General features: G+C 58.9%; 47 protein-coding genes and 5 tRNA genes (1 of these 52 running past the window's edge). 23 read left to right on the top strand and 29 right to left on the bottom strand.

Annotated features, from left to right (window positions below; genetic code table 11):
• The 9 genes from J4E42_RS19925 to J4E42_RS19885 form a co-directional block, all read right to left on the bottom strand.
• Nucleotides 1–363, bottom strand: the beginning of a protein-coding gene (locus J4E42_RS19925) for a 1-aminocyclopropane-1-carboxylate deaminase/D-cysteine desulfhydrase (RefSeq protein ID WP_207285983.1). 573 nt of this gene lie to the left of the window's left edge; 363 of the gene's 936 nt are visible here — the first part of the coding sequence; the start codon lies at nucleotides 361–363; the stop codon falls past the left edge of the window.
• A gap of 181 nt (nucleotides 364–544) precedes the next feature.
• Nucleotides 545–2584, bottom strand: a complete 2040-nt coding sequence (locus J4E42_RS19920) for an FAD-dependent oxidoreductase (RefSeq protein ID WP_192229190.1) — start codon at nucleotides 2582–2584, stop codon at nucleotides 545–547.
• A 418-nt stretch (nucleotides 2585–3002) separates the two neighbouring features.
• Nucleotides 3003–7532: a sacsin N-terminal ATP-binding-like domain-containing protein gene (locus tag J4E42_RS19915; RefSeq protein ID WP_207285982.1), complete on the bottom strand. Its 4530-nt coding sequence runs from the start codon at nucleotides 7530–7532 to the stop codon at nucleotides 3003–3005.
• 132 nt (nucleotides 7533–7664) lie between these two features.
• Entirely contained in the window at nucleotides 7665–8069 is a 405-nt protein-coding gene (locus tag J4E42_RS19910; RefSeq protein ID WP_207285981.1) for a hypothetical protein, read from the bottom strand.
• Between the two features lie 403 nt (nucleotides 8070–8472).
• On the bottom strand, nucleotides 8473–10917 hold the full coding sequence (locus tag J4E42_RS19905; RefSeq protein WP_207285980.1) for an effector-associated domain EAD1-containing protein: 2445 nt from the start codon (nucleotides 10915–10917) through the stop codon (nucleotides 8473–8475).
• Nucleotides 10917–11768 (bottom strand): hypothetical protein, encoded by an 852-nt coding sequence (locus J4E42_RS19900; RefSeq protein WP_207285979.1) that lies wholly within the window; start codon nucleotides 11766–11768, stop codon nucleotides 10917–10919. The genes J4E42_RS19905 and J4E42_RS19900 overlap by 1 nt, the downstream gene beginning before the upstream one ends.
• Nucleotides 11755–12720, bottom strand: coding sequence for a TRAFAC clade GTPase domain-containing protein (locus tag J4E42_RS19895; protein ID WP_207285978.1), 966 nt, complete (start codon nucleotides 12718–12720; stop codon nucleotides 11755–11757). The genes J4E42_RS19900 and J4E42_RS19895 overlap by 14 nt, the downstream gene beginning before the upstream one ends.
• The gene (locus J4E42_RS19890) at nucleotides 12717–14015 is read right to left on the bottom strand and encodes a GTPase-associated system all-helical protein GASH (protein ID WP_207285977.1); all 1299 of its coding nucleotides are present in this window, start codon (nucleotides 14013–14015) and stop codon (nucleotides 12717–12719) included. The genes J4E42_RS19895 and J4E42_RS19890 overlap by 4 nt, the downstream gene beginning before the upstream one ends.
• Before the next feature lie 43 nt (nucleotides 14016–14058).
• A complete protein-coding gene (locus J4E42_RS19885) occupies nucleotides 14059–15423 on the bottom strand; it encodes an effector-associated domain EAD1-containing protein (RefSeq protein WP_207285976.1) in 1365 nt (454 codons plus the stop codon).
• A 371-nt stretch (nucleotides 15424–15794) separates the two neighbouring features.
• On the opposite strand from J4E42_RS19885, the gene J4E42_RS19880 reads away from it, so the two are divergent.
• The 16 genes from J4E42_RS19880 (at nucleotide 15795) to J4E42_RS19805 (ending at nucleotide 33566) form a co-directional block, all read left to right on the top strand.
• Nucleotides 15795–17981 (top strand): hypothetical protein, encoded by a 2187-nt coding sequence (locus tag J4E42_RS19880; protein WP_207285975.1) that lies wholly within the window; start codon nucleotides 15795–15797, stop codon nucleotides 17979–17981.
• A gap of 208 nt (nucleotides 17982–18189) precedes the next feature.
• The gene (locus J4E42_RS19875) at nucleotides 18190–18861 is read left to right on the top strand and encodes a GntR family transcriptional regulator (RefSeq protein ID WP_008029632.1); all 672 of its coding nucleotides are present in this window, start codon (nucleotides 18190–18192) and stop codon (nucleotides 18859–18861) included.
• A 114-nt stretch (nucleotides 18862–18975) separates the two neighbouring features.
• Nucleotides 18976–19908 (top strand): 4-hydroxyproline epimerase, encoded by a 933-nt coding sequence (locus J4E42_RS19870; RefSeq protein ID WP_207285974.1) that lies wholly within the window; start codon nucleotides 18976–18978, stop codon nucleotides 19906–19908.
• Entirely contained in the window at nucleotides 19905–21020 is a 1116-nt protein-coding gene (locus J4E42_RS19865) for an FAD-binding oxidoreductase (RefSeq protein ID WP_207285973.1), read from the top strand. The genes J4E42_RS19870 and J4E42_RS19865 overlap by 4 nt, the downstream gene beginning before the upstream one ends.
• Nucleotides 21013–21249 (top strand): 2Fe-2S iron-sulfur cluster-binding protein, encoded by a 237-nt coding sequence (locus J4E42_RS19860; RefSeq protein WP_008042619.1) that lies wholly within the window; start codon nucleotides 21013–21015, stop codon nucleotides 21247–21249. Before J4E42_RS19865 ends, J4E42_RS19860 begins: the two co-directional genes overlap by 8 nt.
• Nucleotides 21246–22502 carry an FAD/NAD(P)-binding oxidoreductase gene (locus J4E42_RS19855; protein WP_207285972.1) on the top strand — a complete coding sequence of 419 codons (1257 nt, stop codon included), beginning with the start codon at nucleotides 21246–21248 and terminating at the stop codon, nucleotides 22500–22502. The genes J4E42_RS19860 and J4E42_RS19855 overlap by 4 nt, the downstream gene beginning before the upstream one ends.
• A 74-nt stretch (nucleotides 22503–22576) precedes the next feature.
• Nucleotides 22577–23326 (top strand): AraC family transcriptional regulator, encoded by a 750-nt coding sequence (locus tag J4E42_RS19850; RefSeq protein WP_207285971.1) that lies wholly within the window; start codon nucleotides 22577–22579, stop codon nucleotides 23324–23326.
• Between the two features lie 229 nt (nucleotides 23327–23555).
• A complete protein-coding gene (locus J4E42_RS19845; protein WP_008024648.1) occupies nucleotides 23556–24374 on the top strand; it encodes a transporter substrate-binding domain-containing protein in 819 nt (272 codons plus the stop codon).
• Between the two features lie 10 nt (nucleotides 24375–24384).
• On the top strand, nucleotides 24385–26163 hold the full coding sequence (locus J4E42_RS19840) for an aconitase X (protein WP_207285970.1): 1779 nt from the start codon (nucleotides 24385–24387) through the stop codon (nucleotides 26161–26163).
• A complete protein-coding gene (locus J4E42_RS19835) occupies nucleotides 26156–26821 on the top strand; it encodes an amino acid ABC transporter permease (RefSeq protein ID WP_008024646.1) in 666 nt (221 codons plus the stop codon). The genes J4E42_RS19840 and J4E42_RS19835 overlap by 8 nt, the downstream gene beginning before the upstream one ends.
• A gap of 10 nt (nucleotides 26822–26831) precedes the next feature.
• Nucleotides 26832–27482 carry an amino acid ABC transporter permease gene (locus J4E42_RS19830; RefSeq protein ID WP_008024645.1) on the top strand — a complete coding sequence of 217 codons (651 nt, stop codon included), beginning with the start codon at nucleotides 26832–26834 and terminating at the stop codon, nucleotides 27480–27482.
• Entirely contained in the window at nucleotides 27475–28197 is a 723-nt protein-coding gene (locus J4E42_RS19825; RefSeq protein WP_008042626.1) for an amino acid ABC transporter ATP-binding protein, read from the top strand. The genes J4E42_RS19830 and J4E42_RS19825 overlap by 8 nt, the downstream gene beginning before the upstream one ends.
• Before the next feature lie 107 nt (nucleotides 28198–28304).
• Entirely contained in the window at nucleotides 28305–29333 is a 1029-nt protein-coding gene (locus J4E42_RS19820) for a trans-3-hydroxy-L-proline dehydratase (RefSeq protein ID WP_008024643.1), read from the top strand.
• A 128-nt stretch (nucleotides 29334–29461) separates the two neighbouring features.
• Nucleotides 29462–30379, top strand: a complete 918-nt coding sequence (locus J4E42_RS19815) for a dihydrodipicolinate synthase family protein (protein ID WP_008042630.1) — start codon at nucleotides 29462–29464, stop codon at nucleotides 30377–30379.
• Nucleotides 30380–30450: 71 nt separating this feature from the next.
• Complete coding sequence (gene abaF, locus J4E42_RS19810) at nucleotides 30451–31848, top strand: MFS transporter (protein WP_207285969.1); 1398 nt, start codon at nucleotides 30451–30453, stop codon at nucleotides 31846–31848.
• Between the two features lie 137 nt (nucleotides 31849–31985).
• Complete coding sequence (locus J4E42_RS19805; RefSeq protein ID WP_207285968.1) at nucleotides 31986–33566, top strand: aldehyde dehydrogenase (NADP(+)); 1581 nt, start codon at nucleotides 31986–31988, stop codon at nucleotides 33564–33566.
• A gap of 39 nt (nucleotides 33567–33605) precedes the next feature.
• Here the strand turns inward: J4E42_RS19805 and J4E42_RS19800 are convergent, their stop codons facing one another.
• Nucleotides 33606–34613 carry an Ldh family oxidoreductase gene (locus tag J4E42_RS19800; protein WP_008024639.1) on the bottom strand — a complete coding sequence of 336 codons (1008 nt, stop codon included), beginning with the start codon at nucleotides 34611–34613 and terminating at the stop codon, nucleotides 33606–33608.
• Nucleotides 34614–34877: 264 nt separating this feature from the next.
• Here J4E42_RS19800 and J4E42_RS19795 point away from each other — a divergent pair, with 264 nt between their 5' ends.
• Nucleotides 34878–36008: a carbon-nitrogen hydrolase family protein gene (locus J4E42_RS19795; RefSeq protein WP_207285967.1), complete on the top strand. Its 1131-nt coding sequence runs from the start codon at nucleotides 34878–34880 to the stop codon at nucleotides 36006–36008.
• 3 nt (nucleotides 36009–36011) lie between these two features.
• The gene (locus tag J4E42_RS19790) at nucleotides 36012–37052 is read left to right on the top strand and encodes an AraC family transcriptional regulator (RefSeq protein ID WP_207285966.1); all 1041 of its coding nucleotides are present in this window, start codon (nucleotides 36012–36014) and stop codon (nucleotides 37050–37052) included.
• 3 nt (nucleotides 37053–37055) lie between these two features.
• On the opposite strand, the gene J4E42_RS19785 is transcribed toward J4E42_RS19790, so the two are convergent.
• From J4E42_RS19785 to J4E42_RS19725, 13 genes are all read right to left on the bottom strand, one after another.
• Nucleotides 37056–37202, bottom strand: coding sequence for a hypothetical protein (locus tag J4E42_RS19785; protein WP_192419911.1), 147 nt, complete (start codon nucleotides 37200–37202; stop codon nucleotides 37056–37058).
• Nucleotides 37203–37401: 199 nt separating this feature from the next.
• Entirely contained in the window at nucleotides 37402–38235 is an 834-nt protein-coding gene (locus tag J4E42_RS19780) for a DUF2242 domain-containing protein (RefSeq protein ID WP_207285965.1), read from the bottom strand.
• Between the two features lie 230 nt (nucleotides 38236–38465).
• A complete protein-coding gene (locus tag J4E42_RS19775) occupies nucleotides 38466–40337 on the bottom strand; it encodes a SurA N-terminal domain-containing protein (protein WP_207285964.1) in 1872 nt (623 codons plus the stop codon).
• A 102-nt stretch (nucleotides 40338–40439) separates the two neighbouring features.
• Nucleotides 40440–40517 (bottom strand) — tRNA-Leu (locus J4E42_RS19770).
• A 53-nt stretch (nucleotides 40518–40570) separates the two neighbouring features.
• The gene (locus tag J4E42_RS19765) at nucleotides 40571–40843 is read right to left on the bottom strand and encodes an HU family DNA-binding protein (RefSeq protein WP_002552737.1); all 273 of its coding nucleotides are present in this window, start codon (nucleotides 40841–40843) and stop codon (nucleotides 40571–40573) included.
• Between the two features lie 147 nt (nucleotides 40844–40990).
• The gene (lon, locus tag J4E42_RS19760; protein ID WP_207285963.1) at nucleotides 40991–43387 is read right to left on the bottom strand and encodes an endopeptidase La; all 2397 of its coding nucleotides are present in this window, start codon (nucleotides 43385–43387) and stop codon (nucleotides 40991–40993) included.
• A gap of 162 nt (nucleotides 43388–43549) precedes the next feature.
• Complete coding sequence (gene clpX, locus J4E42_RS19755; protein ID WP_007946893.1) at nucleotides 43550–44833, bottom strand: ATP-dependent Clp protease ATP-binding subunit ClpX; 1284 nt, start codon at nucleotides 44831–44833, stop codon at nucleotides 43550–43552.
• Nucleotides 44834–44945: 112 nt separating this feature from the next.
• Entirely contained in the window at nucleotides 44946–45581 is a 636-nt protein-coding gene (gene clpP, locus J4E42_RS19750; protein WP_008034105.1) for an ATP-dependent Clp endopeptidase proteolytic subunit ClpP, read from the bottom strand.
• Nucleotides 45582–45674: 93 nt separating this feature from the next.
• Nucleotides 45675–46985, bottom strand: a complete 1311-nt coding sequence (gene tig, locus J4E42_RS19745; protein WP_032832734.1) for a trigger factor — start codon at nucleotides 46983–46985, stop codon at nucleotides 45675–45677.
• Between the two features lie 402 nt (nucleotides 46986–47387).
• Nucleotides 47388–47463, bottom strand: a tRNA-His gene (locus J4E42_RS19740).
• Nucleotides 47464–47540: 77 nt separating this feature from the next.
• A tRNA-Leu gene (locus J4E42_RS19735) sits at nucleotides 47541–47625 on the bottom strand.
• A gap of 54 nt (nucleotides 47626–47679) precedes the next feature.
• A tRNA-His gene (locus J4E42_RS19730) sits at nucleotides 47680–47755 on the bottom strand.
• 32 nt (nucleotides 47756–47787) lie between these two features.
• Nucleotides 47788–47864: transfer RNA gene (locus tag J4E42_RS19725), tRNA-Arg, on the bottom strand.
• A 275-nt stretch (nucleotides 47865–48139) separates the two neighbouring features.
• Between J4E42_RS19725 and folD the strand changes: the two genes are divergently transcribed.
• Together folD and pbpG are read left to right on the top strand one after the other, a co-directional pair.
• Complete coding sequence (gene folD / locus J4E42_RS19720; RefSeq protein ID WP_008034109.1) at nucleotides 48140–48994, top strand: bifunctional methylenetetrahydrofolate dehydrogenase/methenyltetrahydrofolate cyclohydrolase FolD; 855 nt, start codon at nucleotides 48140–48142, stop codon at nucleotides 48992–48994.
• Between the two features lie 238 nt (nucleotides 48995–49232).
• Nucleotides 49233–50171, top strand: coding sequence for a D-alanyl-D-alanine endopeptidase (gene pbpG / locus J4E42_RS19715; protein ID WP_207285962.1), 939 nt, complete (start codon nucleotides 49233–49235; stop codon nucleotides 50169–50171).
• A gap of 946 nt (nucleotides 50172–51117) precedes the next feature.
• Here the strand turns inward: pbpG and J4E42_RS19710 are convergent.
• From J4E42_RS19710 to J4E42_RS19705, 3 genes are all read right to left on the bottom strand, one after another.
• Nucleotides 51118–51312: a hypothetical protein gene (locus tag J4E42_RS19710; protein WP_207285961.1), complete on the bottom strand. Its 195-nt coding sequence runs from the start codon at nucleotides 51310–51312 to the stop codon at nucleotides 51118–51120.
• 19 nt (nucleotides 51313–51331) lie between these two features.
• A complete protein-coding gene (locus J4E42_RS29360; protein ID WP_008033692.1) occupies nucleotides 51332–51538 on the bottom strand; it encodes a DUF6021 family protein in 207 nt (68 codons plus the stop codon).
• A 96-nt stretch (nucleotides 51539–51634) separates the two neighbouring features.
• Complete coding sequence (locus J4E42_RS19705) at nucleotides 51635–52363, bottom strand: peptidase C39 family protein (protein ID WP_207285960.1); 729 nt, start codon at nucleotides 52361–52363, stop codon at nucleotides 51635–51637.
• Between the two features lie 167 nt (nucleotides 52364–52530).
• Here J4E42_RS19705 and J4E42_RS19700 point away from each other — a divergent pair, with 167 nt between their 5' ends.
• Entirely contained in the window at nucleotides 52531–52701 is a 171-nt protein-coding gene (locus tag J4E42_RS19700; protein ID WP_177318192.1) for a hypothetical protein, read from the top strand.
• An 81-nt stretch (nucleotides 52702–52782) separates the two neighbouring features.
• Here the strand turns inward: J4E42_RS19700 and J4E42_RS19695 are convergent, their stop codons facing one another.
• Together J4E42_RS19695 and J4E42_RS19690 are read right to left on the bottom strand one after the other, a co-directional pair.
• Nucleotides 52783–53532: a TerC family protein gene (locus J4E42_RS19695; RefSeq protein WP_008044163.1), complete on the bottom strand. Its 750-nt coding sequence runs from the start codon at nucleotides 53530–53532 to the stop codon at nucleotides 52783–52785.
• 29 nt (nucleotides 53533–53561) lie between these two features.
• Complete coding sequence (locus J4E42_RS19690; RefSeq protein WP_207285959.1) at nucleotides 53562–53804, bottom strand: hypothetical protein; 243 nt, start codon at nucleotides 53802–53804, stop codon at nucleotides 53562–53564.
• A 135-nt stretch (nucleotides 53805–53939) separates the two neighbouring features.
• Here J4E42_RS19690 and nhaR point away from each other — a divergent pair, with 135 nt between their 5' ends.
• Nucleotides 53940–54839 (top strand): transcriptional activator NhaR, encoded by a 900-nt coding sequence (nhaR, locus tag J4E42_RS19685; RefSeq protein WP_008033698.1) that lies wholly within the window; start codon nucleotides 53940–53942, stop codon nucleotides 54837–54839.
• 3 nt (nucleotides 54840–54842) lie between these two features.
• On the opposite strand, the gene J4E42_RS19680 is transcribed toward nhaR, so the two are convergent.
• Nucleotides 54843–55997 carry an MFS transporter gene (locus J4E42_RS19680; protein WP_008033699.1) on the bottom strand — a complete coding sequence of 385 codons (1155 nt, stop codon included), beginning with the start codon at nucleotides 55995–55997 and terminating at the stop codon, nucleotides 54843–54845.
• A 279-nt stretch (nucleotides 55998–56276) separates the two neighbouring features.
• Here J4E42_RS19680 and sstT point away from each other — a divergent pair, with 279 nt between their 5' ends.
• Nucleotides 56277–57509 (top strand): serine/threonine transporter SstT, encoded by a 1233-nt coding sequence (gene sstT / locus J4E42_RS19675; protein ID WP_008033700.1) that lies wholly within the window; start codon nucleotides 56277–56279, stop codon nucleotides 57507–57509.
• The last annotated feature ends 162 nt before the right edge of the window (nucleotides 57510–57671 follow it).

The raw sequence follows: 57671 nt of genomic DNA, 5'->3' as shown, positions 1-57671 counted from the left end.
ATAGCCGCCATAACCGAGCCAGTGCAACTGCATGCCGAAGGCTTGCAAGTCTTTCACTGTGGGCGTTTCCTGCGGATGGCCGCGCAGTAAACCAACGGTCGTGAAACCGAAGCGCTTGCCGGCGGCAGCCAGTGCGTGAAGATGATTGGAGTGAGCACCGCCGAGGCTGATGATGCCTTTGGCTGCGGCAAGGTCAGCCGCTTTGAGGTGTTCGATGAGCTTGAACCACTTGTTGCCGCTGATCAGCGGGTCGATCTGGTCCAGGCGCAGGATGGCGACTTCGATGCCGGTGCTTTCGAGCCAGTCGAGATGAAGGTGGTCGAGGGGGGCTTTGGGGAGCCAGTCGTTGGGCGGGAGAAGCATTGGTGCTGGCTCTGGGTAAAGAGCCGGCATATTAGCAGCCTTGAGGACGCCTTCGCGGGCAAGCCTCGCTCCTACAGGTGTTGTGCCGTTCACAAAATTGATAAACGACACAGCACCTGTAGGAGCGAGCGGGCGGCGATCCGACTTGCCCGCGAAGGCCATTGGCACGCTGGACCTGCTGTTAAAGCTCAGCAGCCAACCGCGAACCCTGATTGATCGCCCGCTTCGCATCCAGCTCCGCCGCCACGTCCGCGCCGCCAATCAAATGCACGTTCTGCCCTGCCGCAACCAACCCGTCTTGCAACTCGCGCAACGGATCCTGACCGGCGCAGATCACGATGTTGTCCACCGGCAGCACTTGCGGCTCGCCGGTTTCGCCGATGCGGATGTGCAAACCTTCGTCGTCGATCTTCAGGTATTCGACGCTGTTGAGCATCTGCACTTGCTTGTTCTTCAGACCGGTGCGGTGAATCCAGCCGGTGGTTTTGCCCAGGCCATCGCCGACCTTGGATTTCTTGCGTTGCAGCAGGAACACTTCACGCGCCGGTGCATGCGGCTCAGCCTTGATGCCGGCGACACCGCCACGCGCCTGAAGAAGCGTGTCGATGCCCCACTCTTTCCAGAACGCTTCACGGTCCAGGCTGGTGGCAACGCCCTGATGCACCAGGAATTCGGACACGTCGAAACCAATCCCGCCCGCGCCGATCACGGCGACCCGTTTGCCCACCGGCTTACGCTCAAGAATCACGTCGAGGTAGCTCAACACCTTGGCGTTCTCGACGCCTGGAATCGCCGGTACACGCGGCGCGATGCCGGTGGCGAGGATGATCTCGTCGTAACCGCCTTCAACCAGTTTCGCCACATCGACCCGAGTGTTCAGGCAGACCTCGACGTTGGTGGTTTGCAACTTGCGGTTGAAGTAGCGCAGGGTTTCAAAGAACTCTTCCTTGCCCGGCACGCGCTTGGCGATGTTGAACTGACCGCCGATTTCGCTGGCCGAATCGAACAGCGTTACCTGATGACCACGCTCGGCAGCCACGGTTGCGGCCGACAGACCCGCAGGGCCGGCACCGACCACGGCGATTTTCTTGATCTGCTGCACCGGCAGGTAGTTGAGTTCGGTTTCATGGCAGGCCCGCGGGTTCACCAGGCAAGTGGTCAACTTGCCGCCAAACGTGTGATCGAGGCACGCCTGGTTGCAACCGATGCAGGTGTTGATTTCATCGGCACGGCCTGCGGCGGCCTTGTTGACGAAGTCGGCATCGGCGAGGAACGGCCGCGCCATGGAGACCATGTCGGCATCGCCTTCAGCGAGAATCTGCTCGGCGATTTCCGGGGTGTTGATGCGGTTGGTGGTGATCAGCGGAATGCTCACCGAGCCGCGCAGCTTGGCCGTGACTTTGCTGAACGCTGCACGCGGCACTTTGGTGGCGATGGTCGGAATCCGCGCTTCGTGCCAGCCGATGCCGGTGTTGATGATGGTTGCACCGGCCTGTTCGATGGCCTTGGCCAGGGTCACGATTTCTTCCCAGCTGCTGCCGCCTTCCACCAGATCGAGCATCGACAGGCGGAAGATAATGATGAAATTCGGGCCTACGGCTTCGCGTACACGGCGGACTATTTCCACCGGCAGGCGCATGCGGTTTTCGTAGCTGCCGCCCCAGCGGTCGGTGCGGTGGTTGGTGTGCGCCGCGAGGAACTGGTTAATGAAATAACCTTCGGAGCCCATGATCTCGACGCCGTCGTACTCGGCTGTTTGCGCCAGGGTCGAACAGGTGACGAAATCGCTGATCTGCTTCTCGATGCCTTCCTCGTCCAGCTCTTTGGGCTTGAACGGGTTGATCGGCGCCTGAATGGCGCTCGGCGCAACTTGCTTCGGGCTGTAGGCATAACGGCCGGCATGCAGGATCTGCATGCAGATCTTGCCGCCCGCCTCGTGCACCGCGCGGGTCACGATCTGATGCTTGAGCGCTTCTTCGAGGGTGGTCAGTTTGGCCGCGCCGGAATACACACCGCCTTCGTCGTTCGGGCCGATACCGCCAGTGACCATCAGGCCGACACCGCCACGGGCGCGCTCGGCGAAGAATGCAGCCATGCGTTCGAAGCCGCCGGGTTTTTCCTCAAGACCGGTGTGCATCGAACCCATCAGGGTGCGGTTGCGCAACGTGGTAAAACCCAGGTCCAACGGAGCCAACAGGTGCGGGTAATGAGCGGCGGTCATCGGTAACTCCACAACGAGCGTTCACGGAAAAAGTGTGGGCGCTCTTTGGCGCCCCTCTGTCATGTGTAACAGACTATGAGCACTCCCCCGGCCGCTCAATGACCGAAACTGACAACTTAATGATCCAAATGCGCAACGGCTCGGGTGTCGGACGTTTGCGCCATCTCCTCTGAAATTAACGCCAGCGTGAGTTTTCACTAGGTTTGAATTTTTTTTCACTAGCGGTTGAACTGAAGCGACCACGCAGGGAAGCAGTGAATCGATCTTGTAATTTCACAGGCTAGTTTTTTCAGAAAGGGAATGAACAACAAAATGGTAGAGCGACTCGCCGCTCTTTACGGTCGCCGTTAAAGGTACCAAAGGGCTAAACCGATGGTTTATCCCCTAAAATTATCAACAGTGCACAGCATCCGACAGATCACCAGTCCCTATCAATTTCATGCTCCACCTTTTTGTCGAACTCGAACTCCAGTGCCTCCGCCCGGCTCACGCCGGTAAGCGTGAGATCGCCGCGCACCCTGACATCGAGCTGCGTTAGGGGATTGAAGATGAAACGGACGCGTAGTTTGCCCGCCCCGTCTTCTAGGCCAGAGACCACAGCCAAGAAGAAGTCCGGATCTTTTCTTGCCGCCTCTACCTCACTTGCGGTGAGGGTAATGTCGTTCGGTATTGCCGAGTCCGAGCTCATCTTGATCTCGTAGCACTGCCGCAACTCATCGATCGCATCAACACCGACACCTCTTGCGTTTCGAAGGTCGTTTAGCTGCTGGGCGTCCAGCCGCAGGGCGCACCTTACTACTTCCAGTGCCATTCTCTCGCGGTCACTGGTAGGTGGCAGCACCGTACGCTGCGGTGGGGATTCATTTGATCCATCCTTCAGTGCATCGGGATCGTACTCCCTCTTGCCAGTGGCCTTCTGGCGCTTGGCAAAGACGAGGTTACCCGATGGTGTTGCACCTCCGTTGACGATCGTTCCCGCCGACGGATCCAGATCGTCGAGCTCACGCAGCTTCCGCACTTGGACTGACGACGAGTAAATATCTGCTTTCGTACCAGGGATGCCTGGCGGGGTCTTGCCCTTCGACCGACGGGTCACCTGCTTCAAGAGTTGATCGAGCCGTTCCTGCCCATCCCCAGGCTCGGCCCGCGTCTTCGGCAGCACAGCTCCCTCAGCTTGCTCGCCGGCGACGGCTCGAGGCCAGACCGCCGCCCACGCCCACGCGGCTTTCTGGCGATCACCGTCGAACAGCGAGGCAATGGCGCCGCCAGCGCCCTCTGAAGTGCCCGCATCCAACGGGCTTCTAACGATCAGGCAAAGTGGCTCTCGGCCTACATGTGCTCGAGCTGGCAGCCTGACCTGGCCTGAGAGAAGGTCGGCGACAATCGACAAATTGGGGTCGACCACCACGGGTGCGGTAATCAGTTGCTCCCATTCGACGGTAAGTCCGTCGAGGAGAGTTTGGTCAGCCCTAACGAGCTCCTGCTTAAGCAGCGCAACTGCCTTGGCGAAAATCGCCCTGATGCCTTCACCTTCTGCCATCCCGTATGCAGGAACTGACGCTGGACGGAAGTCCGAAGGGCTCAGACAAACTACGCCAAGCGGCTCAAGCAGCGATGAGATAGCAGCGAAGGAAGTGAGCCCCGGTCTCCAGACCTTCATATTGGCTGGAGCGTTGGTCAGCAGAGCCTCACCCTCAAGTGCATAGACAGGACGCTCCGAAGTCCACTCTGTACCAGTCCAGAGTGGCAGTCGGCGTAACGTTGCGCGCATTTGCGGCGACATATCGACTATCCCTTCTGACACGAGAGTGAGCGCACGGATCGCGACGCCCAAATCCTTCGGCGAAGGTCGTCCGCTAGCGATCTCTCTAAGGACTGCGATCGCATCGCTGGCAACCGGCAATGAAACGCCGAGCGTTATCCATAGAGGCTCCAAACCTTCGACATGCGGCGCGAACACTCTGCGTGAACCGAAGATCGCCGGTCCACGCAGCAGGGTCTCGGGTGATTGCCAAGCGTCACCGACCAATAGCAGACCCAACCTTTCCGAGCCCGCTCGGAACGCGTTCTTCAACTGCGCGGCCGTCATCCTTCCGTCCGGAACACCATCGCTTCTGTCGCGTAACGAGGCGGCGAGAAGTTGATAGGTGGCCAAAGCTTCCGCAACGATAACCGCCGTTACTGGTTCTTTTCGTAGCGCGCGGAGCCGATCGACCAAGTCCCTCTGCGTTGGTCCGGCTTTCACCCCAAGTGCGGCAAGAACACCGGACCGCTGAATTTGCGAATCTACTTTGGCAACGGTGAAGGAACGCTCGCTCGGTATAGGTGAACGTCCGGGTATCTGAAGCTGTAGGTCCGATGGACGCTGCAGGCCATTGCCGGCGTCAGGCATCCATTTGATGTCTGCAAGCCGGGCCAGCCACGTCGCACGAATCTCGACACCGCGCTGCCAACCGTTATAACCGTAGGTGGTGAAGGCCGTCGAAAACTCTGAATATCGTTTATCCCATACGCGACTTAGCGTCGCGAGCAGCGCAGCGCCCCGCTTACGTCGTGTCTTGATCGAGGCCCGTGCAATGTCCTCTGCAACTGCATCCGCGTCCGGTGACCAATGGTCGTCAAGAAGATGTGTGAAAGTACCTCCCGTTCGAATGCTCTGGAGTTGTTCAGCAGTGCGCATGCGTGTCGCGATAGGGCTCGCTGGTCTCGTGTCGCGGGTATAGAGGACGCGTTCGTCCAGCGGTTTGATTAACCGAGGCTCGCGCGCAACACCCCACGCGGACAGAAGGCGCTGAGCGCCGATTGCGGAGCGCCCGGATGTCTGCTTAAGGACCTTCGCATATTCTCCGTCCACCCATTTGAGGCCAGGCGCACGGCCTGCCGCCTTGGCAAAGCTATCCACTTCACGGTCGATAGCGGCTGGCAGATACATATCCACCGGACGTGCCCAGCCGGTCTCCTGCCTGCCTTTCGCGTCGTACCACGTCGCTTTCAGTTCGATCCATTGCCCCACCTTTCGTCCGAGACTGGCGTGCCGCTCACGCGGAAACTCCGCCCATGCGTTGCGGAGCGCGAGTAGATCGGCGTCCTCCAGTTTTACTGTCGCGGGTGGTCCTCCTGACGAGCCGCGCTCGAAGATCGAAAACACATCGGCCGTAGTGTCGCGGTCGTCGAATAATACGCCCAAGCCTTTCAGCTTCGACAAGAACGCAACTGGCCCTGCGTCGTCGCCGAAATAGGCGGGATGAAGGCGTCGAGCAAGGCCGAGCCGTGTTGCCAGCGCCTCTGGAGATGCGGTCTTCACCAGCACCCATATTTCAGTTGAGGCCGGCAGAGCCGTGGCTGTTCCGTCAGCCAAGAGTAGGCCACGCCGTGCAATGAAGGATCTGAACAGCCCATGCTGCTCTGCGATAGTCGCAAACAGCACATACCAATCTGCACCCCGTTTGGGGTCGCCATCCAGGACATCAAGCGCGTCCAGCACCTCTACAATCTCGCAGCGGGCCAGCTCTCCCAGCACCAGACGCCAACGCCCCAAAGAATCCCGGCTGGTGCGTGGGAGGGCAACCTTGCTCTCCGTCAATTGCTCGACATCATTTTCATTGAGCAGCGCTTCGAGTTCATTGTCCTCGTAAGCGATGTCGGCGAGCGGTGTTGCGCCGGAATGGCTCTGGAGCGTCAATTGATCTCGGAGCGCTACATGACTGGCATCAACTATGAGTTGACGAATCTGATCAGCAGCCCATCCCTGACCCTGGTTTGCTTCTGCCATGAGAGGGACGTGGTTCCAGGCTGTGACGGTGTCTGTTTGAAATGCCTGGAGTGCAGCCCAGGCTACAAGCTGACCAAGATCGACGAACCTCTCTTTGTTCCATGCATTCGGTAGTAGAGTCGATCTTGCCGCGTCGGGGTCGAATTGCGCGTTCAATCCTATCGGTAGACCAGTGAACGTGGGCAGCGGCATCCTGTCGTACAACCGCAGTGGTCTTTGTGAGGAGTCCATCGGCACGCAAACCCCGATCGGAGTGGAGGCCGCCGTAGCCTTATTCGTCCGCTTCTTGCCACTGTGGAGGGGACGTCGGGTGGAGTAGCGGCGGTAGTATTGCCTTCCACCAGTAGCTAAGACGAGTTGCACATCCTGGATGTCGACAATGGCTGACTCACCATCGAATTCGATCCGCCCACATTGCTGTGGAGTAACCTCAACAGCGAAAACTAGATTCTGCGAAGGATCGTCAAGATGGTGGAATCTTAGAATGCGGATGCTTTGTAAAAAAATTAACGAGTCAACGTCTAACTCGTGAACAGCCTCGACAATTTTTTCGCTAGTTACGCTCTCCACTAATGGAATCACAAGCATCGTATCTCGGCGATGCCCCTGGTAGATGCCATGCACATCAGAGGATGGTTCAACCGATATCGGTCCGTTGTCGCCCATCAAAAAATGGAATGGAGGAGCGTGAAGCGTGATCGGGCCACCAAGGGCTCCGAGGGTGCGCTGGCCAATGCCGAAGCGTCCAGTCGCGTCGGCGTCGCCATCTTTGGTCGACAGCCATGGAAGAAGCATCGCGCCAACATGAGCGAGCGTGACAGGTGCACCGTCGTGGACAATTAATAGCTCGGGCTGTGGCGTCCCGCGATACGCGATGTGAAGTGTTGAAGCGCCGAGATCATCCGCGTTCTGCAGACACTCGATGAAGCCCTGAAAGGGCCGCGGACTGAGTGTGCTCGCTCCCCTGTCGGCACCTTTCATGCTGGCGCGGAACATCGCAGGCTGACCGGCAATAATCTCGCTGAAGCGATCAGTCGCCGCCCGAGCCCATTGGAGAGTAGGTGATAAAGGGACCCAGTCGCGGTTTTCCCAATCATGCGCAAGAAGATCCGCAGCCTTCCGACCCGCGATATTCTCGTCATTGGTCGTCATAGTAACAGCCAATTGCTCCTTCACTTCGCTTCCCTAATGAGTCGAAAGTGTTGCGATTAAGCCGCGAAACGTCAGTTTCACGGTGATGGACGATTTTTCACTACTAAGTCGGCGGCAAGTCGTCTTGTTCGAATAGTACAAGGCTTAGGTCACAGGCTAGCTCGGTCGCACCCAATCGTTCAGTGTTTTTGAACATTTTATGGATGCTAACCCCACGTCCCCCTCGCTACGCGCTACCTCCAGGAGACGCTCAGTTTCTTCAACCCACTGCGCGATGCCCGCAGGCGACGGCATCGTTTGAAAGAGTAGATTGCTGGCTACCTGCAGCGCAGCCGATACGTCGCGTCGGATCAAATGCTGCAGCATATTGTCCAGTACGGCAGCGGTGTTGCCGCTGACCCAGCCCTGGCGCAACAACGCCTGCTCCAACAGGTCCAGTTGTGATTGCAGTTTTCTGCCAACCGTCAGCCATGTCTTGTACTGCTCTATCGTCTGGCCCACCTCCTGAATCTGCCGGGCCACCTCCTCTACCTGGTGGTTGTGAGTGGCGACCTGTTGCATCCGATGCGCCAATTCACTGGGACCACTGGCTTTGCTCTGCTGATTCGCCATTACCTGCGCTGCCGCGGCAACCTCCTTGCAGGCTTGGAATCATGCTATCGGTGGGCCCAAGCGGCCTTCGGCCTTTATCGCAAGCAATTGCTGCTGGGCTCGTTGTAATGCCTCCGTGGCCGGCCGCAAGTTGTTTTTTAGCTCATTCGCCTCGGTGGTTCATTGCGATCGAGACAGTTGACCGTGTGCTTCGTGTGCCTACCGCAATCTTAAGGCCACCTCATCTGCGGTAGCGCATAAGTGTCCGCCAAGTCGGCGAGTTCAATGTTTCAGACTTGTTCGATCATGCCGCTTTTGCTACACCCCTCAACGATTATCGGAGATAGTTCATGGATCAACAGAGTAATCTTTATCAGTGAACTCTCGTTCTCCCGTGCAACACTTGCTCCAACAATTTCAGCTTTTCATTATTCGGAAATTCATCGAGTAGAACACGGACTAACGCCTTAAGCCCTTCGGGTAGGCTGCCGGAGGCCGCTTGGTTTGACGCGCGAAGCCAACGATCTGCCGAGTTCCCCGAGGTGGACAGCGAGGCTGCACGTCCTCCTGCGCGAACCCACAAATCTTCCAATCGATCATGAGCAACATCGCAGCCAACCTCCGCGACGCCAGCAATTATTTCGTTCATATCGATCCCTATTGCAATCGCGTCAGGAGGTCTCGGGATTAAAAGCCTGTCGAAAAAACCTAAAAGCTCATAACAGGCATGAAGAGCTGGTAGCACCTCCGTTCTCGTGTAGCGGTACTCGGAAGCAATTTCTTTGGCAATACTGCGCCACTGCCTCTCCTGTACCATTTCGCCCAGAGACCGCGATCCCTTTGACCAGTCCCGAATTCTACGGACTAAACTAATCGCCTTAAATTCTGGTATGAGGCTGTCCCAGACTAAGAGGCACCTCACCTGAGCTGCACTTAGGTGGCCCTGGTGCACTTGCAACATTACCTGCTCCAGCAAATAAGGCTCCGGAATCACCAAGTCATCTGCAGCGTGGGCGCGCTGCAATATGAGTCGTGCAACGACCCCAGCTAATACACGAGCGTCCATGGGATCTAAACGCCCCCAGAGGCTCCGGCGATCCTCAAGGTCGAGTGCAACCGGTGCAAAATCTTCCGCCAATTGCGCAATGAGTCCAGAACGATAACTCCCGGCTTTAACCACAGAAAGATAACTTTTCGCCTGAAAATATTGATCCACGGAGGTAGGCCAAGGATTTCCGCCGAGGCCAACATGAAGTTCCCATAGCGCACGCCAAGCCGGCACCCCAAGGTCCAAAGGCGCCAATAAAGTGGGATTTTTTGACGTACGAATGGCAACCAAGGAGGACAGTGTCGGATTGGCAATGCGAACAGTGGCTTCGATCAAATCATCACCGCAAATCCGGTCAACCATGATCGATAAGCCGAGTAAAGGATCTGGTCGAAACGCCAGTTGCCCCTGCAGAGCCTCGACAGCTGTAGCCCCTTGCAATGTTGCGACCGCATGTATAGCAGACCATCCCAAGGTGTTAGCGTTTTGTCGAAGTTTCAAAACCTGAGCGGCTGACAATTCGGAGGATAGCGCGATCGTCAGCATCTGCTGCTCGGTCGCTTCGATTATGATACCCAGCGATGCAATCAAACGTGCATGCAGCTTTTCCGAAAGCCAGCTGAATAGAAATTCATTCCAACGTCCACTGCTGGAGCGCAGCCCCTCGGCAATGCCTGAGCGAGCTGCAGTAAGCCACCACTCTTGTGCTGTTCCCGCGTCAAGGCGCGATAGTAATGTATCCGCATCCGGGACTGATGTGTGTGGCAGAACGTTCGCGATCCATGACTGTACTATCTCGGCTAGCCTCGCTCCGTCCAGCAGTTGCTCATGAGGGATGTTTGCTAGGGATACGATGACGGTTGGGGATGCATCAGGAGCAGTAGCGGCAAGGACTGAAACAGCCTCTTGCTTGAAAATTTGCAGCTCTCCACGATCAGAAGTCACGTTCAGCAGAGCCCGGAGCAAGTATATGGCGGTACCGGCCTCCGGCGCCTTGCGCAGTGTTTCCAGATAGTCGGCTGCGCGTGCCATTCGCCGCAGGATGTTGAGAGTCGAACCCAGGCTCGTAACAGACTCGAGCAATTCCTTCAGAATGGGATCTGCTTGGCCCATCAGCCAGCATGCTGCACGCGAGGGACTATTCGTCTCGGGCACCACAGAGGTGATTACGTGACTATTGGCCCACTCAAGCAGGCGCCCAGAGTCGACGCCGTACAACCAAGGAGGCGCCACAGACTCTCCACCTTGAGAAGGGCTGATCGCCACTCGGGCGGAGAATGCCTGACGTGCTTCCGGCCATAATCGCTCCCACAGCATCGCCAGAAGCCCAGGCCAGAGCTGCAGGTTACCAAAGACGGGAGCCGAGGCAGCATCCGCGATGAGTGCTTCGGCCGTAAGAGCAACGACGGAGGGTGACGGCAGCGCAATGGGCTTGCCACCGCTCAACACTTCCAGCTCCTGGCACAGCTCCTTTACGTTGCCAATTGCGTCTAACGGCCACAGCGCTACTCGGCTAGTGACCATACCAGCGCGCGAGGCCGATGGGTCTGGCTCGGTCCACCACAGCGCCCACCATTGGCCAATTGGCCCGCAGCCAACCGAAGGCCCCCACGCCTCTCCTGAGGACGTATAACCCGGTGGTTTGTCGGTAAGATCCAGCAATATCGGCGGCAGTACATTCGAATCAGCGCTGCACGTCAATACTCCATGCGTCTGGTGGGTTTCTCCATAGGTCGCATGAATAGGATAGCTGGAGTCTGTAGGGGTCATTAGCGATCCATTTCTTTTAAAGTCCACGCCAGTGGAAGGGTGAGATCGCTGCTTCGATTGCCGGCAGGGTCAACAACCCACCCCAACGTTTCCGGGCCTTCATCAATGAAATGCTCGTTACAACTGTCTTTATCAAGTTCCCCTCCTAAGGCAGAAAGCCCCCAGACGCTTGCTTTATCCGAATTCCAGTTACTTTTTATAAACGAGGACACTAGGGGGAGACGCTCGGCAAGAACCTCAGCTGGAGACTTATTGGTGACCTCGAGCTCGTCGTAGCACGACAGCATCACGGCGAGCTTTGGCACTTTGAGTTGGTCGACAAGTCCATGCCCTGCCACGTGCAGAAAGATCTGAAACATTTCGACCCAGCGCGCATTGGCGTCCCACTGCGACACTCGCGCAGTGTTTGCAGAATCCTCGGGGGGACCATCTCTCAGTCGAGTAAGAACCTCCAGATAGGTCGTCTCTGTTTTGAGACGAATCAACACTATCCAGCCCCCCGCGCGACGCAACCGCTCGCGCCACAACTCAGAGATCGCGCGTTGCCGAAAAGCGTTAGTCAATTGCTCGCCACCGTAATCAGGCCAGCGAAGGTCGAAGCAGTTTCCGTCTTTATCCACTAGGGGCAATGCGATTTCAGCCCACGTTTGCACTTGGGTATGCTCGGCGGCGTGTCCCGATGCTAGGCTGTTTAACACGTTGTCGAGCGGGGATAAGTCAGGCGGAGTCCCACTATCTTGGCGCAAAAGGAGCTTCCCCTTAGTCCGCCGCAGGCGCCCGTACAACTGGCCAGCAAAATGCGTCTTGCCGCTGCTCGATAGTCCCAACAAGACAATTTCAGGCGTGTGCATAATGCCCCCTAAACGAAAGAAAAGGGTCCTGCGTCTGAACCCCAAGCACAATTTCGCTGGCCGGAGCTGAGCACCAAACCGCGCTCACAATCGCGTCAATTGGCTGCGCAAAGCTCTCAGGCGTTTTGATCGAAACTGCATGTTCGGTTGCTCCTGGAAAGCTGCTCGCCAGCGCGTCACGAATTGCATTTTTAATACCTGCGGGTACGTCGTGCTCGCTTTTGGTCCAGAGAAGCGTAACCGGGCGACCCGCGACGTGATTGGCCAATCGGTCAAGAAGCTGCAGTAGTTCCTTCCTGGCAAGACCGCGTTCTGGACCGCTCAACCTCAGGCAGTCAGCTACAACAACAAATGCGTCCGAATGCATGGCAAGCCAGCGCGCCCCTTCCGCCTGTGGTGCGCTTTCGTTCACCGCCCAACTTGAAAACCATTCGCCGGGAGCATCGGCCAGCAATACATCTCGAAAATCGCCCCCCTCCCGCCGCAACGCAATGTGCAGCAATCCGGGAACCCTATTACTTGCACGAGGGGTGTGCGGCGGAAAGGTTGGCGGTCTGGCTGAATCTTCAAAACGCATCCAGGAGGCGAGTGACTCCCACGCGTGTAAGGTACGAGAGCCGGAAAACATAGCGTTGGCCATCGCGCGCCCCTGCAGCATCAGCAAGTAATTAGCCGCGAGCAAAGTAGTCTTCCCACCGTTGTGCGCACCCAATACGCCGACCAAAATATGCTTACTCCGTGGTAGCAGCAGCATCAGATCAGACAGACCAAGTGCACTTCCCGACCATGGAACACGAGCTTCCAAAGGGGAAGCATTGGGCTCAGAAATGGGATTCGCCTCTGCAGGGATCGATTGCCATTCGCCACAAGACTCGGGAATGAGTTCACCAAGCACACAAGTCTCGCCGTCATGCACATTGCAGTGAGGATTGGCGCAGCGTCGAAACGTCACTTGCTCGGCTCCGACAAGCGTACCGCCTGCTCCTGGCGAAGCAGTGTCCGTGAAAGAAGCGGCAAACTGATAGTCGCGTCCTCCGCAATACGCGAGCGTTGCAGTAAGTCGGTGGCGGAAGCCTCAGGATCCTCCAACGCCAGCCGCAGGATGTCTCTCAACGACAGGCGTCCCTCCCTCGTCGGCAGATTAAAGCCATCCATTACACTCTGCGGAATCACTCGGTGCAGTGAGGAGGCCCGCTCAAGGACTTCTCTCAATGACAGAGTGGTTTCAAACCCTGCTTTCGGAAGTCGAGCCACCGCTTCCGAAAGCAGATAAGCCACGCTTGTTGGGGTCACCGAGGGCATGATCGCGATCAGATCTAGCGGCATCAAGATGGCGGCAGCCACCGGGTCCATTTCGCGGTAACTCATTTTTGCCGACGTCGAATACAGCGATTCGTACCACCACAGGGCATCCAGTCGTACTTGCTCTCGGGTGGAAGCTGACTGGGCCTGCGCAATAGCAGCCTGAAGGCCTTGCGCTTGTGCCTTGAACGCTGTTTCTAGCGCCTCGTTCATGCCGTTGAGTTCAGCTGCGCAAGCCTCGCCGAGCTCATCAAACCGTTCTCCAAGCACGTCTTTCATCAAAGTGGCGAAATCTTCTGCCCAATACTGAGGCTGGCTTGGCCAGTAACGGTTATGCGTTTGCCCTGCAATAAAGAGGACACCTTGTGCGTTATGCTGACCACTTGCCGCACCAATTTCGCCGAAAAGAGCGGTCCGATCGACTCCGTCGATGGTGACCTCTTTCAACTCCAGCTTCGGCAAATCCATAGACTTCCGAGCAGTCTTGGTCGGGGGTGAAAAAAGTGCAATGTCCTGCTGCTCGGTAGCGTCCCCAAACTGGGAAATGAGCTTAATGACCACCGACTCCTCGCGCCCAAGATGCGAAAATCGCAGCATGTCAGCAGCCGTGAGCCAAAGAATTGCAGCGTTACGTTCTTGAGCCACCGCAGCACACGCTGCCAACAATAGGGCACGGTAGATATGAACTGGTTTATCGGTATGCACTGACTGCATACTTTCCCATTCCGTCAGTAACGCCTTTTCAGCCATCTCAATCAGCGGATCGTCCGTCGCAACATCGCCATCCAAGACGGTGAGGATGGCAGGAATCAGTAACGCGGGGCTCTTCTTGAACGCTTTGGCTAAACTATCAGCCGCTTGAGTCATTTTTTTAAATCGCTCGTCATTACCCTCGAGCTTGTCAATCAATCCTGCCGCCAAGAGTTCTTGAAGCACATTTGCCATGGGGCTCTCCTTAGCTGTTGGTCTTAGCTGTTGGCCTAATTTGTTAACGATCGCATTGCAAAAGGTATCGGCTCAGGACCGGGTTATGAGGGAAGTCTTGTTTGACCTCAGATAGCAGGTTTGCTGGGCTGACCGAGGCGCCTTGTTGAGTGAGTATCCATAGACGCTGCCAGGTGTCGAACGCGCGATTCATGGTGGGTACTTGACCAGCCTTGCCACCTGCCCGTACCCAGACAGCTCGGGCGTCATCGGGGCTTGGGTAGGAGTCCGACAGAAAATCAATTAAATCTCGAGGGACACCGTTGGCAGCGGACGAAGACGGCGATTGAGCCTCAGCATCGGTGGAGACACGGCCTCGCGCTTGGGAGGAGCCATGCAGCAAGTCAACCGATTGCCTCATGAGTAACACGAGATACTCGGCTGAGGCGCGAGCGGCAAAAATACGATAGCGGTCGTCTTTATCCAGGTCACCAAAATCGGACACACCCTTCGCGACAATCACCGGAACGCGAATAAACTCTCCGGCCGCGCCCAATGCACTTGCCTCCATGTCGAGTCCGAGCACTTTGCGCATTGACTCTCCTAGTCGCGAGAAGACCTTGTCATCCTCGACAACCGCTGAGCCCGTTGCGATGGGAGCGACGTGTACCTGAAAGGGAGGTGTGAGGCGCGGTCGACCATTAAATTGGAGGTGCAGTTCGCCTGCCCGATCTTTGCCTGCAGATGTGATCAAACCCTTGTCGTCGATGAGTCCTCGTTTTCGAAGTCGTTCTAAAACCAACGTCCAATCGGGACACTCCAGCCAAAAGTCCGGGTGGGCTTGGGGAAGCAGACCTTTCAACCCGCAAAGCAGAACCCAATCTTCTTGAGTTTCAAGAGTCATCTGCGGGCGTTCGTTGATCCAGCTTCCAGGGGCAACACTCGCGACAATTTGCATACGTTGGACCCAGTGAGGACCCGGCCCTACCTGGATCGGATCGCCCTGAAAATTTGATACGCCGTCGACGACGGTCAGTTTACCGGCGTCATAAGAATAGAGGCGATCAGCAATGAGCACGTCGCCAAGAGCAACCTTGCCACGACGTCCCGCACAAATACCCGACATGGCAATGCAACGAGCCGGCACTTCGCCCCAGAGGTGAGCCAATGTCGCAGAAGCCTGCTCCTTCCCCATAAACGCGCAAAATGACGCAATCACCAGCAAGGGAGAACCGCTGTCGGAGAGGAACTGTGCTTCCGCAATTTGCCAGCCACTGCTGGTTTTTCGTTCTCGCCAACCTTCGCCTGTCAGTCCCGTCGTAACGGATAGGAGCGCGAGATACTCATCTTGCAAGGCGCAGAGAATTAGAACGTCAGCTAGGCCAGACTTAGGGATTGGAGTAGACGACATAACGATGTGGATGCTCAATGGTGATTTGTGCGCAATGGGGGCGGACTTGTCGTTGCAGGAGACATTTTCAGCCGACGAAACCCTATACTACGACACTGTACTGGCATTTCGATACGAGCGGCACTGCACGCTCACCACGCCTCGATATCATCACCCGGACCTAATTTGAGGTAACGGAAATGCCTGAAGTGCCGATCCAACTCCATCACACGCCGCCGATGGGGCAAACTCGGCACTAGGTAGTGCCGATGAGAAATGCACCCGGGGACGAGCAGCGCTGCCTGGGTACGCAGCCCTGTTTATTTACTTAGGACACAGGGCCTGAACTAAAAACTGCCCGCTTCGAAGTTCTACTTTGCCTTGTCATACCCCAGCAGGAAGCTCGTTGAATGCCGCTTCAACAGAAAACGTCCAGTCTCATCCCAACCGTTACCGCCGCCCCGGATGAAGTCCGGATGCGCTCATTCAATGTAGGTCATGGTGATTGCACACTTGTCGAAGTAGTCGCAGAGGACAGAGTCGTGTTCAGGTGCCTGCTGGACGCCGGAATGGCGCTGCCACCGGCATTGATCACCCACCTCAAGAACACACCACGAACGGATCGAAAGCCCGACATTGACGTACTGGTCTTGAGTCATGTCGACGCGGATCATCAGGGCGGCATTCCCGAACTGCTCGCTTCCGGCATATCTATCGGGGAGTATCTCGGGCCTTGCCTACCCACCTTCAAACGGCTGAAATGGTTGTTTGCACCCCGCGTGAGCGAGGCGGTGAGCCGTGCGCTGGCTGTGGAGGAACAATTAAAAAGTCAGCACATTCCCATTTCCTATCCGCTCGAAGGTTTCAAAACCCGCTACGCCAACGGTCGGATCGTCTTGTCCATCATCTCGCCCGCAGCAAAGCTGATGAAGAGCCTGACACTTGCCTCAGCAGCCAATCTGTCGGCACTCCTAAGGCGCCGCCCTCTGCCTTTGCAGTGGCTGCTTGAGGCGGAAGAAGAACAGGGCAGCGACGAACAGCAAAATCTGGCCAATCTCTTCAACGGCGGAGTTGTACTTTCTCCCGAGGACTTCGAGGAACACCTGCCCTCACTTGACTTACCTCACCGCGAGGCCTTAACACAGGCGGCTGAGGCCACGCAGTCGGAGTTTGAACCCGAGTTCTTCGGGAATTCGATCCTAAATGACACCTCACTGGTCGTGGTCCTGGACGTTACCCTCGACGGGCACCATCGTAAGCGTTTAGTGTTTCCCGGCGATCAGGAGAACTGGACCTACATCGCCGCACAACACCCAGCGGGGCTGGGCATCGACGTCTTGAAAGCGCCGCACCATGGAGGACGGGTATACCTCAACGATCATTGCGAAAACTTCCACACCCTGTATGCATGGTTACGTCCCAAGACCGTCGTGGTGTCTGCCAACGGGCGACATCATTTGCCTCGCACCGGGTTTCGGGATGCCCTGCGGGCAGTAGGAGGCTCCCTCTTATGCCCCAATGTACGCACCTTTGAACCGCTGTCCGCCGGTGCGATGTTGCACCCGGAAGAAAAGTCGTGCTTCGCGGCCATGGGCTGCACACCATCGCAAAAACCATTTGTCGCCATCACGTTAACGGCCAAGGCAGAATCCGCCGATGTGCCGGCTTGCGTGCAGGGTACGGGCCTTTCGGGACTGGCGCCCATTGTCGTGTTACGCCAGGAAGTTACAGTCCCCAGCGAGGGACTCCTTCGATACACCTACGGCGAGTTGGACCGACACGCACGATGGATCAAGCATCAGCTGAAGCGCCGTCGCAAAGAATTTGCAGAGTGCATGGCGGGTACCGTGGAGGCCTATGACGTGACTGCGGAACATTCGACGACCCCCTGGAGTTCACTCGCGGTGGAGGCAAAGGCTGAAGGTCGTCATGATCTGGTTGCCGACCCCGAGCCCGTACTCAAGTTTGGTCGCAGTCACTACGCCTTTTGGACAGACCTTACGTCCCGGTCTAACCAGGTACATCTTGCTTGCGTGCCGACCGCCGCAGAATTAAGGACCGCAATCAAATGGCTCAAATCCATACCCATGATGCTGCTGATCGTCGAGAGGCCGCAGCGTTTTGCCGCAGGCACGGATCGGATCGATATCCTCCAGTCTGTGGATTGGCGAGTCTTTGATCATCTGATAGCAGGTAAACTTGCCCTCCCACACCAAGTGATTGCGCAGGAGGTGCGCCCAAAATTGCTCACAATCATGGCGCAGCACTTCAGCTTTCAAATTTGCCAATTTGACTACCCCTTCAACCCGTATGATGGAGGTAAAGCGTACCTGCTGCTGCAAACGGATAGTGCCATTCCGGACCTGGAGAGCAAGGAATGGATGGCTATCTGGGATTGGAGAGCATCCGGTAAGAAGCTCCAAGCACCGTGGACTGAGTTGGCGAAGCGGGCTCAAAACGAGCTGTTGGCCGGGAATTTTTTTGATCGACCACAAATCGATCGACACGATTTTACGGCTGCTTTCTCGAGCATCCTTTTTCCCAAACACTTGCCCTTCCTGGATCGCATCAAGGAAGTGGCTTGGGTGCATTACTGAAAGGGTGCCAGCCTACTCGCCGAGCGTGCTCCTGTTCACCTCAACGGACAATCCAGCGTCCTGCCAAATTGGAGACCATACATTCTAATCAAACTGAAAATTCACGCCCGGGGAGTCAGGGTGCGGCTGTCGAAAGGCAGCGCAAGTGCACTGAACCCAATGAAAATTCGTATACCATATCTCCAACTCAATCCGAACGACTGCCGCCGTGACCCTACCCAAATTCAATGCTCCAGACTTGGGCAATGCGCCTTCGACATCTGAAATCATCACACGCCATCTGCGTGACGCCATCGTCGCCGGGCATTTCGCCGAGGACGAGCCGATTCGCCAGGACGACATCGCCCGGCAGTTCAACGTCAGCAAGATCCCGGTGCGTGAGGCCCTCAAGCGCCTGGAAGCCGAAGGCCTGGTGATGTTCCAGCGCAATCGCGGGGCGATGGTCACACGGGTGTCCGATGCCGAGCTGGCGCAGATGTTCGAAGTGCGCATGTTGCTCGAAGACAAGGTGCTTCGCCTGGCCATTCCCAACATGACCGAAGACACCTTCGCCCGGGCCGAACGCATCTGCCAGGAGTTCGTCGGCGAAGATGATGTGGGACGTTGGGCCGAGCTCAATTGGGAACTGCACGCCTGCCTCTATGAACCGGCACAACGTCCGTTTCTGGTGAGCCTGATCCGTTCGGTGAACGACAAACTGGAACGTTACCTGCGCATGCAAATGAGCCTTTCCGCAGGCAAGGAGCGCGCCGATCACGAACACCGGGAGATCCTCGAAGCCTGTCGCGCCGGTGACGTCGACCGGGCGGTGAAGCTGCTGGACGAACACATCGCCGGGGTCTGCAAAACCCTGTTCGAGCACCTGCCCCACCACCACTGACAGACCGCGGTACTGTGCCGATTTCGTCATCGGCACCGGGTAAAACCATCAAGCCTGCAACCCCCCGCACGGGCCACTCTTGCGTTCACTCATCTGAACGGACGTGGCCCACTCATGAAACGTATCACCGTGATTGACTCCCACACCGGCGGCGAACCCACCCGCCTGGTGACCTCCGGTTTTCCCGAGCTGGGCACCGGCAGCATGGCCGAACGTCTTCAACGGCTGGCTGAACACCATGACCAATGGCGCACCGCCTGCGTGCTCGAACCGCGAGGCAGTGATGTGCTGGTCGGCGCACTGCTGTGCGAACCGGTTGACCCTGCGGCCTGTGCCGGGGTGATCTTCTTCAATAACTCGGGTTACCTCGGCATGTGCGGCCACGGCACCATCGGCCTGGTGGCGTCGCTTGCTCACCTGGGCAAGATCGGTCCGGGCATGCACAGCATCGAAACGCCAGTCGGCACGGTGCAGGCAACCTTGCACGACGACCACTCCGTCAGCGTGCGCAACGTACCGGCCTACCGTTATCGCAAAGCCGTGGCGTTGCAGGTGCCGGGAATCGGCGAAGTGGTTGGTGATATTGCCTGGGGTGGCAACTGGTTTTTCCTGATCGCCGAGCATGGTTTGCGCGTCGCCAGCGACAACCTTGATGCGTTGACCGCCTACACCTTCGCCGTGCAACAAGCACTGGACGTTCAAGGGATACGTGGCGAAGACGGCGGGTTGATCGACCACGTCGAACTGTTCGCCGAGGATGAACAGGCCGACAGCCGCAACTTTGTGCTCTGCCCCGGCAAGGCCTACGACCGCTCACCTTGCGGTACCGGCACCAGTGCAAAACTGGCGTGCCTGGCCGCCGATGACAAATTGCAGCCGGGCCAGATCTGGCGCCAGGCGAGCGTCATCGGCAGCGAGTTCGAAGGCTCCTACGAACAGCACGGCGAGCGCATCGTACCGACGATTCGTGGCCGCGCCTTCATCAGCGCCGAGGCCAGCCTGATCATCGAACAGGACGACCCGTTCGCCTGGGGCATTCGTCCATGAGCCAAGGCCTGGAGGCCGATGTCATCGTGATCGGCGCCGGCATCATCGGTGCCGCGTGCGCCCAGGCGCTGGCCCGGCGCGGCTTGCGCGTGCTGGTGCTGGACGCTGGTTTGCACAGCGCGACGGCCGCCGGTATGGGCCACTTGCTGGTGCTCGACGACAACCCGGCCGAGCTGGCCCTGAGCCAATACTCGCTGCAACGCTGGCGCGAACTGGCGCCGGACTTGCCTGAAGGCTGCGCTTACCGCAGCAACGGGACGTTGTGGCTGGCAGCCAATGCCGAAGAAATGGCCGTGGCCCACAGCAAATACCTGAACCTTCAGACCCAGGGCGTTGCCTGCGAGTTGATCGCTCGTAACGCCTTGCGCGCCCGTGAACCTGAACTGCGCGAAGACCTCGAAGGCGGTTTGTTGATCAACGGCGACGGCATTCTCTACGCTCCGGCGACCGCCAACTGGATGCTCGACACCGCCGACATCGAGCAACGCAGGGCGCGGGTCAGCGAGGTCGATGGCAATCGCGTGCGACTCGATGACGGCCAGTGGTTGAGCGCTGAGGCAGTCATATTGGCCAACGGCATCCAGGCCAACGACCTGTGCCCCGAGTTGCCGATCGAACCGAAAAAAGGCCACTTGCTGATCACCGACCGCTACCCCGGCAAGGTCACCCACACGCTGGTGGAACTGGGTTATGTCACCAGCGCCCACAACGCCACAGGGCCATCGACCGCCTGCAACATTCAGCCCCGGCCGACCGGGCAACTGTTCATCGGCGCCTCGCGACAATTCGGCACCACCGACCCGCAGGTCGAAGGCTGGATGCTCGCGAAAATGCTCAAGCGCGCCGCCGAGTACATGCCGGGCCTCGCCCAGCTCAACGGCATCCGCGCCTGGACCGGCTTTCGCGCCGCCAGCCCCGACGGGCTGCCACTGATTGGTGAGCACCCATCGCGCAATGGTTTGTGGCTGGCGGTCGGTCACGAGGGACTGGGGGTCACCACGGCCCCCGGCACCGCCGATATTCTGGTCGCGCAACTGTTCAATGAGACGCCGCCATTGGCGGCGCAAGCCTATCTGCCGCAACGTTTTCTCGGGGAGGCCGTGTATGCCTGATTTGGTCCTGGACGGCCGCACCCTGCGGGTCGCCGAAGGTACGACTGTCGCCGCGGCATTAGCCTTGGCCGACGACGGGTGTACTCGCACCTCGGTCAGCGGTCAGCGGCGCGCACCGCTGTGCGGCATGGGCATCTGCCAGGAATGCCGGGTGACCATCGACGGACGCCGCCGACTGGCCTGCCAGACGCTGTGTCATGACGGCATGCAGGTGCGGACCCGACCATGAACGAATTCGCCGATTTGCTGATCATCGGTGCCGGCCCCGCCGGCATGAGCGCCGCCCTCGCCGCCGCGCCCAGTGGCGCCCGCATTATCGTGCTCGACGACAACCCGTTGCCGGGAGGCCAGATCTGGCGCGACGGGCCTCAGGCCAGCCTGCCGAATCAGGCACGGCAGATGCGCGAGCGCCTGCATGCCAACAGCAATATTCGCCACTACAGCGGCACTCGTGTGATCGCCTGTTCAGGCCCCAAACAATTGTTGGTGGAAGACGCCGATCACGGATGGCTGATTGGCTACGACAAACTGATTTTGTGCACCGGCGCCCGTGAGTTGCTGCTGCCCTTCCCCGGCTGGATATTGCCGGGTGTGACGGGGGCCGGAGGACTCCAGGCGTTGATCAAGGGCGGCCTGCCGGTGCAGGACGAACGCGTGGTGATCGCCGGCAGCGGGCCATTGTTACTGGCCAGTGCGTCCACCGCGAAACACAACGGCGCCCACGTGCTGAGCATTGCCGAGCAAGCCTCCTCGGTTGCGGTCGCCGGGTTCGCCCTGCAACTGCCACGCTGGCCGGGCAAGCTTGTGCAATCCTTCAGCCTGTTTGATCGTCATTACTGCACCGACTCCCACGTCGTGGCAGCCTTGGGTAATGAACGGCTGGAAGGTGTGCGTCTGCGGCAACAGGGCAAAATCGTCGAACTGGCCTGTGATCGCCTGGCCTGTGGTTTCGGCCTGATTCCAAATATTCAACTCGGTCAGGCGCTGGGTTGCGCACTCGGCGGCACGGCGCTCGCGGTCGATGCCTGGCAAGCCACGAGCCTTGCCGATCACTACGCCGCTGGCGAATGCACCGGTTTCGGCGGCAGTGAACTGGCGTTGGTCGAAGGTGCCATTGCCGGGCATGCCGCCGTCGGTAACACCGCAGCGGCACGCCAATTGTGGCCGCGTCGGACACGTTGGCAGGGTTTCGCCAAGGCGTTGAACAACGCGTTCAGCCTCAGCCCGCACCTCAAGTCACTGGCGCAAGCCGACACGCTGGTCTGTCGCTGCGAAGACGTGCCCTACGCGGCACTGGCCGGGCACGCTGACTGGCGTGCGGCAAAACTGGCCAGCCGCTGCGGCATGGGCGCCTGTCAGGGGCGAGTGTGTGGCGGCGCCTTGCAGTACCTGTTCGACTGGCAACCCTCGGCCCCGCGACCGCCGTTCAGCCCGGCACGTATCGAAACCCTGATGTGCCTGGAAGACACCCCGCCCGCGTAAACGCTCGCTCCGGGGTTTCGGGGGCACTGCCGAGTCTTTATGATCCCGGTAGTTGCCACCAGGCCCCCAGCGCTATGTTCCCCTTACTCAATCAGTTCAAACCCTGCGATTTGCCGACGCTGCTGAGCAGTCTGCAGCCCATCGCGACGCTGCTCGACACCCTGGCGGACGTGGTGTTCTTCATCAAGGACAGCGAGGCGCGCTATGTCTTCGTCAACCAGACCCTGGCTCGACGGTGTGGCTTCAAGCAGAGCGGGCAACTGCTCGGGCTGACGGCGGACCAGGTCTTCCCGGCACGATTTGGCCCGCTGTACACCGAGCAGGATCGGCGCGTGCTGGCCACCGGCCGTGAACTGGCGGATCAACTGGAACTGCACCTGTATTTCGGCAACCAGCCAGTCTGGTGCCTGACCCACAAACTCGCCCTGCATGACGAACAGGGGCGGATCGTCGGCCTCGCCGGCATTTCCCGCGACCTGCAACTGCCCCAGTCCAACCATCCGGCGTTCCAGAAACTGGCAGCGGTGGACGCACACATTCGCCGTCATTTCGCCCGACCGATCAGCCTGGCCGAACTGACGGCCATCGCCGGTTTCTCTGTGGCGCAACTGGAACGCCATTGCAAACGGGTGTTCCAGCTCACGCCACGGCAGATGATCCACAAGTCCCGCCTGGAAGAAGGCTCGCGCCTGTTGCTCGACACCGACCTGCCGATCACCGAAATCGCTCTGCGCTGCGGCTACACCGACCACAGTGCGTTCAGCCGCCAATTCCGCGCCCTCACCAGTCTTTCGCCCAGCCAGTACCGCGATAGCCGTCGTTAAAATGTTCCTTTAAGGGGCGCTGCGCACCCTGCGTGCTCCCTTCCGTAACACCTCCTCGACCGACACCGTCGTAGCGTTGCCCCGCTCGCTTGCGCTGAGCCGCCCTGCTTCAAGGGTTGGCAAAAATTCGACGGTAAAAGCAAAAACGGCACGGCCATTGCTATTGTTAATATCGTATACGAAATCCCCAATACGATATTCAACAGCACATCCACAGAACGAGGCCTCTATGAAAAACCCCGCATTTGCCGTAGCCCTCAGCGCTGTTCTCAGTACCTCCTTCATTGCCACCGCGCAGGCTGACAAGCTCGACGACATTATCGGTTCCGGCAAGCTGCGCTGCGCCGTGACCCTGGACTTCCCGCCCATGGGTTTCCGCGATGCCAGCAACGCTCCTGCCGGTTTCGACGTGGACTATTGCAACGACCTGGCGAAGATCCTCGGGGTCGAGGCCGAAGTGGTGGAAACGCCGTTCCCGGACCGCATTCCGGCACTGATCTCCGGACGGGCTGACGTGATCGTCGCCTCGACTTCCGACACCCTCGAACGGGCCAAGACCGTTGGCCTGACCGTGCCGTACTTCGCCTTCCAGATGGTCGTGCTGACCCGCGACAACACCGGCATCAACAGCTTCAACGACATCAAGGGCAAAGCGCTGGGCAACACCAGCGGCACTTTTGAAGCCATCGCGCTGGAGGGCGATGTGAAGAAATGGGGCAGCGGCACCTTCCGCGCTTACCAGTCACAAAACGACACGCTGCTGGCGGTGGCCCAGGGTCACATCGACGCCACGGTAGTAACCAACACCGTCGCCGCCGCGACGATCAAGTCGGGCAAATACAAAAACCTGAAAATCGCCGGCAACGCGCCTTACACCATCGACTACGTGTCACTCGGTGCCAAGCGCAATGAGTACGGCCTGCTCAACTACCTCAACCTGTTCGTCAACCAGCAGGTGCGCAGCGGTCGCTACAACGAGTTGTTCACCAAATGGGTCGGCACTGAAATCCCGCCGACCGACCTGACCGTGCCAAAGGTCTACTACTAAGGTGTCCGGCATGCCTGGGTCCACTGCTCTCATCGGTCGTAACCTGGTCCCGGGCTCCGCCCAGGGCGCGCTGCTGTTTGCCGATGTCGGGCTGAGCTTCTGGGGCGGCGTCGACCCTTGCACGGGTGAAGTCATCGACCGTCACCATCCGCTCAGCGGCGAACATCTGCACGGTCGTGTGCTGGCCATTCCCAGTGGTCGCGGTTCGTGTACCGGCAGCAGCGTGCTGATGGAGTTGATCAGCAACGGTCATGCACCGGCCGCTTTGGTCCTGGCCGAAGCCGATGAGATTCTGACCTTGGGCGTGCTGGTGGCGCAGACCATTTTCGAGCGTTCCCTGCCGGTGCTGTGCATCGGCCGGGAGGCCTTCGCGACCTTGCGCGGCAAAGCCTTTGCCCGAGTCGAAGGCGCCTCGCTGGCGATGTTCGATCACGTGCCCATCGATGGCTGGCAGCCAACCGAAACACCGATGCACACAGGCGAAACCAATGAGTCGGTTGAGCTCAGCGGGTTCGACCGTTCGCTGCTCGACGGCGAACATGGCAAAGCCGCGCAGATGGCCATGCAGATTGTCCTGCGCATGGCCGAACTGCAAGGCGCCCACCAATTGGTGGATATCGCTCAGGCCCACATCGACGGTTGTATTTACACGGGACCGGCGAGCCTGCGTTTTGCCGAACAACTGGTGCAGTGGGGCGCGAAAGTTCGGGTGCCCACCACCCTCAATTCAATTTCCGTGGACCAGCGCCGCTGGCGAGCGTTGGGCATCGACCCGTTGCTCGGCGAACCGGCCAGTGCCTTGGGCGATGCCTATATGGCGATGGGCGCGCAGCTCAGTTTCACCTGCGCCCCCTACTTGCTCGACACCGCACCGAAGGCCGGCGAGCAGATCGTCTGGGCCGAATCCAACGCGGTGGTCTACGCCAACAGCGTGCTTGGTGCGCGCACGTTGAAGTACCCGGATTACCTGGATATCTGCATCGCCCTGACCGGCCGCGCGCCCCTGATCGGTTGTCATCTGGAGGCACCACGCAAAGCCCGCCTGCGCGTTGAATTACCGGAACTGGGCGAACTCGACGATGCGTTTTACCCCTTGCTCGGCTACCACATTGGTGCCCTCGCGGGCAGCCGGATTCCGCTGGTGTTCGGGCTGGAACAGTACCAGCCAGACCTAGACGACCTGAAAGCCTTCGGCGCAGCGTTCGCCACCACGTCGGCCGCGCCGTTGTTTCATATCGCCAGGGTCACACCGGAAGCACTCGACCCTGCACAAGCACTGGAAGCCGACGTCCCGATACCTGTGGAAACAATCCGCCTGGCGGACCTGCTGGGCAGTTGGCGCGAGCTCAACAGTGCCCGTGACAACCGCGTGGAGGTGGTCTCGCTGGGTAACCCGCACTTCTCGCTCAGCGAGTTCGCCCGACTCGCACGGCTGTGTCACGGCCGGCACAAACACCCCGAGGTGGTGCTCGCCATCACGTGCGGTCGTGCGGTGCTGGAACAGGCGCGTGACGCCGGACACATCGGCGTCATTGAAGCCTTCGGCGCCACCCTGGTGACGGACACCTGCTGGTGCATGCTCGGCGAGCCGGTGATCCCGCCAGCCGCCACAACCTTAATGACCAACTCGGGCAAATACGCCCATTACGCACCCGGTCTGGTGGGGCGAAAAGTGCACTTCGCCAGCCTCGCCGAGTGCGTTGACGCCGCTTGCACTGCCAGCGCCAGCGGGCGACTGCCGAGCTGGTTGCAACCTGCCTTGCTGATGGAGAGCCTCGCGCATGTTTGATTACACCTTCCAATGGCGCGCCACCCTGCGCGCCTTGCCGGACATGCTCGCCGGCGCCTGGGTCACGTTCGAGACCGCCGCGCTGTCGATGATTTTCGGCGTACTGATCGCCCTGGCCCTGACAGTCATGCGTGAAACCAGACACCCGCTGCTGCGCGGTATCGGCAACGGCTGGGTGTCGATTGCCCGTAATACCCCGTCGCTGTTCCAGATCTACATCCTGTACTTCGGCCTCGGCTCAATGGGCCTGCACGTCAGTTCCTGGCTCGCGCTGTTGGCCGGGATCACCTTCAACAATGCCGGCTATCTCGCGGAAAACTTTCGCGGCGGGCTCAAGGCGGTGCCTGGCACGCAAGTGCGGGCCGCGCGTTCGCTGGGCATGAGTGCCTTCCAGGCCTACCGGATGATCATCGTCCCGCAACTGTTGCGGATCGTGTTCTACCCGTTGAGCAACCAGATGGTCTGGGCGGTGTTGATGACGTCGCTGGGGGTGATTGTCGGGCTCAACAACGACCTCACCGGCGTGACCCAGGACTACAACGTCAAGACGTTCCGCACTTTCGAATATTTCACCATCGCCGCGGTGCTGTATTACCTGATCGCCAAGGCGATCGTCGCGACGGCCCGGCTGATGGCCTGGCGGCTGTTCCGTTACTGAGGACGTGACTATGTTTTCCACCGGATTTTCCTGGAACGACCTGCTGTTCCTGCTTAACGGCGCCTGGATCACGCTGCAACTGACTTGCTGGGCGATCCTGCTCGGCACGTTCGCCGGGCTGGTGTTCGGCCTGCTGCGTGCGCTGTTGCCACGGGCCAGCCTGCCACTGGCATGGGTACTGGACGTGTTTCGCAGCGTGCCGCTGCTGATCCAGTTCGTGCTGTTCAACTCGCTCAAGAGCATCGTCGGCCTGAACATCAGTGCTTTCAGCGTGGGCTGCATCGTGCTCGGGGTTTACGCCGCCGCGTACTTCACCGAGATCGTGCGCGGCGGCGTGCTGTCGGTACCGCTGACCCTGCGCCGGGCCAGCCGTTCGCTGGGCCTGAGTTTCTTCCAGGACCTGCGCTGGATCGTCCTGCCGATGGCCTCGCGGGTAGCCTTCCCCGGCTGGCTGAACCTGGTGCTCGGGGTGATGAAAGACACCGCGCTGGTGATGTGGATCGGCATCGTCGAACTGCTGCGCGCCTCGCAAACCATCGTGACCCGCATTCAGGAACCGCTGCTGGTGCTGTGCATCGCGGGCCTTATCTACTACGTCATGAGCCTGGTGGTCGCACGCCTCGGCGCTCGTCTGGAAAGAAGGTGGCAAGAAAATGATTGAGATCGACAACGTACACAAATCCTTCGGCGACCTTGATGTGGTCAAGGGTGTCAGCCTGACCGTGAACAAGGGCGAAGTGGTGTCCATCATCGGCGGCTCCGGCTCGGGAAAATCGACCCTGCTGATGTGCATCAATGGCCTGGAACCGATCCAGAAGGGCAACATCCGCGTGGATGGCGTCGAGGTGCATCACCGCGCAACCGACCTCAATCACCTGCGGCAGAAAATCGGCATCGTGTTCCAGCAATGGAATGCCTTCCCGCACCTGACCGTGCTGGAAAACGTGATGCTCGCACCGCGCAAGGTCCTGGGCAAAAGCAAGGCCGAAGCCGAGGCGCTGGCCGTGCAGCAACTGACTCACGTCGGCCTGGGCGACAAGCTCAAGGTGTTCCCCGGCAAGCTCTCGGGCGGCCAGCAACAACGCATGGCCATTGCCCGCGCCCTGGCCATGTCACCGGACTACATGCTGTTCGACGAAGCCACCTCGGCCCTCGATCCACAGTTGGTCGGCGAAGTGCTGGACACCATGCGCATGCTCGCCGAAGACGGCATGACCATGGTGCTGGTGACGCACGAGATCCGCTTCGCCCGTGACGTGTCCGACCGCGTGGCGTTCTTTCGCAACGGCCTGGTGCATGAGATCGGCTCGCCGGATCAGGTGATTGGTAATCCGGTGCATGCCGAGACCGCGGCGTTTTTGAAGTCGGTGAAATAACGGATGGCCCCTTCGCGAGCAAGCCCGCTCCCACAGGGAGTACGCAATCACTGTGGGAGCGGGCTTGCTCGCGATGAGGCCCGAACAGACGAAACAAGGAGGAGACAATGCGCTCATCGAAAGTGATTCATGTAGTCAGCTGCCACGCCGAAGGCGAAGTCGGCGACGTGATTGTCGGCGGCGTCGCACCACCGCCCGGTGCCACGGTCTGGGAACAATCACGCTGGATCGCCAGGGATGAAACCCTGCGCAACTTCGTGCTCAACGAGCCGCGTGGCGGGGTGTTCCGCCACGTCAACCTGCTGGTGCCGGCCAAGGACCCGCGGGCGCACATGGCCTGGATCATCATGGAACCGGCGGATACCCCGCCGATGTCCGGCTCCAATTCCCTGTGCGTGGCCACCGTGTTGCTCGACACCGGTATCGTGCCAATGACCGAACCGCAAACCCGGCTGGTGCTCGAAGCCCCCGGCGGCCTGATCGAGGCTGTAGCCGATTGCCGTGACGGCAAGGTCGAACGGGTGGAAATCAAAAACGTGCCGTCCTTCGCCGATCGCCTCGACGCGTGGATCGAAGTGGAAGGTGTCGGCTCCCTCAAGGTCGATACCGCCTATGGCGGTGACAGCTTTGTGATCGCCGATGCCAGGGAACTGGGTTTTTCAATCCGCCCCGATGAAGCCGCCGACCTGGTGGCGGTCGGGCTGAAAATCACCCGTGCCGCCAACGAGCAATTGGGCTTTGTGCATCCGTTGAACCCTGAGTGGTCGCACATTTCCTTTTGCCAGATCGCCGCGCCCGTCGTCCACGAGAACGGCATCGCCACCGGCGCCAACGCGGTGGTGATTCAACCGGGCAAGATCGACCGCTCGCCGACCGGCACGGGTTGCTCGGCGCGCATGGCGGTGTTGCACGCCAAGGGTTTGATGCGCGTCGGCGAGCGCTTTATCGGTCGCTCGATTATCGGCTCCGAATTCCACTGTCGGATTGACTCACTGACCGAAGTGGCCGGACGCCCCGCTATCTACCCCTGCATTTCCGGCCGGGCCTGGATTACCGGCACCCATCAATTGCTGCTCGATCCAAACGATCCGTGGCCACAAGGCTATCGACTGTCAGACACCTGGCCCGGTGCCTGAACACTCTGAAGCACTGACCACCCCGACCGACGGCTGACAAAAACCCCACAAACCTGAAAAAAGCACTAGCCGAATTTTTTCATTTTAAATATCGTATACGAAATACAATAAACAACCCGGAGGCAACAATGAGCAAGCGAATTAACTGGAGTGGCGTCTTCCCCGCGGTGACCACTCAATTCAACGATGACTTCTCGATCAACCTGGATAAAACCCATCAGGTGATTTCCAACGTGATCCGCGACGGCGTGTCGGGCCTGGTGGTTTGCGGCTCGGTAGGCGAGAACACCTCGCTGACCGCTGAAGAAAAAATCGCCGTGACCGAAGTCGCGGTCGATGCCTCGCGCGGCCGTGTGCCCGTGATTTGCGGCGTGGCCGAATTCACCAGTGTGCAAGCGGCCAAGGTCGCCAACGCCGTGCGCAAGGTCGGTGTCGATGGCGTGATGCTGATGCCGGCGCTGGTCTACGGTTCCAAGCCGTTCGAAACCGCCGAGCATTACCGCTACGTGGCAAAAAACGCCGACGTGCCGTTGATGGTCTACAACAACCCGCCGATCTACAAAAACGACGTGACCCCGGACATCCTGATTGCCCTGGCCGACTGCGACAACGTGGTGTGCTTCAAGGATTCCTCTGGCGACACCCGCCGCTTCATCGACATCCGCAACGAAGTGGGTGACCGTTTTGTGCTGTTCGCCGGCCTCGACGATGTGGTGCTGGAAAGCCTCGCCGTGGGCGCTGAAGGCTGGGTGTCGGGCATGTCCAACGTGTTCCCGAAAGAAGGCGAAACCATCTTCCGCCTGGCCAAGGCCGGACGTTATGCCGAAGCCATGCCGATCTACGAATGGCTGATGCCGATCCTGCACCTCGACGCCCGTGCCGACCTGGTGCAGTGCATCAAGTTGTGCGAAGCCATCGCCGGTCGCGGCAGTGCGCTGACCCGTCCGCCACGCCTGGCCCTGCCGGAAGAAGATCGGCTCTTCGTCGAGCAGATCATGGCCAAGGCCCTGGCCAACCGTCCGCACCTGCCGGACGTCGGTCTCTGAGTGATTGCCGGGCGGGGCTTTGCGGCCCCGGCCCGGCTACCTGTTTTTGCGCCCCTACAGGAAACGCCAGCATGCCCAACGCTCAACACGCTCACCGCGCAACCACACCCTCGGGACTCAAGCGCGTCGTGGCCGCCGCCATGGCCGGCACGGTCGCCGAATGGTATGAATTCTTCCTTTATGGCACCGCGTCGGCACTGGTCTTCGGCCAGTTGTTCTTCCGCCAGACCGACAGTCCCATCGACGGCATCATCGCCGCTTTCGCCCTTTACGCCGTGGGCTTTCTAGCCCGCCCGTTGGGTGGCCTGGTGTTCGGTCACTACGGCGACAAGTACGGCCGCAAACGCCTGCTGCAACTGAGCCTGGTGGTGGTCGGTATCACCACCTTCTTGATGGGTTGCCTGCCCGGTTTCAACCAGATCGGCTATGCCGCACCGGTGTTGCTGGTGCTGCTGCGGCTGATCCAGGGTTTCGCGTTTGGCGGCGAATGGGGCGGCGCGATTCTGCTGGTGTCCGAGCATTGCCCGGACAATCGCCGAGGTTTCTGGGCCAGTTGGCCGCAAGCCGGTGTGCCGGCCGGCAACCTGGTGGCGACGGTTGCGCTGCTGCTGTTGTCGTCGAACCTGTCGGAGGAGCAATTCCTCGCCTGGGGCTGGCGCGTGGCGTTCTGGTTCTCGGCCTTCGTGGTACTGATCGGCTACTGGATTCGCACCAGCGTCGATGACGCGCCGATTTTCAAGGAAGCCCAGGCCCGTCAGGCGCAGACCAAGCAACAGCAACTGGGCGTGGTCGAAGTGCTGCGTCACCACTGGCGCTCCGTGCTGGTCGGTATTGGCGCGCGGTTTGCCGAAAACATCCTCTACTACACCGTCGTGACGTTCTCGATTACCTATCTGAAACTGGTGGTGCACAAGGACACGTCCGAAATTCTGCTGCTGATGTTCGGCGCGCACCTGCTGCACTTCTTCATGATTCCGTTGATGGGTTATCTGTCTGACCTGGTCGGGCGCAAACCGGTGTACCTGACCGGCGCGATCCTCACGGCGTTCTGGGGTTTCATCGGCTTCCCGATGATGGACACCGGCAACAACTGGCTGATCATGGCGGCCATCACCCTGGGCCTGGCCATCGAGTCGATGACCTACGCGCCCTACTCCGCGCTGATGGCGGAAATGTTCCCGACCCACGTGCGCTACACCGCGTTGTCCCTGTGCTACCAGGTGGCGCCGATCTTCGCCGGCTCCCTCGCCCCGTTGATTGCGATCACCTTGCTCAACAAGTACCACAGCTCGACACCGATCGCGTTTTACCTGGTCGGCGCGTCGCTGATCTCCATCATCGCGGTCGGCCTGACCCGTGAGACACGTGGCAAGTCGTTGCACCTGGTGGACAGCGAATCTGCCGCGCGCATCGCCGCCCTGAACGATGCCGAACCAGTGACCGCACGCCGCAGCGATTCGCTCGCCTGACACCGCAGACCTGTAGGAGCGAAGCTTGCTCGCGAAGACGATGTGTCAGCTGACATCTCTGTTGAATGTATTACCGCCTTCGCGAGCAAGCTTCGCTCCTACAGATCCAGTCCCCTACATTCCGACAGGAGCTTTCCATGCCCCAGATCATCGGCCACAACTACATCGGCGGTACGCGCAGTGCCGCTGGCAAGATCACCGTGCGCAGCCACGACGCCACTACCGGTGAAGCGCTGCCCTACGCGTTCATGCAGGCCACCAACGAAGAAGTCGACGCCGCCGCCCAGGCCGCCGCAGCCGCCTACCCGGCCTTTCGCACGTTGTCGGCTATACGCCGCGCTGAGTTTCTCGAAGCCATCGCCACGCAACTGGAGGCACTGGACGATGATTTCATCGCTCTGGTGACCCGCGAGACGGCGCTGCCGAACGGACGCATTCTGGGTGAGCGCACGCGCACCAGCAGCCAGATGCGCCTGTTTGCGCAAGTCCTGCGCCGTGGCGATTTTTATGCGGCACGCATCGACCGGGCCCTGCCCGAGCGTCAGCCACTGCCACGAGCTGATTTGCGCCAATACCGGATCGGCGTCGGCCCGGTCGCGGTGTTCGGTGCGAGCAATTTCCCGCTGGCATTCTCAACCGCCGGTGGCGATACCGCTGCCGCCCTGGCCGCCGGTTGTCCGGTGGTGTTCAAGGCCCACAGCGGGCATATGGCGACGGCCGAACTCGTGGCCGACGCGATCATCCGTGCCGCCGAGCAGACTGACATGCCCAAGGGTGTGTTCAACATGATCTACGGTTCTGGCGTGGGCGAAACCCTGGTCAAACATCCGGCGATTCAGGCTGTCGGTTTCACGGGGTCACTCAAGGGTGGGCGCGCGTTGTGCGACATGGCCGCGGCACGAGCGCAGCCGATTCCCGTGTTCGCCGAAATGAGCAGCATCAATCCAGTGCTGGTATTGCCCGAAGCACTGCAAGTGCGGGGCGAGAAAATTGCCAACGAACTCGCCGCCTCCGTGGTGCTCGGCTGTGGCCAGTTCTGCACAAACCCGGGACTGGTGATCGGTATTCGCTCGCCAGCGTTCAGCGCCTTCACCCAATCGCTGAGCACCGTGATGGCCGCGCAACCGGGGCAGACCATGCTCAACTTCGGCACGCTCGACAGCTACGCCAACGGTGTGCAGGCGTTGCACGCGCACCCGAACATCACTCACCTGGCCGGTCGCGATCAACAGGGCACACAGGCGCAGCCGCAACTGTTCAAGGCTGACGTGAGTCTGTTGCTCAATGGCGACCCGCTGTTGCAAGAAGAAGTGTTCGGTCCGGCGACAGTGTTGGTGGAAGTGGCCGACAAAGCCGAACTGCAACGGGCACTTCAGCACTTGCACGGGCAACTCACGGCCACGCTGATTGCTGAAGCCGGCGACCTGCAAAATCACCCTGAGCTGTTACCGCTGCTGGAGCAAAAAGTCGGCCGGGTGTTGTTCAACGGTTACCCGACCGGCGTCGAAGTCTGCGATGCGATGGTGCATGGCGGGCCTTATCCGGCCACTTCAGATGCGCGCGGCACCTCGGTCGGCAGCCTGGCCATCGAGCGTTTCCTGCGCCCGGTGTGCTACCAGAATTGTCCCGACGCGCTTCTGCCCGACCCGCTGAAAAATGCCAACCCGCTGGGCATCGCTCGCCTGGTCGATGGCAGCAGTCAACGCACGCCCCTGTAAAAAAAGCGCCACCGGTTTACCGGTGGCGCACGCTCTCACTCATCCCAGCAGCGCTTTCAGATCGTTGTACAACGCCTCGGGAATCTCGACGCCCTCCACCAGGCTACGCGCTCGCGCCTCATAGCGCCGTTGCGAGGGCAACCGTGCGCCCTGCCCTTCAATACTCTCGAACAAGACCTCGGCACGGGCCAGATGCTGTTCGGTGGCTTCACCGAGAAAGCGTCGTGGATCAAGGGCAATGATCAACTCGCCGTGGTACGGCGACGACTTGCTGCCGGCGTCGTAAGCCAGTGACTCTGCGCTGGTCAGGTCGCCGATCAACGGCCCGGCGATCAGCTCCACCATGGCCGCCAGCGCCGAGCCTTTGTGCCCACCGAACGTCAGCATCGCACCCGCATCGAGCACCACGTTGGCATCGGTGCTTGGCTGCCCCTGCGCGTCCACACCCCAGCCCTCGGGAAGCGCTTTGCCGGCGCGCCGGTGCAACTCGATATCACCACGGGCAATCGCGCTGGTGGCGAAGTCGAACACAAACGGATCCTTGCCCGAGCGTGGCCAGCCGAACGCAATGGGATTGGTGCCAAACACTGGCTGGCTCCCGCCCGCTGGCGCCACCCAGGCATGACTGGGATTGCAGGCCAATGCCACGAGACCGGCCGCCGTCAGTTGCTCGATCTCAACCCACAGCGCAGAGAAATGCACGCAGCGATTGATTGCCAGCGCAGCGATACCGTTTGCCCGGGCTTTCTGCGCCAACAACGGCAGCCCCGCCTGGAACGCCAATTGTGAAAAACCACCCGCCGCGTCCACGCGCACGATCGAAGGCGCTTGATCGATGACCTGCGGCTCGGCATCGGCCGCCACTTTGCCTGCCCTGAGTGAGTTGACGCAGCCCAGGATCCGATACAAACCATGGGAGGCGCAGCCATCGCGCTCGCCGGCAATCACTGTGGCTGTCACCGCCTGAGCGTGGGCAAGGTTGAAACCGTTGTGCAGCAAGATCGATTCGGCCAGCTCGCGAGCTTCGGCCAGGGACAGACGGATCATAATCACCTCCTTGAACAGACCGTCCAGCCTGACCCGTTCCAGCCGTCACGGCTTGATCGCTTTAGGCCGACGCCATGACGAATTCGGCATATATGGATCATTGCGATGCGTCTTTGCATTGGTTCGCCAGCGTCGGCCATCATTCGCTGCAAAACCGCAAAAAAATCAAAAAAACCGCCCCTCAACGCGTTGTTTTACCGTAGCCTCGTCCCCCATCCTGAACGCCAATCATGAACCCTGCACACGGCCACTAACTGTTTTCCCATGCGCAAACTTCTGTACCTGACTTTCTCCATGGCATTGATTGCCGCCCTGACGACCTACGCCATGTGGGCCGCGGATCGTCCGGCGGGTCATTACCTGTCGGACTTGCGCATCGATCTCGCCATCGATCAGGGAACGCCTGCCGATCGTGGCAACCTGCTGGGTATCCAGCCCGAACTGTTTCCCACCGACTACCAAAGCACCGAACGCTTGCACCGCAAACTCGCGGCCTATTTGCAGAAAGCCCAGGAACAGGGGCTGCTGAATGAAAAAACCATCGTGGTGCTGCCCGAACATGTCGGCACCTGGCTGATGGTCAGCGGCGAGAAAGACGAGTTGTATCAAGCCACCACGTTCAAGGAAGCCATGAACTGGCTGGCGGTGAGCAACCCGCTGAAGTTCATCCGCGCGCTGATCGGCGCCAAGGGTGACAACCGCCTCGACGATGCGCACCTGCGCATGAAAGCCAAGAGCATGGCCAAGGATTACCAGGCCCTGTTTGGTGGGCTGGCAAAGGAATTTCACGTGACGCTCGTGGCGGGCTCCATCGTGCTGCCCGAACCGAGCATCATCGACGGCACCCTGAAAATCGGCCGCGGTGCGCTGTACAACAGCAGCGTGGTGTTCGGCCGCGACGGGCTGCCGATTGGCCAGCCACAACGCCAGATGCACCCGATCGTCGATGAAAGCGATGTGATCCAGGCTAATGGCGAACACACGCTCAATGTCGTCGACACCCCGGCCGGACGCCTGGGCGTGTTGATCGGCAGCGACAGCTGGTACCCGGACAACTACCGCCAACTCGACGATCAGGGCGCGCAGCTGGTCGCGGTCCCGGCGTTCGTCATCGGTCGCGGCGCCTGGGACAAGCCATGGCGCGGCTACAAGGGTCTTTCGGCGCCCGATTCCGTCAGCCTCAAGGCTGGCGAACTGAGCGAGGGTCAAGCCTGGCACCGCCTGACGCTGACCGCTCAACCGCCCGCCAGCCAGGCCATCGCCGGCATGAGCGTATTCCTGCGCGGGCAGTTCTGGGATCAGGGCAGCGCCGGGCAAAGTTTTCTCAGCAGCAACGGACAGCATTTCGCCGGTGGAAACTTCCGTGGCGCGCGTTTGCTGAACCTTTGGTTGTAAACCATGAAACCGTTGCCGATGCGTCTGGGCGATCTGTCGGTGGGCTTTGTTCACAGCCTGGCCGACGCGGTGCGCAGTCACGGCATCGATCCTCAGCCCCTGCTCGACCAGTATGGCCTGGACCCCGCCCGGCTTGGCGAAGCCTGCGCCCGGCTGTCGATCCCGCGCTACATGCGCCTGGGCCACGGCGCCATCCAACTGACCGCCGACCCGGCACTGGGTTTACGCATGGGCCAGCTCAGCCGCCTGAGCCAGGCCGGCCTCGCCGGGGTTACCGCCGCGCAGGCACCGACCGTACGCGAAGCGGCACGTTGCCTGATTCGCTTCGAAGCCTTGTACGGCTCCAACTATCGCGGTCAATCGAGTTTCCACGAAGATGCCCAAGGTGCGTGGCTGCGGTTCTATTCCATCAGCCCTTACAACGCCTATAACCGCTTCGTGGTGGATTCGATCATCGCCGGCTGGTTGCAACAATTGTCCAGCGTCAGCCCTGTTCCCCTGAGCGCTGAGCGCATCGAGATCGAGTTCGACGAGCCGGATTACCGGGACGCTTATGCGGTGCTGGGCGATTGCCCGATCCAGTTTGGCGCCGAACAGAACCAACTGCGCCTGAGTCTGGCCAGCCTCGCTCAGCGCAACCCGCTGCACTGCCCGAGTACGTGGCGACACCTGCTGCAATTGTGTGAACGGGAACTGGAACAACTGACACGCACCCGCAGCCTGCGTGAACGCATCACTCAGTTACTGGGGCCGTTGCTCAATGGTGGCCGGGAACCCGACCTGGAAGAAGTGGCGGCACGCCTGAAGCTGCCTACCTGGACCTTGCGCCGCAAACTCACCGAGGAAGGCACGCAGTTTCGTGCAATTCTCAACGACACTCGTCGCGACCTGGCCATGACCTACATTCGTGACACCGAACTGGCGTTCGGTGAAATCGCCTACCTGCTGGGCTTTGCCTCAGCCGAAGCGTTTCAACGTGCTTTCAAACGCTGGAGCGGTCAGACACCCGGCGAGTTTCGCCGCAGTCACCGCCAGTCGGCCTGACGCTTACAGCTCAGTAGCGTCTTCAGCCGGTTCCAGCGGGTCCAGTTCAAAGGCCTGGAACTCGAGCAGCTCTTCTTGATAATCGTCCATTTTGAATCCCCCATCGCTCGTTGAAAAAACGCTTGAATAAATGACCTGCACCTTGAGCATAAAGTGCCCGCGTGAAAGAAAAATGACGCAGGCACGACACTCCGTCGCTACTGAATAAAACGTAGCAGGTGGTCAGGAATTTATCACAGGATTTTTCGATGCAGGCCATCGGAATGTGGCCTGGGTTGACGCGGATCAAACTTGAACACGATTCCGGGATCGACAGGCTGCGAGCCGATCCCGGAACGTCAGTCACCGATTATTGGCTGGTCACAGGCATGGCAGGAATCGGTTCGCTCGGAGGAGGCAAATTCGACTGCGCCGGTGGCGTGACATTTTCCGTCGACGGTGCCGCCGATTCAGCGTTCTCGACCGGTGCAACCGGTGCAGGCTCAGGTGGCGGTGCAACCGGTTCCGCAGCAGGTGCCGGCGCAGGCTCAGCTGCCGGAGCGGGAGCTGGAGCTGATTGGGCGGCAGAGGCCGGCTCAGGCGCCGGAGCGGCCTTGGCTTCAGGCACGCCCAGATCGGTTTTCGGCTTTTCGACGATGTGCGCGGCTTTTTTCGCTTCCGGCGGCAGGAACAATTCGACCAGGGCGAAGAAACGCTCGTAGAACTTAGCCGACGAGACGGTTTCGCTGGCGACCTTGACCATCGAGTCGTCGGACGAGCCGATCGGCATCGATACCGAACCCAACACACCGACACCGAGGCTCGCGGAGTTGTTGGTCTTCTTCAGCGCATAGCGATCCTGCAAGGCGTTGGCGAACATGGTCGCGTGATGGCCTTCGCTGCCATCATCGGCACAGACCACACTGAAGCTGATCTCCATGTGGGTCTCGCCGGTCTGCTGGAAGCTCTTGTGACCACTGATCAGCTTCGGGTCGTTGCTGGTGATGATGTAACCCTGGCTGAGCAACGCGCGACGGGCGGCTTCGCAGGATTGCGCATCGGTGACCGGGTAATTGCGCGAAAAGGTTCCGGAGTCGTCGAAGTTCTCATGCTCATAGATCGGGGCTTTTTTCGAAGAGCAACCGGCCGCAACGGCCAGCACCAACGCCAGCCCGACAACCCGCACGGGAAATGATTTAAACATTGAACATCCTGAGAAAAACGGTCCGGGGCGTATTGTGCAACAGATCGATGCTTAGCGTCGCATCGATTAGTGTCTTGAAACAGTTACAAGTGTAATGACTGCCATTTACAGGAAAAAGTCGCCCGGAAAAACCTCAGCCGACGGACAGCCCCTGCCCGTTTTTTCTGTGCCCACAAAAAACCCCGGCGGTTTGGCCGGGGTTTTTGTGTCGCGGGAAACTCAGTCAGGCATCAGAAACGCTTGATGTCCGCTTCGGCTTCCAGCTGCTTGCGGTAGGCCGCAAAGTCTTGCTGACCAATGCGCGAGGCGAGGAAGCGACGGTATTGAGCCTTCTCTTCGTCGGTCGGCGCAGCGGCTTCGTTGACGCCGTTCAGACGCACGATCACCAGGCTACCATCCGCCAGGGTCACGCTGCTGAAGGTCGGCTTGTCTTTGGCAACCGGCTTCGGCATGCGGAACAACGCTTGCAGCACAGTCGGGTCGATCCCTTCCTGAGCGCGATTCGCCGCAGCGGTGACTTTCCAGCTCTGACCGTCAATCGCCTTGTCCAGCGGCGTCTTGCCTTCGCGCAGGCCGGCAATCAGCTCATCAGCCTTGGTCTTGGCGGCAGCACTGGCGTGCTCCTTGGCCAATTGCCCGCGGATGGCGGCAGAGACGCTTTCCAGCGGCAGTTGCGCAGGCTTCAGGTGTTCCTTGGCACGCAACACGATCACGGTTTCCGGATCGAGTTCGATGGCGGTGCTGTTGGCACCCTCATCCAGCACTTCAGGACTGAACGCGGCAGCGATCACCGCACGGTTGGCTGCAACGCCGTCGCCACCTTCCCGGCCGAACGGCTTGGAGGTGTGAACGGTCAGTTTCAGGTCCTGTGCCGGCTGGGCCAGATCGGAAGATTCGAACGACGAGTCTTCCAGTTGCTTGGTCGCCTCGACGAAACGCTGCTCGACCTGCTGGGTTTTCAGCTCGCGGGTCAGCTTGTCTTTCAGGCTGGCGAAGGTCGGAACTTCCGGCGCCTCGACACCCAACAGCTTGATCAGGTGGAAGCCGAAATCAGTACGAACCGGGGCCGAAACCTGGTCCTTGGCCAACGCATACAGCGCGGTTTCGAACGCTGGATCGTAGACGCCAGGGCCTGCGTAACCGAGGTCACCACCGTTGTTCGCCGAACCTGGATCCTGGGAGAATTCCTTGGCCAGGGCCTCGAACTTCTCGCCTTTGGCCAGACGGGCTTGAACTTCTTCGATCTTGGCCTTGGCTTGCGCCTCGGTCACCTTGTCGTTCACTTCGATCAAAATGTGCGCCGCCCGACGTTGCTCGGACAGGTTGGCGATTTCTTTCTGATACGCCGCTTGCAGGTCTTCGTCTTTCACCGCGACCTGATCAAAGAAGGAAGACTTCTTCAACTCGAGGTAATCGATGATCACCTGATCCGGCGTCATGAATTCCTTGGCGTGTTCGTCGTAGTAGGCCTTGACCTCATCGTCGGTCAGCTTCACAGCCGCCGGGTCAGCCTTGACGTTCAGGGTAGCGAAATCGCGGGTCTGTTTTTCCAGACGGGCGAAAGCCAGCACCTGTGCGTCGGTAACGAAACCGCTGCCAGCCAGGCCAGCGCGCAGTTGGCCGATCAGCATTTCCTGAGCCAGCATCTGGCGGAATTGCATGCGGCTGTAGCCGAGCTGACGAATAACCTGATCGAAACGCTCGGAGCTGAACTTGCCGTCCACCTGGAACTCAGGGGTTTGCAGGATCACTTGGTCCAAAGCCGCTTCGGAAAAAGCGAATTTCGAGTTTTCTGCGCCTTGCAGCAGCAGCTTGCGGTCGATCAAGCCTTTGAGGGCCGATTCGCGCAGCATTTTTTCGTCGAGCAAGGAAGCATCGAAATCCTTGCCCAGCTGTTGCATGAGTTGACGGCGTTGCATATCGACCGCCTGGCTCAGCTCGTTCTGGCTGATTTCTTCGCCGTTGACCTTGGCCGCATCGTTACGATGGGTGGTGGCCTGAAAAATGGCGTCGAAACCGGTCAAAGCCATCAGTGCAACGATGACCCCGATAATGGTCTTGGCAATCCAGCCTTGTGAATTGTCCCTGATATTCTGCAGCATGCGTCCCCCAGAAACGGTTGAACTTCAAAATTAGGCAACCGTGGAGCGTGGGTAGAATCCGGATAGAAGAAAGGCGCATCCGAGGATGCGCCTTCTCGTAACTGGCGGAGCGGACCAAGGGTTCGAACTTGCGACCCTCGGTGTCTCGGACCGGCAACTTGCCGACTGGACTACCGCTCCGCTGCCAGGTCAGGCATGACCCCGACCCGGATAGGCAAAAACCTGAATCGAACTTAGTTGACAGCTTCTTTCAGTGCTTTACCGGCTTTGAAACCTGGTTTTTTGGCTGCTGCGATTTCCAGTGTCTTACCGGTCTGTGGGTTACGACCAATGCGAGCTGGACGATCAGTCACGGAGAAAGTACCGAAACCAACCAGAACAACAGAGTCGCCAGCCTTGAGAGCGCCAGTGACGGATTCGATTACAGCGTCCAGCGCACGGCCAGCAGCAGCTTTCGGGATATCAGCGGATGCAGCGATAGCATCAATCAGTTCCGACTTGTTCACTCTAAGTCCCCTTATATCTATTTGAGTATGATTCTAAGTTTTTTGGTGAAAGCAAAAACGAGTGCTGAATGGCCTACAGACACTTAAGAGCCGCTTTATAACAAGGGCTCTAAAAAGCTGTCAACAAGCCCTCCAGGCAAATGCGTACTAATGCGTGCTAATTCTTTCCTTAGAGTCAGACTCGCGTTTTTCATCCTTTGCAACTATCTCCGGAGCTACATCGGGCAAGGGCTCCGGCGCGTATTGCAGCGCAATTTGCAGGACCTCGTCAATCCATTTAACCGGTTTAATCTGCAGATCTTGCTTGATATTGTCAGGAATTTCCTTCAGATCGCGTACGTTCTCTTCAGGAATGATCACCGTCTTGATCCCGCCACGGTGGGCAGCAAGCAGTTTTTCTTTCAGACCGCCAATCGCCAGCACTTGACCGCGCAAGGTGATTTCACCCGTCATGGCCACGTCAGCGCGCACCGGGATCCCGGTCAACGCCGACACCAGGGCCGTGCACATGCCTACACCGGCGCTAGGGCCGTCCTTCGGGGTCGCCCCTTCCGGCATATGGATGTGCGTGTCACGCTTCTCGTGGAAGTCCAGGGGAATGCCCAGGCTCTTCGCGCGGCTGCGGACAACGGTCAAGGCAGCGGTGATCGATTCGACCATCACGTCACCCAGCGAACCGGTCTTGATCAACTGGCCTTTGCCCGGTACGACAGCGGCTTCGATGGTCAGCAATTCGCCGCCCACCTGAGTCCATGCCAAGCCGGTCACCTGACCGATCTGATCCTGCGATTCAGCCAGGCCGTAGCGGAATTTACGCACGCCCAGGAAGTGCTCCAGCATGTCGGCAGTGACCTTCACCGAGAAGCGTTTTTCCAGTGCATGCTCCTTGACCGCCTTGCGGCAAACCTTGGCAATCTGGCGCTCCAGCCCACGTACACCGGCTTCGCGGGTGTAGTAGCGGATGATGTCGCGGATCGCTTCGGCGTCGAATTCCAGCTCGCCTTTCTTCAAACCGTTGGCAGCAATCTGCTTCGGCGAAAGGTACTTGACGGCGATGTTGATTTTCTCGTCTTCGGTGTAACCCGGCAGACGAATCACTTCCATCCGGTCGAGCAGCGCCGGTGGAATATTCATCGAGTTCGAGGTGCACAGGAACATCACATCGGACAGGTCGTAATCGACTTCCAGATAGTGATCGTTGAAGTTGTGGTTCTGCTCCGGATCGAGCACTTCCAGCAACGCCGATGCTGGATCGCCACGCATGTCGCTGCCCATTTTGTCGATTTCATCGAGCAGGAACAGCGGGTTGCGGACGCCCACTTTTGTCATCTTTTGAATCAATCTACCTGGCATCGAACCGATATAAGTCCGGCGATGACCACGAATTTCCGCTTCATCGCGCACACCACCGAGGGCCATGCGCACGAATTTACGGTTGGTGGCGTGAGCAATCGACTCCGCCAGCGAGGTTTTACCCACACCAGGAGGACCGACAAGGCACAACACCGGGCCACGAATCTTCTTCACGCGCTTTTGCACGGCGAGGTATTCGAGGATGCGTTCTTTGACTTCTTCCAGACCGTAGTGGTCGGCGTCGAGGATGTCTTCTGCACGCGCCAGGTCCAGACGCACTTTGCTCTGAGCCTTCCACGGCACCTGAACCAGCCAGTCGATGTACGAACGCACCACGGTCGCTTCCGCGGACATTGGCGACATTTGCTTCAGCTTGTTCAGTTCGGCCTGGGCCTTGGCCAAGGCGTCTTTCGGCAGGCCGGCGGCATCGATGCGCTTTTTCAGCTCTTCGATTTCGTTATGGCCTTCGTCGCTGTCGCCGAGCTCTTTCTGAATGGCCTTCATCTGCTCATTCAGGTAGTACTCGCGCTGGCTGCGCTCCATTTGTTTTTTGACGCGACCGCGAATGCGTTTTTCGACTTGCAGCAGATCGATCTCGGCATCCAGCAACGCCAGGACGTGCTCGACCCGGGCCGACAAATCGATGATTTCGAGAATTTCCTGCTTCTGCTCGATCTTCAGGGCCATGTGCGCGGCCATGGTGTCGACCAGGCGGCCTGGTTCGTCGATGCTGTTGAGCGACGACAGGACTTCAGCGGGGACTTTCTTGCCCAACTGCACATATTGTTCGAACTGAGCCAGCAGGCTGCGGACAAACACTTCCGACTCGCGCTCAGGCGCATCGACTTCATCGATCAAGGAGACTTCGGCACGGCAATGGCCGTCCACTTCGCTGAAGCGCTCCACGGCGCCGCGCTGCTCACCTTCGACCAGAACCTTGACCGTGCCGTCAGGCAACTTGAGCAACTGCAGAACGGTAGCGATCGTACCTACGCGATAAAGTGCTTCTTCACCGGGATCGTCGTCAGCAGGGTTTCTCTGGGCCAGCAGAAGGATCTGCTTGTCGCCCGTCATCGCTGCCTCGAGGGCTTCGATGGATTTCTCGCGCCCCACGAACAGCGGGATAACCATGTGCGGATAAACCACGACATCACGCAATGGCAGGAGAGGCAATTCGATGGTTGTCTTCATGATTTCGCCTCTACGGCGGCCATAAGGCCGTAAACAGATGGAAGTAAGCTTGAAACCAAGATGGGGGCTGCCTTGAAAAAAAACAAGCGCAAAGAGGACGTTAAAAATGCTTTAAAAGAAAAGGGGCCCGAAGGCCCCTTCTTTATTCCAGCTGCGTGACGCTTAAGCGTCTGGCGCGGCCTTGGCAGCCGGCTCACTGTTTTCGTAGATATACAGTGGCTTGGACTTGCCTTCTATAACGCTTTCATCGATCACTACTTTACTCACCTCGGACTGCGAGGGGATTTCATACATAGTGTCGAGCAATACACCTTCGAGAATCGAGCGCAGTCCACGGGCACCGGTCTTGCGTTCCAGGGCACGTTTGGCGACCGATTTGAGTGCGTCTGCCCGGAATTCCAGGTCCACGCCTTCCATCTCGAACAGCTTGGCATACTGTTTGGTCAGAGCATTTTTCGGCTCGGTGAGGATCTGCATCAATGCAGCCTCATCAAGCTCGTCCAGCGTGGCAAGAACCGGCAGACGACCGACGAATTCCGGGATCAGACCGAACTTGACCAGATCGTCAGGCTCGACTTCACGCAGGGATTCACCGACTTTCTTGCCTTCTTCCTTGCTGCGCACTTCTGCGTTGAAACCGATGCCGCCCTTGGTGGAACGGTTTTGAATAACCTTTTCCAGACCAGAGAATGCGCCGCCGCAGATGAACAGGATGTTACGGGTGTCAACCTGAAGGAATTCCTGCTGCGGATGCTTGCGACCACCTTGAGGCGGAACGGAAGCGACCGTACCTTCGATCAGCTTGAGCAGGGCCTGCTGCACGCCTTCACCGGAAACGTCCCGGGTGATCGACGGGTTGTCAGACTTGCGCGAGATCTTGTCGATCTCATCGATGTAGACAATACCCATCTGGGCTTTTTCTACGTCGTAATCGCACTTCTGCAACAGCTTCTGAATGATGTTCTCGACATCTTCACCCACATAACCCGCCTCGGTGAGGGTGGTTGCGTCGGCGATGGTGAACGGAACGTTCAACAAGCGGGCCAGTGTTTCGGCAAGCAGGGTTTTACCCGAGCCTGTCGGGCCGATCAGCAGGATGTTGCTCTTGCCGAGTTCGACGTCGTCATTCTTTTTGTCACGCTGGTTCAGGCGTTTGTAGTGGTTGTACACCGCTACAGCCAGAACCTTTTTTGCACGCTCCTGACCAATCACGTACTGATCAAGGATGCCGCTGATTTCTTTAGGCGAAGGCAATTTATGCGCGCTGCTTTCCGCCTGGGCTTCCTGCACCTCCTCTCGGATGATGTCATTGCACAGGTCGACGCACTCGTCGCAGATAAAGACCGAGGGGCCGGCAATCAATTTGCGCACTTCATGCTGGCTTTTGCCACAGAAGGAGCAATAGAGCAGCTTGCCGTTGTCCTCGCCGTTGCGGGTGTCAGTCATTCGTTCGATCCAAATCCGATAGGCTTGCAACACAAGATGAAGGCTATTGCGGGCTTTTTCAAGCCCGCTGGTGATCGGACCAGCCGACCCGCCTTATTTTGAGCTGCTTATATTAAGCGGGGCGCTGGGTGATCACTTCATCGATCAACCCGTATTCACGCGCGGCTTCTGCACTCATGAAATTGTCGCGGTTGGTATCGCGCTCGATCTCTTCAAGCGTGCGCCCGCTGTGCTTGGCCATCAGCGTGTTGAGACGCTCACGAATGAAGAGGATTTCCTTGGCATGGATTTCGATATCCGAAGCCTGCCCCTGGAAACCGCCCAGTGGCTGGTGAATCATCACGCGTGAGTTCGGCAGGCAGTAACGCTTGCCAGGAGCACCGGCGGTCAGCAGGAATGCGCCCATGCTGCAGGCCTGACCGATACAGGTGGTCGACACGTTAGGCTTGATGAACTGCATGGTGTCGTAGATCGACATGCCCGCCGTCACCGAACCGCCCGGGGAGTTGATATAGAGATGGATGTCCTTGTCCGGGTTTTCCGCTTCAAGGAACAACAGCTGCGCGCAAATCAGGTTGGCCATGTAGTCCTCTACCGGACCCACCAGAAAGATCACCCGCTCCTTGAGAAGACGCGAGTAAATGTCGTAGGCGCGCTCGCCACGAGCAGACTGCTCGACAACCATCGGGACCAGGCCGCCTGCGGCCTGGATATCAGAGTTCTGCTGAATATACGAATTACGGAACATGCTCTGCAGTCACTCCCAAATAGTTATGTCTTGAATACGCATAAGCCAGCACGAAGGCTGGCTTATGGTGTGTGCTTCTTACCGCAGAAAAGATCAGTCGGCTTGTGGAGCTTCTACCGGCTTGACCGCTTCTTCGTAAGAGACCGATTTGTCGGTCACGCTAGCTTTCTGCAGAACAGTATCCACAACTTGCTCTTCCAGCACAACCGAACGGACTTCGTTCAGTTGCTGCTCGTTCTTGTAGTACCAGGACACAACCTGCTCAGGCTCTTGGTAGGCCGAAGCCATTTCCTGGATCATTTCGCGAACGCGGGCTTCGTCAGGCTTGAGGTCGAATTGCTTGACCACTTCAGCCACGATCAGACCCAGAACAACGCGACGCTTGGCTTGCTCTTCGAACAGCTCGGCCGGCAGTTGGTCAGGCTTGATGTTGCCGCCGAACTGCTGAACAGCCTGCACGCGCAGACGGTCAACTTCGTTGGACAGCAGAGCCTTTGGCACTTCGATCGGGTTGGTGGCCAGCAGACCGTCCATTACCTGATTCTTGACCTTGGATTTGATTGCCTGACGCAGTTCACGCTCCATGTTCTTGCGAACTTCGGCGCGGAAGCCTTCCAGACCGGTTTCCTTGATGCCGAATTGAGCGAAGAACTCTTCGTTCAGCTCAGGCAGTTTTGGCTCGGAAACAGTGTTCACAGTCACGGTGAACTCAGCGGTTTTGCCCGCCAGGTCCAGGTTCTGATAGTCAGCTGGGAAGGTCAGGTTCAGAACGCGCTCTTCGCCGGCTTTAGCGCCAACCAGACCGTCTTCGAAACCCGGGATCATGCGGCCGGAACCCAGAACCAGCTGAGTGCCTTTGGCGGAACCGCCAGCGAACACTTCACCGTCAACCTTGCCGACGAAATCGATGTTCAGTTGGTCGTCGTTCTGAGCGGCGCGATCGGCCACTTCGAAACGGGTGTTCTGCTTGCGCAGCACGTCCAGCATTTTGTCCAGATCGGCGTCAGCCACGTCAGCGCTCAGGCGCTCAACGGTGATGCCTTCGAAACCGGCAACGGTGAACTCAGGGAACACTTCGAAAATCGCGACGTATTCCAGGTCTTTGCCAGCTTCCAGGGATTTCGGCTCGATCGAAGGAGCGCCAGCCGGGTTCAGCTTTTGCTCAACTACGGCTTCGTAGAAAGAGGACTGGATGACGTCGCCGACAGCTTCCTGACGTGCATCAGCACCAAAACGGCGCTTGATTTCGCTCATCGGCACTTTGCCTGGACGGAAACCAGCGATCTTGGCCTTTTGGGCGGTCTGCTGCAGACGCTTGTTGACCTGAGTCTCGATGCGCTCAGCCGGCACGGTGATGCTCATGCGGCGCTCAAGAGCAGAAGTATTTTCAACAGAAACTTGCATGGATATTCCTCGTTGCACAGACGTTGGCCGGCCGTTTCCGACCCCAGAATCAAGGGCATGCATTCTAGTAGGTCAAACTCAAGAAGTCACCCTACTGAAAACGGGTAACAACGCAGCAGGCAATTTATAGGTGCGAATGCATGAATGCATCTCGCCCCGGTGGCAAATACAGCCAATCATGCCAGGGCTCTGCGCCAACCCTTCTATATATAGAAGCGATTGCCAGGCATCCCCCTGACAGCCGATCTCGCGAGCAAGACCGGCGAGCAGCACGGCATCATCGAGAAACAAAAATACGACGAAACGCCCTGCGCCTGCGACCCAGAACCTGCAGTCGCGAAACACTCAGACCACTAAAACAAAAAAGGCGCCAGACTGTTAAATCTGGCGCCTTTCGGAATATGGGGTGGACGATGGGGATCGAACCCACGACAACGGGAGTCACAATCCCGTGCTCTACCAACTGAGCTACGCCCACCATATTGCGTAACAAAGAAGCCAAACAACTTCTTCGTTGAGCTCCAGCCAAGCCAGCGGCCTGAATGAAGCTTTATTTGGTGCGGATGAAGAGACTCGAACTCTTACGCCTCGCGGCGCTGGAACCTAAATCCAGTGTGTCTACCAATTCCACCACATCCGCATGTAGCCGTTAAAGCAAAGGCGCCAGACTGTTAATCTGGCGCCTTTCGAAATATGGGGTGGACGATGGGGATCGAACCCACGACAACGGGAGTCACAATCCCGTGCTCTACCAACTGAGCTACGCCCACCATATCGCGTTACTTGTGCCAAAGCTGCCTAATGGCGCACCCGGCAGGACTCGAACCTGCGACCATCCGCTTAGAAGGCGGATGCTCTATCCAGCTGAGCTACGGGCGCCTTGTTAATCTGTACCCTTGAAGGACTACAAACTAAGTGCTTTCCAGCCTTGCAGAATCGTAATTCCGCTCGACCTTCTTAACCAGTGCTAGGCTGTGCCCGACAAGTGCGACGAATAGTATAGAGCCCCCCGTAGGGCGTCAAATCCTTTTTAAAAAAAATTCATTTAATTAAAGGGGTTAGAGGAATTTGCAGACCAAGCGCCTTTGCCCTCACCTCATGACATGCGAGAATGCGTTCTCTTTTTTTCCCCTCTCGATGGTTAATCACGCGCAATGACTGCACAACTAATCGACGGCAAATCGATCGCCGCCAGCCTGCGCCAGCAGATCGCCAAACGCGTCACCGAGCGTCGCCAGCAAGGCCTGCGCACTCCCGGTCTCGCGGTGATCCTGGTCGGCAGCGATCCTGCCTCTCAGGTTTATGTCTCGCACAAGCGTAAAGACTGTGAAGAGGTCGGCTTCATTTCCCAAGCCTACGACCTGCCTTCCGAAACCACTCAAGAAGCGCTGACCGCCCTGATCGATCGCCTGAACGACGACCCGGCAATCGACGGCGTTCTGCTTCAGCTTCCGTTGCCTGAACACCTGGACGCGTCCAAATTGCTGGAACGCATTCGTCCAGACAAAGACGTCGACGGCTTCCATCCTTATAACGTCGGTCGTCTGGCCCAGCGCATTCCGCTGCTGCGCCCTTGCACGCCCAAAGGGATCATGACCCTGCTGGAAAGCACCGGGGCCGATCTTTACGGGATGGACGCAGTGGTCGTCGGCGCCTCCAACATTGTCGGGCGACCGATGGCGATGGAATTGCTGCTGGCCGGTTGCACCGTGACCGTCACCCACCGCTTCACCAAGGATCTGGCAGGCCACGTCGGTCGCGCCGATCTGGTGGTGGTCGCCGCCGGCAAGCCGGGCCTGGTCAAGGGTGAATGGATCAAGGAAGGCGCGATCGTGATCGACGTCGGCATCAACCGTCAGGAAGACGGCAAACTGGTCGGCGACGTGATCTATGAAACCGCCCTGCCCCGCGCTGGCTGGATCACTCCAGTACCGGGCGGCGTCGGCCCGATGACCCGCGCCTGCCTGCTGGAAAACACGCTGTACGCAGCGGAAACGCTGCACAGCTGAGTTCACGCCTCGATCCAGGCAACGAACAAAAGAACCCTGCCAATGGCGGGGTTCTTTTTGCCCGTGGAATGACACTACCACTCGCCGGAAACCTGCTGTTTTGTAGGGCTTTTCAAGGACTTTGACTTGTCGATTGAACAACCATCGACAGTTCTTCAGCCATACTCCTAAAATGCGTCGTTTTTAAAGAAACAGCCCGTTACAAAACGGCTAATCCACACCTTATGAGTCTGCCAGCGTGAAAATCCGTCTTTCCATCCTGAGCCTATTTTTTGTATTTACAGGGACGTTCATCACGCCAGCGGTCAATGCTGCTGAAACCACCGCGGCACCTCGAGATACGAAACAACTCAAGCTGGCTTCCGGCAGCTCCTTGCTGCTGGATATGCAGACCAACAAAGTCATCTATGCCAGCAACCCCGATGTGGTTGTCCCTATCGCCTCCGTCAGCAAATTGATGACTGGTCTTGTCGTGGTCGAAGCCAGGCAGAACATGGACGAGTACATCAATATCAACATCAGCGATACGCCAGAAATGAAAGGCGTGTATTCCCGGGTGAAACTCAAAAGCGAATTGCCGCGCAGGGAAATGCTGCTGATCGCGCTGATGTCCTCGGAAAACCGCGCAGCCGCGAGCCTGGCCCACCACTATCCGGGCGGCTATGTCGCATTCATTGCCGCGATGAACGCCAAGGCCAAGGCGCTGGGCATGACCAGCACCCACTTCGTCGAACCGACTGGCCTCTCCCCTCGTAACGTTTCTACCGCACGCGACCTGAGCAAATTGCTGATCGCGGCGCACAAGTACCCGTTATTGACCGAGTTGAGCACCACCAAGGAAAAAACCGTCTCGTTTCGCAAGCCCAATTACAGCCTGGGTTTCCGCAACACCGACCATCTGGTCGGCAAGCCGAACTGGGACATCAAGTTGACCAAAACCGGTTTCACCAACGAAGCCGGCCACTGCCTGGTGCTGGTGACCAGCATGGGTAATCGTCCGGTGGCGCTGGTGATTCTCGATGCGTACGGCAAGTACACGCACTTCGCCGATGCCAGTCGTATTCGCAACTGGGTCGAGACCGGCAAGGGCGCCAATGTTCCGTCTGAGGCCTTGCAGTACAAGTCGGAGAAGAACCTCAAGCACCGTCAGAGTGGTGTGGTTGAGGCTTCGAAGTAGTTGGGGATATATCCGTTTCTTCGGTAACGGCGGCTTATGGTTTCGCCCTTACGGCGAGTCACTTGGAAAAGCCCCAAGTAACCAAGGGCTCTTGCCCCTTTCGTTCGGTGCCTCGCTAATGCTCGGCATGCCCTCGCTCCGGTCCTGCTCCGTGGGCCCGCCGCCATCGGCCATCCATGGCCGGGGGCGGCTAACCCGGCATCCATGCCGGGTTGCCCACTGCGCAGAACCTCCACTCGGCCTCTCGAGGGGGCGCTCAGATCAAAAGCTGAAGGCGAGCTAACGCTCGGCCTGATGAGTGGTGGAAATCAAAAGCGTATGCGATTTCCTGTAGGAGCCGGCTTGCCGGCGAAAAGCGTTTGAACAACGCGTTCATTCAGACAGCCCGCGTTATCGTTGGCGTCCATCGCTGCGATGCGGCGACCCGACAAGCCAGCTCCTACAATTTTGAATCGTGTGAACCCAATCCATTGTAGGAGCCGGCTTGCTGGCGATGGCGTCCGTCCAGTCAATAAATGCGTCGACTGACCCACCGCTATCGCCAGCAAGCCGGCTCCTACAGGGGAATGTGCAAACATCCAAAACTGGTGCGGCCATCACAATGCGGGAGTGTGCACACGACTGAAGAGCCAGGTCGGCTTTCAGGCCGCCTCGGCGGCTGTGGCGGTAGTCGCCCCCTCGAGAGGCCGAGCGCAGGTTCTGCGCAGTGGGCAACCCGGCATGGATGCCGGGTTAGCCGCGCACGGCCAAGGATGGCCGATCGCGGCGGGCCCACGGAGCAGGACCGGAGCGAGCCACCGAACGAAAGGGGCAAAAGCGCTTTGGTTACTTTCCGCCGGGCCGCGCAGGCTTTTCGAAAGTGACTCGCTGTAAAAGCGAAACCGTTAGCCGCCGTTACCGCAATAACGGATATACCCCCAATCCACTGAACGCCAAACCGAAAACCTCAATCATTCGGCAACGGCATCTGATCATCATCCGGAATACCATCCCCCGCACTCGGATCCCTTGGCCTCACCACCGGCCTGACCAACGGATCACGCATCGGACTGTCCGGATCCATCACCGGATCAATATCATCCTCCACAGTGGTTGGAACACTGTCCGGACGCTTGTCGTCAAAACTCGAATCAGTAGACATACGCACCTCACACAAAACGTCAGGGTTTCAAATTCGCGAGCGGGTCGTAAGGTTTGGCGGGAGCCTTGCCCGCCTCGCCCGGTTTAACATCCCTGGGCGCCCTGGCTGGTCCGATGGGGTCCACCTGAGGGTCGGCAAGGTCCGGTGAATCCGGATCGAAACCCAACTCATTGCCTGATGAATGCTCGGACGAGTGCGGGCCGGAGGGTGAAGTGGGATGTGTCATGGACGCCTCCTTGGGACGGACCCGGAAACATCCGGGCCCTTATCCTTTAGAGGCCAATCGCAAGTGGCAGTGCCGGGCAGATGACGAACGGGAAGCTTACTGCGAAGTCAGCGCCTTCTTCGCACGGGCAGCAGCCTGCTCCTGACCGGCCTGGGCCAGATCGTTCGCCGCTTTCAACCAACGCGACTGATCAACGTTGGCCGGAATCTGCTCCGGTTTCTGGATCAGCACCGCCCAGCCACCCGCATCCTTGAACGACGACTCAAACGAGCTGAAGCTCATCAACTCCCGACGATTCATTCCCGAGCGCAGCAACACAGTCCGCTTCTGACGGTTGTACCCGGCAAGAATGGCGTAACGCGGTTCAGCCCAGAACGCCGAGCCTTCAGTGAAGCGCACCATCACCGGGTAACCCGCCGCAACCTGGGTCAGCAGCGCAGGCAAATGGCTGTCGAGTGGGTAAACGACCATCCCGTACTCGCGGGCGAGGTTCTGCATGTTCTGCTGCAATTGCGCTTCGGCGCCCGGCAGGTGCAAAGGTTTTTCGAGCAACCCTGGAGTAATCACGATGCCCTGCTGGGCCAACAGACTGGCCAGCACCTGGGGCCCGCTTTGAAAGCTTTGCCCACGGTAGAACGTCCCGCTGAGTTCCACGCGTTCCGGCAGACGCTTGACCTCCGGCGCCACACTGCCCGCGCAGCCAGCCAGACCTGCAACACAGCCAACAATCAGGGCTGCCGTTCGAATTCGCGAAAATACCCGCACCATCATCACTCTCTTGTTCAGACGCCAGGTGTCCATGCTCCCGGCTTGGCCGTTGATCATAGGACGCCGCGCGACAGCGGTATAGCCTTAACCGGCAGTTGATTGCGTTCGATAGAGCGAACTGATTGGTCGGCACCGACCTTTGGTCAATAGCCTGCAACATGGCAGCGACTAGACTGTCACTTGCAAAGCGTGTGTGCCCGAAGCAGGGCGAAGAGGAGGCACTGATGAGCCTGACAATGACCATTGTGATGTTGATTTTCAGTTGGCTGGCTGTTGCCGCCGCCATGTTGTGGGGAGTCCTGCGAATTGCCCGCCGACACCATCACCACCCCGCCCAGCCGGCTCGGGTGACGAAAACCGATAAACCGGTTGCACGTCACGCCACTGCGCACTGACGGACACTTTTTAATACCCCAAATACAAACGGCCGCCTGGACTCTTGCGAGTGCAGGCGGCCGTTTTCGTTTCAGCCCAGGTTACGCTTCAGCGGCAATGCGCTTCTGCTTGGCCCGTCGCGACATCATGTTCAAGCCTTCAATCGTTGCCGAGAACGCCATGGCTGCGTAGACGTAGCCTTTCGGTACGTGGGCGCCGAAGCCTTCGGCGATCAGCGTCATGCCGATCATGATCAGGAAGCCCAGCGCCAGCATCACCACCGTCGGGTTGTCGTTGATGAACTTGGCCAATGGGTCAGCCGCCAACAACATCACCAGCACCGACACCACCACCGCGATGATCATGATCGGCAAATGCTCGGTCATGCCGACAGCGGTAATGATGCTGTCGATGGAGAACACCATGTCCAGCATCAGGATCTGACCGATCGCGGCAGCAAAGCCCAGGGTCACGGTCGAGGTCGCCGACTTCGGATCTTCCGGCGCCGGGTCCATGCTGTGATGGATCTCGGTGGTCGCCTTCCACAACAGGAACAGGCCGCCGGCGATCAGGATCATGTCCTTCCAGGAGAACGCGTGGCCGAGGATCTCGATCACCGGCTCAGTCAACTGGACGATGAACGCGATGGTGCTCAGCAGTGCCAGTCGCAGGATCAGCGCCATGCCGATACCAATGCGCCGCGCCTTCTGCCGATGCTGTTCCGGCAGTTTGTTGGTCAGGATCGAGATGAAGATCAGGTTATCGATGCCGAGCACGATTTCCATCACCACCAGCGTGGCCAGGGCGACCCAGGCGGTGGGGCTTGCAGCAAGTTCTAAAAGGTATTCCATGGGTCAGTCCTGACTCGTTTTAAGACGGTTTAGATTTCCTGGGACGACGATTCGGTTTTCTCTTTATCGTCGCCCGATGATTCTTTCTTGCTGGTCAACCCGCTGGTGGCATCGCTGAGCGCTTGCTCGGCGGCTTTGTGGGTGTCGTCAATCGCTTGCTTGGCGGATTCGGCAGCCTTGCCCATCAGTTGCTGAGCGCTTTTTTCGGCCTGGTCACAACCGGCCAGCACCAGTAAAGACGCAATCAACAGTGCCGTGGTTTTAAGCTTCATGATGCTTTCCTCGATAGAACAAAACGGGCCGAAACGATGGCCCGTTGATAGCGAGGCATTCTAGGGAGGCAAACACTTCAGGAAAATTCGTATTTTTAGCGGTTATACTTCGGTTTTCACGAACTGTAGGTCGCCATGCTCAACTATCGACAACTGCATTACTTCTGGGTCGTGGCCAAGACCGGCAGCATCGTGCGCGCCTGCGAACAGCTGAACCTGACGCCGCAAACCATCAGCGGGCAGATTTCCTTGCTCGAACAAACGTATGGCATCGAGTTGTTTCGTCGGGTCGGCCGACAGCTGGAACTCACCGAAGCCGGACGCCAGACCCTGCCCTACGCCGAGCAGATGTTTCAGCTCGGTGGTGAATTGGAGCTGATGCTGCGGGCGCAACCCAATGAGCAACAGATTCTGTTTCGGGTTGGCGTGGCTGATGTGGTGCCCAAATCCATCGTCTATCGCCTGATCGCGCCGACCATGGAGCTGAGCGAACCGCTGCGCATTACCTGCCGCGAAGACAAACTCGAACGCTTGCTCGCCGACCTGGCGATTCAGCGCCTGGACCTGGTGATTTCCGACAGCCCGATGCCGTCGCACCTCGACATCAAGGGCTACAGCCAGAAACTCGGGGAATGCGGAATCAGTTTCTTCGCCACCGCCGAACTGGCGGCGCAGTACGGCCAGGATTTCCCGCGCAGCCTGCACGGCGCACCGCTACTGATTCCGGGGCCGGAAACCGTGGTGCGCAGTCGTTTGCAACGCTGGTTTGCCGAGCAGCAGATTCAGCCGCGCATCGTCGGTGAGTTCGACGACAGCGCGTTGATGCAGGCTTTCGGCCAATCCGGCAGCGGGATTTTCATCGGCCCGAGCGTGATTGCCGATGAAGTGAAGCGTCAGTGCGGCGTGGAATTGATTGGCCAGACCGACGCCGTGACCGAGTCGTTCTACGCCATTTCGGTGGAGCGCAAGGTCAAGCACCCCGGCATCGTTGCGATTACCGAAGGTGCCCGACGCGAGCTGTTCACCGAGATATGAGGGTCAGGCGCAGACTTCGCGGGGCTTGAAGGTCATCAGCGCCATGGCCAACAGGATCGAGATCAGAATAAAACCGGCCGCCGCAAAGCCAAGCCCACCCAGGCCAACGCTGTCGATCACCCGGCCACCGACCATCGCGCCCAGACCGATACCGAGGTTGGCGCCAGCAATGTTCAGCGACGCGGCAAAGGCCGGTGCCTCAGGCGCTGCCTTCATCAAACGCACATGGCTGACCAGGAACAACGCCGCTTGTGTCACGCCCCAGATGCCCATTGCCGCCGCCAGACCCAGCGGCGAATGGATGTTCGGCACCAGCGTCACCATGCCGGCGATCATGAACGCGCAGAACGTCACGGAAGCGATCAGCGGATGACGGTCCACCGCGCGACCACCCAACGAGTTACCGATCAGGCCCACCGCGCCGAAGCCCATCAGGCACCAACCCACCACGGTGCCGTTGAAACCGGCCAGCCGCTCAAGAATGTCAGCCAGATAGGTGTAAGCGGTAAACATGCCGCTGAACACCAGGATCGACAGCAACACGTGCCCGATCATCAACGGGCTGCGCAGGATCTTGAACTGCGAACGGAAGCTCACCTGGTGTTGATGCAGGCTGGTTTTCGGCAAGTAGATAAACAGCAGCAACGCCTTGGCAAACGCGATCACCGCCAGAATGCCGAAGGCACTGCGCCAGCCGAACGCATCGGAAATCAACGTACCCACCGGAATCCCGAACACGGTCGCGCAAACGATGCCGAAACCGATCTTGGCAATGGCGCGCCCGGCGTAATCCGGCCCGACGATGTCCACCGCCGTTTCACTGGCCAGGGCCCAGAACACAGGCAGCCCGAGCGCGGGGATCAACCGCGCAACGGCCATCACCCAGATGTTCGGCGCAAACGCCGCGAGGGTGTTGGCCAGGCCGAACATGATCAACACCGAGATGAACAGCTTGCGCCGTTCGAACCGGGCGAAGTACGCGGTCAGGAACGGCCCGAACGCGGCGACAGTGAAGGCGAACAACGTCACCAGCAAACCGGCCTGGGGGATGGTCACTTCAAGATCCCGGGCGATTGCCGGCAACAGGCCGACGATGATGAATTCCGTGGTCAGCACCGTGAAACCGGCGGCGGACAACAGAAGGATGGGCAACAGCATGCAGAACTCCAGAAAACGACAACACCAGCGATAGCCCGAAGGCTCACTGGCAGACATGAAAATGAGGATGCGCAATCTTAACAGAGTGTTTCCAAAGGCGGTTGCACGAACCTGCACATCGCGTTTAACAGGCGGGTGGCAGATCGTCACAGGTCTGAGGGATGCGGACGACGCTGTGATAAAGTCCGCGCCCTGCGATTCGTACACCCTGTTCATCCGCCCTTTAATGGCCGCGATGTCGCGACACTCAGCACCTAATAAAATCAGAGATGCCGTTTTATGACCGCTTCATCCCCTTCGCTATTGCAACGCTTGAAACGCTTGAGCCTGGTTACGCAAATCATCATCGGCCTGCTCGCCGGGATTGCCCTGGCGCTGGTTGCGCCGGACGTGGCGAAGTCCACCGCCTTCATTGGCAAAGTGTTCGTCTCGGCGCTGAAAGCCGTCGCGCCGATTCTGGTGTTCGTGCTGGTCATGGCGTCGATCGCCAACCACAAGCACGGCCAGGAAACCCACATTCGCCCGATTCTGTTTCTGTACTTGCTGGGCACGTTTGCGGCGGCCGTGGTCGCGGTCGTGGCCAGCATGATGTTCCCGTCGAGCCTGGTGCTGTCCACCCACGACGTCGCGGTGACGGCGCCGGGCGGTATCGGCGAAGTGCTGCAAAGTCTGCTGCTAAGCGTGGTGGATAACCCGGTCAGCGCGCTGATGAATGCCAATTTCATCGGCATTCTGGCGTGGGCCATCGGCATGGGCGTCGCCATTCGCCACGCCGGTGACACCACGCGTGAAGTGCTCGGCGACTTGTCCAACGGCGTGACCCTGATCGTGCGCCTGGTGATCCGTTTTGCGCCGCTGGGGATTTTCGGCCTGGTGGCGTCGACCCTCGCCACTTCCGGTTTCGGTGCCTTGATCGGCTACGCGCATCTGCTGGCGGTGTTGCTGGGTTGCATGCTGTTTGTGGCGCTGGTGATGAACCCGGTGATCGTGTTCTGGAAGCTGCGTCGCAACCCGTATCCGCTGGTAATCATGTGCTTGCGTGAAAGTGGCATCACGGCGTTTTTCACCCGCAGTTCGGCGGCGAATATTCCGGTCAATCTGGAACTGAGCAAGCGCCTGGGTCTGCATGAGGACACTTATTCGGTTTCGATTCCGCTGGGTGCGACGATCAACATGGCGGGTGCTGCGATCACCATTACTGTGCTGACTCTGGCGGCTGTGCATACGCTGGGTATTGCCGTGGACATTCCGACTGCCATCCTGCTGAGTGTCGTTGCGGCGATTTGTGCCTGTGGCGCTTCGGGTGTGGCGGGTGGTTCGTTGTTGCTGATTCCACTGGCGTGCAGTCTGTTCGGCATTCCGAGTGAAATCGCCATGCAGGTGGTGGCGGTTGGTTTCATTATTGGTGTGTTGCAGGATTCGGCGGAGACTGCGCTGAATTCTTCGACTGATGTGTTGTTTACGGCGGCGGCTTGTTTGGGTGAGGACGAGAAGGCTCAGCGTTTGGCGTGACGCGTGGTTTGGTTTGGGGCATATCCGTTTCTTCGGTAACGGCCACTTAGGGTTTCGCTTTTACAGCGAGTCACTTTGGAAAAGCCCCAAAGTAACCAAAAGGCTCTTGCCCCTTTCGTTCGGTGCCTCGCTAATGCTCGGCATGCCCTCGCTCCGGTCCTG

The organism is Pseudomonas sp. FW300-N2A2, assembly GCF_017351735.1.
Lineage (GTDB): Bacteria > Pseudomonadota > Gammaproteobacteria > Pseudomonadales > Pseudomonadaceae > Aquipseudomonas > Aquipseudomonas migulae.
Note: the sequence above shows the minus strand (reverse complement) of the source record. Positions and strands in the feature narration are given on the sequence as shown.

Bases quoted from the DNA above. Each gene is read 5' to 3' on its own strand.
- J4E42_RS19900 (WP_207285979.1), bottom strand. From the start codon at position 11,768: ATGCACACGCCTGAAATTGTCTTGTTGGGACTATCGAGCAGCGGCAAG.
- J4E42_RS19690 (WP_207285959.1), bottom strand. From the start codon at position 53,804: ATGAAGCTTAAAACCACGGCACTGTTGATTGCGTCTTTACTGGTGCTG.
- J4E42_RS19905 (WP_207285980.1), bottom strand. From the start codon at position 10,917: ATGACCCCTACAGACTCCAGCTATCCTATTCATGCGACCTATGGAGAA.
- J4E42_RS19695 (WP_008044163.1), bottom strand. From the start codon at position 53,532: ATGGAATACCTTTTAGAACTTGCTGCAAGCCCCACCGCCTGGGTCGCC.
- J4E42_RS19795 (WP_207285967.1), top strand. From the start codon at position 34,878: ATGCGCAAACTTCTGTACCTGACTTTCTCCATGGCATTGATTGCCGCC.
- J4E42_RS19785 (WP_192419911.1), bottom strand. From the start codon at position 37,202: ATGCTCAAGGTGCAGGTCATTTATTCAAGCGTTTTTTCAACGAGCGAT.
- clpX (WP_007946893.1), bottom strand. From the start codon at position 44,833: ATGACTGACACCCGCAACGGCGAGGACAACGGCAAGCTGCTCTATTGC.
- J4E42_RS19865 (WP_207285973.1), top strand. From the start codon at position 19,905: ATGAGCCAAGGCCTGGAGGCCGATGTCATCGTGATCGGCGCCGGCATC.
- J4E42_RS19880 (WP_207285975.1), top strand. From the start codon at position 15,795: ATGCCGCTTCAACAGAAAACGTCCAGTCTCATCCCAACCGTTACCGCC.
- J4E42_RS19710 (WP_207285961.1), bottom strand. From the start codon at position 51,312: ATGTCTACTGATTCGAGTTTTGACGACAAGCGTCCGGACAGTGTTCCA.
- nhaR (WP_008033698.1), top strand. From the start codon at position 53,940: ATGCTCAACTATCGACAACTGCATTACTTCTGGGTCGTGGCCAAGACC.
- J4E42_RS19920 (WP_192229190.1), bottom strand. From the start codon at position 2,584: ATGACCGCCGCTCATTACCCGCACCTGTTGGCTCCGTTGGACCTGGGT.
- J4E42_RS19840 (WP_207285970.1), top strand. From the start codon at position 24,385: ATGCCTGGGTCCACTGCTCTCATCGGTCGTAACCTGGTCCCGGGCTCC.
- J4E42_RS19850 (WP_207285971.1), top strand. From the start codon at position 22,577: ATGTTCCCCTTACTCAATCAGTTCAAACCCTGCGATTTGCCGACGCTG.
- J4E42_RS19790 (WP_207285966.1), top strand. From the start codon at position 36,012: ATGAAACCGTTGCCGATGCGTCTGGGCGATCTGTCGGTGGGCTTTGTT.
- lon (WP_207285963.1), bottom strand. From the start codon at position 43,387: ATGAAGACAACCATCGAATTGCCTCTCCTGCCATTGCGTGATGTCGTG.
- J4E42_RS19700 (WP_177318192.1), top strand. From the start codon at position 52,531: ATGAGCCTGACAATGACCATTGTGATGTTGATTTTCAGTTGGCTGGCT.
- J4E42_RS19860 (WP_008042619.1), top strand. From the start codon at position 21,013: ATGCCTGATTTGGTCCTGGACGGCCGCACCCTGCGGGTCGCCGAAGGT.
- J4E42_RS19780 (WP_207285965.1), bottom strand. From the start codon at position 38,235: ATGTTTAAATCATTTCCCGTGCGGGTTGTCGGGCTGGCGTTGGTGCTG.
- J4E42_RS19890 (WP_207285977.1), bottom strand. From the start codon at position 14,015: ATGGCAAATGTGCTTCAAGAACTCTTGGCGGCAGGATTGATTGACAAG.
- J4E42_RS19845 (WP_008024648.1), top strand. From the start codon at position 23,556: ATGAAAAACCCCGCATTTGCCGTAGCCCTCAGCGCTGTTCTCAGTACC.
- J4E42_RS19910 (WP_207285981.1), bottom strand. From the start codon at position 8,069: ATGCAACAGGTCGCCACTCACAACCACCAGGTAGAGGAGGTGGCCCGG.
- abaF (WP_207285969.1), top strand. From the start codon at position 30,451: ATGCCCAACGCTCAACACGCTCACCGCGCAACCACACCCTCGGGACTC.
- J4E42_RS19855 (WP_207285972.1), top strand. From the start codon at position 21,246: ATGAACGAATTCGCCGATTTGCTGATCATCGGTGCCGGCCCCGCCGGC.
- J4E42_RS19870 (WP_207285974.1), top strand. From the start codon at position 18,976: ATGAAACGTATCACCGTGATTGACTCCCACACCGGCGGCGAACCCACC.
- J4E42_RS19835 (WP_008024646.1), top strand. From the start codon at position 26,156: ATGTTTGATTACACCTTCCAATGGCGCGCCACCCTGCGCGCCTTGCCG.
- sstT (WP_008033700.1), top strand. From the start codon at position 56,277: ATGACCGCTTCATCCCCTTCGCTATTGCAACGCTTGAAACGCTTGAGC.
- J4E42_RS19680 (WP_008033699.1), bottom strand. From the start codon at position 55,997: ATGCTGTTGCCCATCCTTCTGTTGTCCGCCGCCGGTTTCACGGTGCTG.
- J4E42_RS19800 (WP_008024639.1), bottom strand. From the start codon at position 34,613: ATGATCCGTCTGTCCCTGGCCGAAGCTCGCGAGCTGGCCGAATCGATC.
- J4E42_RS29360 (WP_008033692.1), bottom strand. From the start codon at position 51,538: ATGACACATCCCACTTCACCCTCCGGCCCGCACTCGTCCGAGCATTCA.
- J4E42_RS19830 (WP_008024645.1), top strand. From the start codon at position 26,832: ATGTTTTCCACCGGATTTTCCTGGAACGACCTGCTGTTCCTGCTTAAC.
- J4E42_RS19705 (WP_207285960.1), bottom strand. From the start codon at position 52,363: ATGATCAACGGCCAAGCCGGGAGCATGGACACCTGGCGTCTGAACAAG.
- J4E42_RS19805 (WP_207285968.1), top strand. From the start codon at position 31,986: ATGCCCCAGATCATCGGCCACAACTACATCGGCGGTACGCGCAGTGCC.
- J4E42_RS19815 (WP_008042630.1), top strand. From the start codon at position 29,462: ATGAGCAAGCGAATTAACTGGAGTGGCGTCTTCCCCGCGGTGACCACT.
- J4E42_RS19775 (WP_207285964.1), bottom strand. From the start codon at position 40,337: ATGCTGCAGAATATCAGGGACAATTCACAAGGCTGGATTGCCAAGACC.
- folD (WP_008034109.1), top strand. From the start codon at position 48,140: ATGACTGCACAACTAATCGACGGCAAATCGATCGCCGCCAGCCTGCGC.
- J4E42_RS19825 (WP_008042626.1), top strand. From the start codon at position 27,475: ATGATTGAGATCGACAACGTACACAAATCCTTCGGCGACCTTGATGTG.
- clpP (WP_008034105.1), bottom strand. From the start codon at position 45,581: ATGTTCCGTAATTCGTATATTCAGCAGAACTCTGATATCCAGGCCGCA.
- tig (WP_032832734.1), bottom strand. From the start codon at position 46,985: ATGCAAGTTTCTGTTGAAAATACTTCTGCTCTTGAGCGCCGCATGAGC.
- J4E42_RS19820 (WP_008024643.1), top strand. From the start codon at position 28,305: ATGCGCTCATCGAAAGTGATTCATGTAGTCAGCTGCCACGCCGAAGGC.